The organism is Nostoc sp. 106C, from assembly GCF_002154725.1.
Classification (GTDB): domain Bacteria; phylum Cyanobacteriota; class Cyanobacteriia; order Cyanobacteriales; family Nostocaceae; genus Aulosira.
The window spans coordinates 1-57185 of sequence record NZ_MTAW01000047.1; the positions used below are offsets into that span (position 1 = coordinate 1).

General features: G+C 40.2%; 60 protein-coding genes and 3 pseudogenes (1 of these 63 running past the window's edge). 41 read left to right on the top strand and 22 right to left on the bottom strand.

Annotated elements, in window-relative coordinates:
* Positions 1 to 542: 542 nt before the first annotated feature.
* Positions 543 to 1592, bottom strand: coding sequence for a GHMP kinase (locus BV375_RS03370; RefSeq protein WP_086757267.1), 1050 nt, complete (start codon positions 1590 to 1592; stop codon positions 543 to 545).
* Between the two features lie 265 nt (positions 1593 to 1857).
* Here BV375_RS03370 and BV375_RS37995 point away from each other — a divergent pair.
* A pseudogene (locus tag BV375_RS37995) lies at positions 1858 to 1944 on the top strand (IS5/IS1182 family transposase); the annotation flags it as partial.
* 20 nt (positions 1945 to 1964) lie between these two features.
* On the opposite strand, the gene BV375_RS38610 reads toward BV375_RS37995, so the two are convergent.
* The 3 genes from BV375_RS38610 to BV375_RS38615 form a co-directional block, all read right to left on the bottom strand.
* A complete protein-coding gene (locus tag BV375_RS38610) occupies positions 1965 to 2099 on the bottom strand; it encodes a hypothetical protein (protein ID WP_279432895.1) in 135 nt (44 codons plus the stop codon).
* 98 nt (positions 2100 to 2197) lie between these two features.
* Positions 2198 to 2509, bottom strand: coding sequence for a hypothetical protein (locus BV375_RS03380; RefSeq protein ID WP_243713833.1), 312 nt, complete (start codon positions 2507 to 2509; stop codon positions 2198 to 2200).
* A gap of 532 nt (positions 2510 to 3041) precedes the next feature.
* Positions 3042 to 3164: a hypothetical protein gene (locus BV375_RS38615; protein WP_279432896.1), complete on the bottom strand. Its 123-nt coding sequence runs from the start codon at positions 3162 to 3164 to the stop codon at positions 3042 to 3044.
* 599 nt (positions 3165 to 3763) lie between these two features.
* On the opposite strand from BV375_RS38615, the gene BV375_RS37465 reads away from it, so the two are divergent.
* Entirely contained in the window at positions 3764 to 3958 is a 195-nt protein-coding gene (locus BV375_RS37465) for a hypothetical protein (protein ID WP_143841974.1), read from the top strand.
* On the opposite strand, the gene xisF is transcribed toward BV375_RS37465, so the two are convergent.
* Positions 3912 to 5279 carry a fdxN element excision recombinase XisF gene (xisF, locus tag BV375_RS03390; RefSeq protein ID WP_086757271.1) on the bottom strand — a complete coding sequence of 456 codons (1368 nt, stop codon included), beginning with the start codon at positions 5277 to 5279 and terminating at the stop codon, positions 3912 to 3914. The genes BV375_RS37465 and xisF overlap by 47 nt on opposite strands.
* Positions 5280 to 5318: 39 nt before the next feature.
* On the opposite strand from xisF, the pseudogene nifH reads away from it, so the two are divergent.
* Together nifH and nifD are read left to right on the top strand one after the other, a co-directional pair.
* A pseudogene (gene nifH, locus BV375_RS03395) lies at positions 5319 to 6068 on the top strand (nitrogenase reductase); the annotation flags it as partial.
* 151 nt (positions 6069 to 6219) lie between these two features.
* Complete coding sequence (nifD, locus tag BV375_RS03400; protein ID WP_086757275.1) at positions 6220 to 7602, top strand: nitrogenase molybdenum-iron protein alpha chain; 1383 nt, start codon at positions 6220 to 6222, stop codon at positions 7600 to 7602.
* Positions 7603 to 7872: 270 nt separating this feature from the next.
* Here the strand turns inward: nifD and BV375_RS03405 are convergent, their stop codons facing one another.
* A complete protein-coding gene (locus BV375_RS03405; RefSeq protein ID WP_086757277.1) occupies positions 7873 to 8520 on the bottom strand; it encodes an EcsC family protein in 648 nt (215 codons plus the stop codon).
* 119 nt (positions 8521 to 8639) lie between these two features.
* Here BV375_RS03405 and BV375_RS03410 point away from each other — a divergent pair.
* A pseudogene (locus BV375_RS03410) lies at positions 8640 to 8942 on the top strand (restriction endonuclease); the annotation flags it as partial.
* Positions 8939 to 10381, top strand: a complete 1443-nt coding sequence (locus BV375_RS03415) for an SAM-dependent methyltransferase (protein WP_086757279.1) — start codon at positions 8939 to 8941, stop codon at positions 10379 to 10381. The pseudogene BV375_RS03410 and the gene BV375_RS03415, both read left to right, overlap by 4 nt.
* Positions 10382 to 10425: 44 nt before the next feature.
* On the opposite strand, the gene BV375_RS03420 is transcribed toward BV375_RS03415, so the two are convergent.
* From BV375_RS03420 to BV375_RS03435, 4 genes are all read right to left on the bottom strand, one after another.
* Complete coding sequence (locus tag BV375_RS03420) at positions 10426 to 11241, bottom strand: SDR family oxidoreductase (RefSeq protein WP_086757281.1); 816 nt, start codon at positions 11239 to 11241, stop codon at positions 10426 to 10428.
* 135 nt (positions 11242 to 11376) lie between these two features.
* Entirely contained in the window at positions 11377 to 11961 is a 585-nt protein-coding gene (locus BV375_RS03425; RefSeq protein WP_086757283.1) for a YdeI/OmpD-associated family protein, read from the bottom strand.
* 189 nt (positions 11962 to 12150) lie between these two features.
* Positions 12151 to 12480, bottom strand: coding sequence for a hypothetical protein (locus tag BV375_RS03430; protein WP_086757288.1), 330 nt, complete (start codon positions 12478 to 12480; stop codon positions 12151 to 12153).
* A gap of 86 nt (positions 12481 to 12566) precedes the next feature.
* Positions 12567 to 13913 carry a cytochrome P450 gene (locus BV375_RS03435; RefSeq protein ID WP_086757293.1) on the bottom strand — a complete coding sequence of 449 codons (1347 nt, stop codon included), beginning with the start codon at positions 13911 to 13913 and terminating at the stop codon, positions 12567 to 12569.
* Between the two features lie 212 nt (positions 13914 to 14125).
* Between BV375_RS03435 and BV375_RS03440 the strand changes: the two genes are divergently transcribed.
* On the top strand, positions 14126 to 14782 hold the full coding sequence (locus BV375_RS03440; RefSeq protein ID WP_086757296.1) for a TraX family protein: 657 nt from the start codon (positions 14126 to 14128) through the stop codon (positions 14780 to 14782).
* Between the two features lie 326 nt (positions 14783 to 15108).
* Here the strand turns inward: BV375_RS03440 and BV375_RS03445 are convergent, their stop codons facing one another.
* Positions 15109 to 16173 carry a radical SAM protein gene (locus tag BV375_RS03445; RefSeq protein ID WP_086757297.1) on the bottom strand — a complete coding sequence of 355 codons (1065 nt, stop codon included), beginning with the start codon at positions 16171 to 16173 and terminating at the stop codon, positions 15109 to 15111.
* 224 nt (positions 16174 to 16397) lie between these two features.
* The gene (locus BV375_RS03450) at positions 16398 to 16976 is read right to left on the bottom strand and encodes a hypothetical protein (protein ID WP_086757298.1); all 579 of its coding nucleotides are present in this window, start codon (positions 16974 to 16976) and stop codon (positions 16398 to 16400) included.
* Positions 16977 to 17351: 375 nt separating this feature from the next.
* On the opposite strand from BV375_RS03450, the gene BV375_RS36495 reads away from it, so the two are divergent.
* The gene (locus BV375_RS36495) at positions 17352 to 18170 is read left to right on the top strand and encodes a pentapeptide repeat-containing protein (protein WP_166507360.1); all 819 of its coding nucleotides are present in this window, start codon (positions 17352 to 17354) and stop codon (positions 18168 to 18170) included.
* Between the two features lie 727 nt (positions 18171 to 18897).
* On the opposite strand, the gene BV375_RS03460 is transcribed toward BV375_RS36495, so the two are convergent.
* Positions 18898 to 19563, bottom strand: a complete 666-nt coding sequence (locus tag BV375_RS03460) for a hypothetical protein (protein ID WP_086757300.1) — start codon at positions 19561 to 19563, stop codon at positions 18898 to 18900.
* A gap of 268 nt (positions 19564 to 19831) precedes the next feature.
* On the bottom strand, positions 19832 to 20551 hold the full coding sequence (locus BV375_RS03465; RefSeq protein WP_086757302.1) for a dienelactone hydrolase family protein: 720 nt from the start codon (positions 20549 to 20551) through the stop codon (positions 19832 to 19834).
* 315 nt (positions 20552 to 20866) lie between these two features.
* Here BV375_RS03465 and BV375_RS03470 point away from each other — a divergent pair, with 315 nt between their 5' ends.
* Together BV375_RS03470 and BV375_RS03475 are read left to right on the top strand one after the other, a co-directional pair.
* Entirely contained in the window at positions 20867 to 22705 is a 1839-nt protein-coding gene (locus BV375_RS03470; RefSeq protein WP_086757304.1) for an MASE1 domain-containing protein, read from the top strand.
* Between the two features lie 109 nt (positions 22706 to 22814).
* Positions 22815 to 23456, top strand: a complete 642-nt coding sequence (locus tag BV375_RS03475; RefSeq protein WP_086757306.1) for a viroplasmin family protein — start codon at positions 22815 to 22817, stop codon at positions 23454 to 23456.
* Between the two features lie 129 nt (positions 23457 to 23585).
* Here the strand turns inward: BV375_RS03475 and BV375_RS38000 are convergent, their stop codons facing one another.
* The 3 genes from BV375_RS38000 to BV375_RS03485 all read right to left on the bottom strand — a co-directional run bounded on the left by BV375_RS38000 (position 23586) and on the right by BV375_RS03485 (position 27319).
* Positions 23586 to 24464: a hypothetical protein gene (locus tag BV375_RS38000; protein ID WP_243713834.1), complete on the bottom strand. Its 879-nt coding sequence runs from the start codon at positions 24462 to 24464 to the stop codon at positions 23586 to 23588.
* A gap of 4 nt (positions 24465 to 24468) precedes the next feature.
* Positions 24469 to 25779, bottom strand: a complete 1311-nt coding sequence (locus BV375_RS38005) for a DNA methyltransferase (protein ID WP_243713835.1) — start codon at positions 25777 to 25779, stop codon at positions 24469 to 24471.
* 121 nt (positions 25780 to 25900) lie between these two features.
* Positions 25901 to 27319 (bottom strand): site-specific integrase, encoded by a 1419-nt coding sequence (locus tag BV375_RS03485; RefSeq protein ID WP_208099041.1) that lies wholly within the window; start codon positions 27317 to 27319, stop codon positions 25901 to 25903.
* Positions 27320 to 27423: 104 nt separating this feature from the next.
* Between BV375_RS03485 and BV375_RS03490 the strand changes: the two genes are divergently transcribed.
* The 13 genes from BV375_RS03490 (at position 27424) to BV375_RS03550 (ending at position 36490) form a co-directional block, all read left to right on the top strand.
* Complete coding sequence (locus BV375_RS03490) at positions 27424 to 27582, top strand: nitrogenase molybdenum-iron protein subunit alpha (RefSeq protein ID WP_086757308.1); 159 nt, start codon at positions 27424 to 27426, stop codon at positions 27580 to 27582.
* Positions 27583 to 27806: 224 nt separating this feature from the next.
* The gene (nifK, locus tag BV375_RS03495) at positions 27807 to 29342 is read left to right on the top strand and encodes a nitrogenase molybdenum-iron protein subunit beta (protein ID WP_086757310.1); all 1536 of its coding nucleotides are present in this window, start codon (positions 27807 to 27809) and stop codon (positions 29340 to 29342) included.
* A gap of 95 nt (positions 29343 to 29437) precedes the next feature.
* Positions 29438 to 29788, top strand: a complete 351-nt coding sequence (locus BV375_RS03500) for a Mo-dependent nitrogenase C-terminal domain-containing protein (protein WP_086757312.1) — start codon at positions 29438 to 29440, stop codon at positions 29786 to 29788.
* Between the two features lie 136 nt (positions 29789 to 29924).
* A complete protein-coding gene (nifE, locus tag BV375_RS03505; protein WP_086757314.1) occupies positions 29925 to 31349 on the top strand; it encodes a nitrogenase iron-molybdenum cofactor biosynthesis protein NifE in 1425 nt (474 codons plus the stop codon).
* Complete coding sequence (nifN, locus tag BV375_RS03510; RefSeq protein ID WP_086757316.1) at positions 31349 to 32668, top strand: nitrogenase iron-molybdenum cofactor biosynthesis protein NifN; 1320 nt, start codon at positions 31349 to 31351, stop codon at positions 32666 to 32668. Before nifE ends, nifN begins: the two co-directional genes overlap by 1 nt.
* Before the next feature lie 212 nt (positions 32669 to 32880).
* A complete protein-coding gene (nifX, locus tag BV375_RS03515; protein ID WP_208095432.1) occupies positions 32881 to 33294 on the top strand; it encodes a nitrogen fixation protein NifX in 414 nt (137 codons plus the stop codon).
* Entirely contained in the window at positions 33291 to 33767 is a 477-nt protein-coding gene (locus BV375_RS03520) for a NifX-associated nitrogen fixation protein (RefSeq protein ID WP_086757320.1), read from the top strand. Before nifX ends, BV375_RS03520 begins: the two co-directional genes overlap by 4 nt.
* Before the next feature lie 87 nt (positions 33768 to 33854).
* A complete protein-coding gene (locus BV375_RS03525) occupies positions 33855 to 34073 on the top strand; it encodes a CCE_0567 family metalloprotein (protein ID WP_208095435.1) in 219 nt (72 codons plus the stop codon).
* Positions 34070 to 34387 (top strand): nitrogenase-stabilizing/protective protein NifW, encoded by a 318-nt coding sequence (gene nifW, locus BV375_RS03530; RefSeq protein WP_086757322.1) that lies wholly within the window; start codon positions 34070 to 34072, stop codon positions 34385 to 34387. Before BV375_RS03525 ends, nifW begins: the two co-directional genes overlap by 4 nt.
* A 10-nt stretch (positions 34388 to 34397) precedes the next feature.
* Positions 34398 to 35198, top strand: a complete 801-nt coding sequence (locus BV375_RS03535) for a HesA/MoeB/ThiF family protein (protein WP_086757324.1) — start codon at positions 34398 to 34400, stop codon at positions 35196 to 35198.
* Between the two features lie 71 nt (positions 35199 to 35269).
* The gene (locus BV375_RS03540; RefSeq protein WP_086757415.1) at positions 35270 to 35641 is read left to right on the top strand and encodes an iron-sulfur cluster assembly accessory protein; all 372 of its coding nucleotides are present in this window, start codon (positions 35270 to 35272) and stop codon (positions 35639 to 35641) included.
* Between the two features lie 189 nt (positions 35642 to 35830).
* Positions 35831 to 36130: a 2Fe-2S iron-sulfur cluster-binding protein gene (locus tag BV375_RS03545; RefSeq protein WP_086686966.1), complete on the top strand. Its 300-nt coding sequence runs from the start codon at positions 35831 to 35833 to the stop codon at positions 36128 to 36130.
* 105 nt (positions 36131 to 36235) lie between these two features.
* The gene (locus BV375_RS03550) at positions 36236 to 36490 is read left to right on the top strand and encodes a FeoA family protein (protein WP_086757326.1); all 255 of its coding nucleotides are present in this window, start codon (positions 36236 to 36238) and stop codon (positions 36488 to 36490) included.
* 88 nt (positions 36491 to 36578) lie between these two features.
* On the opposite strand, the gene BV375_RS03555 is transcribed toward BV375_RS03550, so the two are convergent.
* A complete protein-coding gene (locus tag BV375_RS03555; protein WP_086757328.1) occupies positions 36579 to 36788 on the bottom strand; it encodes a molybdopterin-binding protein in 210 nt (69 codons plus the stop codon).
* A 779-nt stretch (positions 36789 to 37567) separates the two neighbouring features.
* On the opposite strand from BV375_RS03555, the gene BV375_RS03560 reads away from it, so the two are divergent.
* From BV375_RS03560 to BV375_RS03575, 4 genes are all read left to right on the top strand, one after another.
* Positions 37568 to 38164: a CBS domain-containing protein gene (locus BV375_RS03560; protein ID WP_166507361.1), complete on the top strand. Its 597-nt coding sequence runs from the start codon at positions 37568 to 37570 to the stop codon at positions 38162 to 38164.
* A gap of 389 nt (positions 38165 to 38553) precedes the next feature.
* A complete protein-coding gene (locus tag BV375_RS03565) occupies positions 38554 to 39018 on the top strand; it encodes an ankyrin repeat domain-containing protein (protein WP_086757330.1) in 465 nt (154 codons plus the stop codon).
* The gene (locus tag BV375_RS03570) at positions 39005 to 40291 is read left to right on the top strand and encodes a nitroreductase family protein (protein WP_086757332.1); all 1287 of its coding nucleotides are present in this window, start codon (positions 39005 to 39007) and stop codon (positions 40289 to 40291) included. The genes BV375_RS03565 and BV375_RS03570 overlap by 14 nt, the downstream gene beginning before the upstream one ends.
* A gap of 18 nt (positions 40292 to 40309) precedes the next feature.
* Complete coding sequence (locus tag BV375_RS03575) at positions 40310 to 40684, top strand: hypothetical protein (RefSeq protein WP_086757338.1); 375 nt, start codon at positions 40310 to 40312, stop codon at positions 40682 to 40684.
* 33 nt (positions 40685 to 40717) lie between these two features.
* Here BV375_RS03575 and BV375_RS03580 read toward each other — a convergent pair whose 3' ends face one another.
* Together BV375_RS03580 and BV375_RS03585 are read right to left on the bottom strand one after the other, a co-directional pair.
* On the bottom strand, positions 40718 to 41191 hold the full coding sequence (locus tag BV375_RS03580; protein WP_086757340.1) for a hydrogenase maturation protease: 474 nt from the start codon (positions 41189 to 41191) through the stop codon (positions 40718 to 40720).
* Between the two features lie 196 nt (positions 41192 to 41387).
* Positions 41388 to 41810 (bottom strand): hypothetical protein, encoded by a 423-nt coding sequence (locus BV375_RS03585; RefSeq protein WP_086757342.1) that lies wholly within the window; start codon positions 41808 to 41810, stop codon positions 41388 to 41390.
* A gap of 382 nt (positions 41811 to 42192) precedes the next feature.
* Between BV375_RS03585 and BV375_RS03590 the strand changes: the two genes are divergently transcribed.
* The 3 genes from BV375_RS03590 (at position 42193) to BV375_RS03600 (ending at position 43340) form a co-directional block, all read left to right on the top strand.
* Positions 42193 to 42837: a DUF1294 domain-containing protein gene (locus BV375_RS03590; protein ID WP_086757345.1), complete on the top strand. Its 645-nt coding sequence runs from the start codon at positions 42193 to 42195 to the stop codon at positions 42835 to 42837.
* Between the two features lie 105 nt (positions 42838 to 42942).
* The gene (locus BV375_RS03595; protein WP_086757347.1) at positions 42943 to 43134 is read left to right on the top strand and encodes a hypothetical protein; all 192 of its coding nucleotides are present in this window, start codon (positions 42943 to 42945) and stop codon (positions 43132 to 43134) included.
* A complete protein-coding gene (locus BV375_RS03600; RefSeq protein WP_086757349.1) occupies positions 43131 to 43340 on the top strand; it encodes a hypothetical protein in 210 nt (69 codons plus the stop codon). The genes BV375_RS03595 and BV375_RS03600 overlap by 4 nt, the downstream gene beginning before the upstream one ends.
* Before the next feature lie 125 nt (positions 43341 to 43465).
* Here BV375_RS03600 and BV375_RS03605 read toward each other — a convergent pair whose 3' ends face one another.
* Both BV375_RS03605 and BV375_RS03610 read right to left on the bottom strand, forming a co-directional pair.
* Positions 43466 to 45061 (bottom strand): nickel-dependent hydrogenase large subunit, encoded by a 1596-nt coding sequence (locus tag BV375_RS03605; RefSeq protein WP_086757351.1) that lies wholly within the window; start codon positions 45059 to 45061, stop codon positions 43466 to 43468.
* Between the two features lie 83 nt (positions 45062 to 45144).
* A complete protein-coding gene (locus tag BV375_RS03610; protein WP_086757352.1) occupies positions 45145 to 46107 on the bottom strand; it encodes a hydrogenase small subunit in 963 nt (320 codons plus the stop codon).
* Positions 46108 to 47194: 1087 nt separating this feature from the next.
* Between BV375_RS03610 and BV375_RS03615 the strand changes: the two genes are divergently transcribed.
* The 11 genes from BV375_RS03615 to BV375_RS03665 form a co-directional block, all read left to right on the top strand.
* The gene (locus BV375_RS03615) at positions 47195 to 48172 is read left to right on the top strand and encodes a hypothetical protein (RefSeq protein WP_086757354.1); all 978 of its coding nucleotides are present in this window, start codon (positions 47195 to 47197) and stop codon (positions 48170 to 48172) included.
* Positions 48173 to 48262: 90 nt separating this feature from the next.
* On the top strand, positions 48263 to 48514 hold the full coding sequence (locus BV375_RS03620) for a hypothetical protein (RefSeq protein ID WP_086757356.1): 252 nt from the start codon (positions 48263 to 48265) through the stop codon (positions 48512 to 48514).
* Between the two features lie 8 nt (positions 48515 to 48522).
* Complete coding sequence (locus tag BV375_RS38010; protein WP_086757359.1) at positions 48523 to 48747, top strand: hypothetical protein; 225 nt, start codon at positions 48523 to 48525, stop codon at positions 48745 to 48747.
* Positions 48748 to 48877: 130 nt separating this feature from the next.
* Entirely contained in the window at positions 48878 to 49720 is an 843-nt protein-coding gene (locus BV375_RS03630) for a NifU family protein (protein ID WP_086757361.1), read from the top strand.
* 588 nt (positions 49721 to 50308) lie between these two features.
* Positions 50309 to 51292, top strand: a complete 984-nt coding sequence (locus tag BV375_RS03635; RefSeq protein WP_086757363.1) for a hypothetical protein — start codon at positions 50309 to 50311, stop codon at positions 51290 to 51292.
* Between the two features lie 231 nt (positions 51293 to 51523).
* Positions 51524 to 52741, top strand: a complete 1218-nt coding sequence (locus BV375_RS03640) for a hypothetical protein (RefSeq protein ID WP_143841976.1) — start codon at positions 51524 to 51526, stop codon at positions 52739 to 52741.
* Entirely contained in the window at positions 52731 to 55142 is a 2412-nt protein-coding gene (gene hypF / locus BV375_RS03645) for a carbamoyltransferase HypF (protein WP_086757365.1), read from the top strand. Before BV375_RS03640 ends, hypF begins: the two co-directional genes overlap by 11 nt.
* Positions 55143 to 55239: 97 nt before the next feature.
* A complete protein-coding gene (locus BV375_RS03650) occupies positions 55240 to 55500 on the top strand; it encodes a HypC/HybG/HupF family hydrogenase formation chaperone (protein ID WP_086757367.1) in 261 nt (86 codons plus the stop codon).
* A 132-nt stretch (positions 55501 to 55632) separates the two neighbouring features.
* Positions 55633 to 56817: a hydrogenase formation protein HypD gene (hypD, locus tag BV375_RS03655; RefSeq protein WP_086757369.1), complete on the top strand. Its 1185-nt coding sequence runs from the start codon at positions 55633 to 55635 to the stop codon at positions 56815 to 56817.
* Positions 56818 to 56835: 18 nt separating this feature from the next.
* Positions 56836 to 57066 (top strand): 4-oxalocrotonate tautomerase family protein, encoded by a 231-nt coding sequence (locus BV375_RS03660; RefSeq protein ID WP_279432897.1) that lies wholly within the window; start codon positions 56836 to 56838, stop codon positions 57064 to 57066.
* 62 nt (positions 57067 to 57128) lie between these two features.
* Positions 57129 to 57185, top strand: partial view of a hypothetical protein gene (locus BV375_RS03665; RefSeq protein ID WP_086757371.1) — the 5' end (the start) only. 339 nt of this gene lie beyond the right edge of the window; only the first 57 of its 396 coding nucleotides appear in the window; it begins with the start codon at positions 57129 to 57131; its stop codon lies beyond the right edge, outside the window.

Here is a 57185-nt window from a genome sequence, read left to right on the forward strand (position 1 = left end):
TTCAATCACACCCCCTATTTTTCTTTTTAGGTCGGCTATTTAGTCTAAACTCCAGTCAATAATCCTGGAACAGTTTTTATCAGCAAAGTTTTGATCAATATTCGGTTTTAGGTTGACTATCCTGATTTATAGAAATCCCGTCTTAACGAAAGTCTGCTTGTTCCTGCTTTGAGCTAATTGTCAAACTAATAGCAATTCAAAATAAAGGAAGCCAAATTTATTCAGGGTTTATAAGTTTGAATGCGTGACTTCTCTTTTGTTACCAGACTGTCTTAGCCAACAATCGGCTTTCACCATCCTAGAAAAACGATTAGGGAAGTACGTCCTCCTACTGAAGGATGACAACTATACACTTGATGTCATTAATAAAACATCTACTTTTCAAGCTTAAAATCTACTCCTTCAGTGGGTTTTAACTAAAAAAACCGAATCCAGCAGGTTAAAAGTGATTGAAGTACCAGGTTGTAAATCTTTCACATCACCCTTTAAAAGCACAAAAAGGTGAATATATTGTACTATTAATTTAGTACAGGATAAGTAATTTATGTTTTGGGAATAGTTAACTTTAATGCTTGCATTTGCGGAAAATCTTGCTGAATAATTTCGACAACTTTTCTTTGACAATCTTTATTTTTAACAATCAGTTGTGCAGTTCCATCACCTTGAGAGCCTACACCTTTTCCTCCGAAAATATAAGGTTTTAAAGGCTCATGATCGAGAAGGAGATGCAGTTTATTTGCAGTTAGTTCAGAAGGACAAGCTGGAATTACATGCCGATCAAATTCAGCTTGAGCTTTTGTCATTAAAGCTCCCAGGAGTTTGGCATCTCCAAGTTGTAGTGCTTCAACTGCTTGCTGGGTAATTATTGAACTAATAGAACCTAAATATTTTTGGACATTTTGCTGTTGAGTATTAATAGCGAAAGGATAACAATCATTCAATCTTCTAAGAATTTCTTGTGTGTTTTTGCTAACACCAAGATCGACAATCACAAAAAACAAATCTTTGCTAACTGTAAGTTCCCTTAGATCGATGTGCTCCCCATCAAATATCATCAATATTGGGCGATTTCCATAAGCACAAGCCTGATCCATACGGCCACACAGACTAGGAGTGGTTCTTTCTCCTAGGTAGGCCAGCTCCATTTCTTGACGAATTGTCATCTTTAAGTCATAAAGACGATTAAAAGCTCGAGCAATCAGAACGCAAAAGGCAGCACTAGAAGATAATCCCTTTTGGATAGGTAAGTCAGTTAGATAATTATTAACCTCAAGTCCGCCAACACCATAGTGAATCAGAAATTGATAAGCTGTACCAGCCGCATAACTAAAAAAACCACCCTCTTGAGCTACTGACTTAAGGGTATTAGATTCCATAGGTAATCTGAACGGTTCATAATGTCCGCCATCACATAGAGAAGCACGAATAATCAACTCAGTATAATTAACTTTAACTGAAGCGTAAATTCCTTGATTAGTACCCACAATTAAGGTGTAACCCTTTTCGATTTCTGGATTGATTTTGCGATATTCTCCTGCCCAATCGCTGTGTTCTCCGAACAAACAAAGACGACCTGGAACAAAAATTTTCATTTTAGGTTTCCTGTTGTTAATTGGGGTATATCTCTTGTTTGGCAAATTACAAAAATATTACAAGCGGAACTAATGATTCAAAGTTGTTATCAATTGTCATGAAGTTGCTGATTGAAAATTAACAAAATGAAAGTATTTCGACTGACTTACTTCAAATACTTAGCTAAAATATTTATATTTAGCCTGTTTATTACAATCTGGGTAGATGGTGGCTTTGACGGTGAGCCGTTTATGCAGTGGGTGATGAACTTTTGCGCCCTAGATTGTGCAGGTAGTTCTGCGAGCACAAGAAGCCAAAGGCTTTGTTTTGCTTAAAAAACGTTGGGTAGTCGAGCGCACTTTTGGTTGGCTGATATGGAAGACAACATCACATTAAATCATTGCTTGCTTGTTGAGCAGATCGCCTCGGATAGCTTTAGCACCTAATTTAGTTACTTGTGTTGCTGTTTGCTGCGATCGCGGCAAAGCCACAACTTGATCGCCGCGCTCGCGCAGTATCTGAATCATACAATGCATTAGGAGAAGGCATCGCTACCCCCAAAGCAAAGATAGCAGAACTATTTCCAGATTTTTTGTAGCTTAACCGCTGCGATGGCGCGGAGCAATTACAAGGTATCAGTGCGATAGATGGATTCAATCAACTCCTCAACTTCTTCTTCGTCCAAGCATTGTTTCACTTGGGTATTGAACCACTTTATCTCTTCTGGTTCTGTGTCCTGGACTTGGTAAACCAATAATGTTCCTGCAACACGGGCAAAAGTCAGGGGTGATGGGGAAAGGTGGCTGAGTAGATCGGATGCATTCTGGTATATTTGCATGACTGATGTTTCGTCCAAAGGCGATCCCAATTGAACGGAAAGCTGTTTTAGGCTCTCTTGAATAGATAAATGAAAGTCTGGCTCATGTTCATATGACATAGGGTTATTCATAAACGCTGACCAATTAATGCAATAACTTGACGGTCTAGCCTGACTATTTTGGCTCGAATGTTTACCATATTTTCACATTTATTGAGTATCTTCATCGGCTAAAAAGCATAACTGACGAGATTAATCTTAAATTTTACAGGTAACTAAGGAAAGATGATAAAATCGCCCCTAGTGATGCATTTGCTCTGAAAAACCACTGCTAAAAAAGCGAGCAATTTTCACTATTAATAGTAAAACTTGTGCCAATATCCGTTTTACTTTCTATTAGAAAAATGACTTTTAAGAGAAAATTTAAAATAAGACTATATTCTGAATAATTTGATGTGATTTTTCAGTTAAATGCTACAAAATAGCAAAAGTAGCAACGTGGATAAGAAATTTAGTAAATACGTACTATTCTAAGAATAGTTACTTACTGCTAAAATTCTCTAAAAACTCAAATTAGTTTAGTTAAGTTAATAGATATTGATAAATTAAGTATTGTTATAGCAATTTAAATATTTTAACCAGGTACTATGATTCATGATGTATCATTAATTAATTCAGTACCTTGTTTTTGACGTAATACAAAGTCAATTCCTTTGCTATGTAACCAATTGGCTAGTTTGATACTGTGGAATTCTCTATCTCCCAGAACTAGCATTTGCTATCCCTTAAATAACTGCAACAGTGGGCGAATTAATTTTTTCTGTTCTCCCAAATTGCTATATCCTCTTTTGGGTAACAATAGCCAATACACTGGTATGGCTCTTTTTTGTTCTATTAAACTAATTACAAATACATTTTGTGAACGCCACTGTGTTCTATCAATGGCAAATGCCTCTTAGAATACTAATGTACTACTAAATAGCGATCGCCCTGTACCAGTTGCGTCAGTTATGCTAATACACATGTACTAAAATTTAGCGTTCGCCTGTGCCAGTTGCGTAAGTCCTGGTTCCGTTGGAAGTGGGTTGTCGTATACGTTGTTACCCTACCTTGCAGCACTCTGACAACAACTGGGTAGTTACTGCCAAAGTTATAGAGATTGACTCTGAGAAAGGTTATTTTAACGGTTGCACAGTTGAGTACAAAGATAGGATTAAGGGATTGAAGTGTGTTCCCCGCAGGGGTTGCCGCAGGCATCGCATTCCTGGTGGTAGCCCACATTGGATTCTCAAGCGTATTTGACCTCAAATGCTTGCCATTAACAGAAATTTCTGCGCTGTCGATTAACTTAAAATTAGCGCTTCACTCGTACCCATGAAAGAAACAGCAGCACAGATACTACTCCGCACCGCCTTGAGATTCTCCAAAATTCGCGATCTAGAAATGCCAGAGATTAAACGTCTCATGGCTTTGAGCGAAGAAGATTTTGAGAAGGAATTCTCTAGGATGGAATCGGAAGGACTTATAGCAGCAACTTCACCCCTAGTACTTCCCCATTCAAAACAGTGACATTTTCTACCAGTTCTTGGTAAATTGCTCTCTTATCCTTGCTGGTCAAGCTTTCCCAATATTTTTTGTTGCCAAAGCATGTGGACAAAGTACTTACCAAAGCGACGTTGATTTGGATAGTAGCAACTTCCCTTTGTTTGATTGTTTGAATCTCCAACAGCGTTTGGTCAATAGCTGATTGAATAATGGGGTTTTGGGGCATCTGCCGCAGCATTTTCAATTGATCGTATCTGGTAGTTAGTTCTGGGCTATCTGCCGGAACTTCAATACTCTCAACGGTATAGTTTTTAACTTCTTCATATCGAGCAGTTAAAGCAGCATCTACGACTGAAATAATATCTGGCAGGTACGTACTAGTTTTGTTCTTACAGAAAGCATCTCCTAGATTTTCGTGTTTTTTGCACCTGACTCGATAAGTTGACCACTTTGTTTTTTTACAAAAACATTGATAACCACAGTCACCACAAATGATTTGTCCTAATAAGGGTAATGCCTCTTTAGTACTATTTTTGTTGTTGCCGTAACTGTACTTGTGTTGGTTATCTGACAATTTTTTCTGTATAAGTTTAAATTTTTCCTGAAAAAGTAGCGGCTCATGAGTGTCTTGATATACCTCCCACTTTTCGGGTTTGTTGAGATTACCTCGCATATTGTAAGCAGTATGCCCACGTAGTACTGGGCTAGTTAACCAATACCTCAATCCGGCTGCTGTCCATGAAATTCCGTAAGTATCTAGTATATAGACTGCGGTACTTCTTAATGTGGCGTTGCCAGATAAAAAATAGTCAATGACTTCAGATGCGATCGCCCAATGAGATTTACCAGATTCATGCAATGTCATATCTGGTGCATATTTCTCATTCACCCTCCGATACCCGAATGGCGGACGGGGACTGGCTTTCTTCTGTTCTCGGAAGTAATTTAATCCATGCCTAATCCGATCTGAAAGTAATCTCGATTCAAATTCAGCCAAGCCTGCCATTTGATTCACAGAGAACCATCCAAAAGGCGATGATGGGTCAACTGGGGCATCAAGAACTACTAACTTAACTCCATACTCTTCCAGTGCTACAAGGGTTCGATGGATCGTTATTACACTCCGTGCCAGACGATCTATGCGAGTAATTACAATTTCAGTGATTTTCCCTTGCTTGCACATCGCAAGCATCTTATTAAATTCTGTGCGCTTATCTGACCTTCCAGACTCGACATCTGAAAAAATCAAAACAGCCCCAGCTTTTTTAATCCGGGTTGTCTGTTGTTCTAGTGCGTCTGTATCTGCCTGTTCTCTTGTGGATACTCTGACGTAACCTACCCGCATAACTCCCCATTGATTTACTGACCACTTTGTTAATCATACACCACCCGTTTGATGCTCCACAGTAAAGCTCAAACCACAGTGCTACACTTAGCCGCTGAACGCGGTGCTGTAGAAGATTTAGAACTTGACGAAGTATTATTAACCGGCTTCCGTGGTGTTAAGTGCGTGGAGTCTGGTGGTCCTGAACCCGGTGTAGGTTGTGCTGGTCGTGGTATTATCACCGCCATCAACTTCTTAGAAGAAAACGGTGCTTACCAAGACCTAGACTTCGTATCCTACGACGTATTGGGTGACGTTGTGTGCGGTGGCTTTGCTATGCCTATCCGTGAAGGTAAGGCACAAGAAATCTACATCGTTACCTCTGGTGAAATGATGGCGATGTATGCTGCTAACAACATTGCTCGTGGTATTCTCAAATATGCTCACTCTGGTGGTGTGCGCTTGGGTGGTTTGATTTGTAACAGCCGTAAAGTTGACCGGGAAATCGAATTGATCGAAACCCTGGCAGAACGTTTGAACACCCAAATGATTCACTTCGTACCTCGCGACAACATCGTTCAACACGCAGAATTGCGTCGGATGACTGTTAACGAGTACGCACCTGACAGCGATCAGGGTAATGAATACCGCGCTCTAGCTAAGAAGATCATCAACAACGAGAAGCTCACCATCCCCACCCCCATCGAAATGGACGAGCTAGAAGCATTGTTGGTTGAATTTGGTATTCTCGACGACGATACCAAGCACGCAGAGATCATTGGTAAGCCAGCAGAAGTTTCTGCTAAGTAAGCCATGTTTTAGGAAAAGGGAACATCTGCATCACTTCCCTTTTACCTTTGATCTAACTTTTATCCCCCAAGGGGACTCAGCGTCCCCAACCCCATAGGGGAAATCCCCTTCCCTGACTATCCCGGTTCCTTAGGAGCAAGAGAGACTAAAGATGACTCCTCCAGAAAATCAAAACATCATTGAAGAAAGAAAAGAACTAATTAAAGAAGTTCTCAACGCCTATCCCGAAAAAGCAGCGAAAAAACGGGAAAAGCACTTAAACGTATACGAAGAAGGTAAGTCCGACTGCGGCGTTAAGTCTAACATTAAGTCCCTTCCTGGTGTAATGACCGCCCGTGGTTGTGCTTATGCAGGTTCCAAAGGTGTGGTTTGGGGTCCTATTAAGGACATGATCCACATCAGCCACGGGCCTGTTGGTTGCGGTTACTGGTCTTGGTCTGGTCGTCGTAACTACTACATTGGTACAACTGGTGTTGATACCTTTGGTACCATGCACTTCACCTCTGACTTCCAAGAACGTGATATCGTTTTCGGTGGTGACAAGAAACTATTTAAGCTGATTCAAGAACTCGAAGTTCTTTTCCCCCTCAGCCGTGGTGTTTCCATTCAATCTGAATGTCCCATCGGTTTGATTGGGGATGACATCGAAGCAGTTGCTAAGAAAGCAGCTAAAGAAATTAACAAGCCTGTTGTACCTGTACGTTGCGAAGGCTTCCGTGGTGTTTCTCAGTCTTTGGGTCACCACATTGCTAACGACATGATCCGTGACTGGGTATTCCCCAGAGCAGATCAAGCCAAGAAAGATGGCACACTCAAGTTTGAAGGTACTCCTTATGATGTAGCCATCATTGGTGACTACAACATCGGTGGTGATGCTTGGGCTAGCCGCATCCTCTTAGAAGAAATCGGCTTGCGCGTAGTCGCTCAGTGGTCTGGTGATGGCACCATCAACGAAATGTTGATGACACCCAATGTGAAGATGAACCTCATCCACTGCTATCGGTCGATGAACTACATCAGCCGTCACATGGAGGAAAAATACGGCATACCCTGGTTGGAATACAATTTCTTCGGTCCCACCAAGATTGCTGAATCATTACGGGAAATCGCTTCTAAATTTGACTCAAAGATCCAAGAAAACGCTGAGAAGGTTATTGCCAAGTATCAGCCTACAATGGATGCGATCGTTAAGAAGTATCGCCCCCGTTTGGAAGGTAAGACCGTCGCTATGATGGTTGGTGGTTTACGTCCTCGCCACGTTGTACCCGCTTTCCAAGATTTGGGTATGAAAATGATTGGTACAGGTTATGAGTTCGCTCATAATGACGACTACAAACGTACCACTCACTACATCGAAAACGGCACCATCGTTTACGACGACGTTACTGCTTACGAATTTGAAGAGTTTGTTAAAGCACTCAAGCCAGATTTGATTGCTTCTGGTGTGAAAGAGAAGTACGTTTTCCAAAAGATGGGTCTTCCTTTCCGTCAAATGCACTCTTGGGATTACTCCGAACCTAGCGATCGCTCTTAGAACTCTCGATTCTAGCAGGTTTTTTGGTGGCGGTAGAAAAAAGCTTCTATTTATAGCCTAAATGCAAGTTGCAGCGTTATCGACTAACAATCTTTTTTGATACTTTAGACAATACAAATCTTATTCTGTATGGTTTTGAGATTTTGCTTGCATGAGTTTTAAAGGAAAACTGTTAAATTAAAAACTATTTTGAATGACATTTTTTAGATTAAATGATGCGATCGCTTTCACTCAACAATATGATAAAGAAAGCAGTCGCACTAACTGTTGTTATTTACCTGACGCTCGAACAAATACTTTTTTTGCGGTTGATCCACAACTATTCACAAATATGCCATCGAACGTGCCTCCAACAACACCCCCTACTAGAGGCAGCATTTTCATAATATTTATTACACCTTTCTCACCAGCCTTAGTGATTAGCCGAAAACCAATTTTTTTATTAATTTCAATCAAAACTTTACCAGGTATCTGCTTGATTAAATTTTGACATACCTTTGTGCCAATCGTGATACCTGCGGTTTTCAGAATCTCCTCACCAGCTTCACCGATTAGGCATAAAAGTACCATTGTTCTCACTTGTTCAGAGTGGATATCATATCCTCTAAGGTGAGCTATTGCTGCTGCTGTGTTGGCTCCAAGGGCATAGGATGCTGCCAAACCTGCCGGAATAGTAATAGGCATTGCGGCAATACCGCCTAATCCAGTGATAAAACCCGTGCCAGCAGCATACGTAGTTCGCCACGCAATAACTGAATTAATAGCATCTTCAACATTAGCGGCTTTGCTCAAGTGGTCTGCTGCAACTTTCTCCGCAGGTGGTAGAACCCCCAACCCGTTAATTCCAGCATCAGCTATCCATTTAAGAGTTGCTTTTATGGGATTGTTGTTATCATCGTCTACGTTAGCTAGAGCCATAGAATTTAAGTTTTGTAAATACTAACCTTTTCTATCTCAAGCTTCTGTGATAAAACTACCGCAATATCTCTAGTTCTTTGTAAATTTACAAATAAGTTCTTCTTGCAAGAATACTAAAGATTTTGCATACGATTTACGTGAGTGCTGAAAGGACAGCAGATTTTCAGATGACTAGGGAACTTCGTAACATTTTGGCGAATGAAGGTAATAAAGATGATTTAATTGCCTTTATGAGCGATCGCAATCTACCCGTAGATGAAATTGAGGCAGGTAACATCGCCGATGAAATATTGATAAATCCACCTGTACAAGGATTTTTGACTATTTCTAATGCTTTGCAATGGCGGCTCCAGTATGGAAGAGTAATAGAACGCGCTGGTCAAGAAGACGGTATAATTTCTGTTTACAGAATTAACCCATGACTCGTATTGCACATAAATCACAAATAGAATATGGAGACTTCCAAACACCAATAGAACTAGCTCAGAAGGTATGTCAAAAGCTGGTAGAACTTGGTGTAAATCCGAATGTTATAGTTGAGCCAACCTGTGGAGTGGGTAATTTTATTGAAGCTGCTTCCTCTTCATTTCCATCAGCCAGCAAAATTATCGGTGTTGAAATAAATTCTAATTATCTAGAAGCGCTAAAAAGAAAAAGTCAATTTTTGAATGATGAAAGAATTGAAATTAAACATAGTGATTTTTTTCAATTTGATTGGTCATCACTAACAAGCCAATTCCAAAAAGAAACATTAGTGCTTGGTAATTTTCCTTGGGTGACCAATTCACAGCAGGGCATTATTAGCGGGGAGAATCTACCTGAAAAGAAAAACTTTCAAAATCACAGTGGATTAAATGCAATTACAGGTAAGAGTAACTTTGATATATCAGAGTGGATGCTAATCCAAGTTGTTCAATGGTTGCAGAAGCGAAATGCTTACCTTGCTATGCTTTGCAAGACTTCTGTTACCAGAAAAATATTGGGCTACCTTCATGATAAAAAATTAAATGTTGCTTACTGTGGCACTTACAAAATAGATGCTAAAAAATATTTTGATGCAACTGTTGACGCTTGTTTATTTTTCTGTAAATTTGATTTAAATTCACAAAACTACTTTTGTGATGTATTCAGTAGCTTTGAAAGCTCAGATTATTATCGAATAGGTTATCGGAATAATATCCTTGTCAGAAATATAATAACTTTTGAAAAGCTCAAAGACTTTTATGATGTAAAATCTGAAACAAAATGGCGTTCTGGCATTAAACATGATTGCGCAAGTGTGATGGAATTTCGCAAAATTAATAATACTCTTGTCAATGGATTGGGAGAAACTGTTGATATTGAAGAAACTTATATTTTCCCTTTACTTAAGGGTTCTTATGTTGCTCAGAACCAAATACAGGCTATTGACAGATATATTTTAGTTACTCAGAAATTTGTTGGTGAATCTACTGAGTATATAAAAGATTCGGCTCCTAAAACATGGAACTATCTGGAAAGCCATGCAAAATATCTAGATAAAAGAAAAAGTAAGATTTATCAAAAAAATCCTCGATTTTCTATTTTTGGTGTCGGTTCATATACTTTTTCACCTTGGAAAATTGCAATTTGTGGGCTTTACAAAAAATTAGATTTTAGATTGATAGGTCAAATAGAAGCAAAGCCTGCGGTTTTCGATGATACTGTTTACTTCCTCAGCTTTGATGATGAGCAAGTTGCAGATAAAACTTTTCAACTGTTAACTTCTTCCTTAGCGAAAGACTTCTATTCTTCTTTAATATTTTGGGATGAAAAGCGTCCAATCAAGTCTAGTATTTTAAATTGCTTAAACTTGACTGACTTAAGCAAAGCAAGATTTTAATTTGATAGTTAAAATTGCGATCGCCTGGCTCTCAAAGTCTGACATTATATTTTATAGCTACGTTTAATGATAGAAAAATACCAGCTATCGGGTAGTAGTTTACGCAGCATCAGCAACAGTGGCGCAGGTTGACCAACAGAATAACGCATCTTGCTGCTGCGATCGCTCGCAGCTTGAAAAATCACCTTAGCAACTACTTCCGGCGGCTCCCCATTTCTACCAGCTTCCTGGGAAACCTTTTCTACTGTATCGACTAACGATTTATACATGGGCAAATCATCACTCATGATAAACTGGCGACCGTTACCGTAAAACTCAGTTTTAATCGCGCCTGGTTCGATGATTTTAACCTTAATATTGAAGGGTTCTAATTCATAGTGCAAGGCTTCACTAAATCCTTCTACTGCCCATTTTGAACCGTGATAAATGCTATATAACGGGAAAGTAATTCGCCCTCCCATACTGGCGATTTGAATAATTGTACCGCCACCTTGGTCACGCATATGGGGAATGATGGCTCGGGTGACTCGCATTAATCCAAACACATTAGTATTGAATTGCTGCTCAATAATTTCATCGTTCATCGCCTCAAATACGCCATCTACACCAAAACCTGCATTGTTAACTAAGACATCAATTTTACCGAATTCTTGGATAGCACATGCGATCGCACTCTGAATACTGTGATTGTCTGTAACGTCTAAGGAATATAACTTGACATTAGATAAGTTGCACAATTCTTTGTCTTTGCTGGGGTTACGCATGGTTGCAGCAACGTTCCACCCTTGTTGAGCAAAGTATATTGCAGTCAGTTTACCAATACCGCTAGATGTTCCGGTGATGAGGACTGTTTTAGGCATCGCTTCGGAGAGGGTAAATAATTGACTATACTCTACGGTTAAGCATAATTGGGTATGTAGTATCAAAAAATACTAAATATTTTAAAAATTCTAAGGAAGTTACTTAGCTGATTGTATTCAACGCGATCGCTATTGTTAGCGGATCAATGGATTTTTGTTCTGTGCTGCTGATGTTATAGTTTGCTCAATTCTCTTCAATCTTGTCTCTGGACGTTTAGCGCTATCAATCCAAAAGAGGATATTTTTCTTGGATGAGTTACTCAACGCCTCAAAATACCTGTTAGCAGTTTCATTTGCTGTTAATGCTAGTTGTAAATCTGCTGGGATTGTTAATGCTTCAATCGCATCTAAACTCGTCCATGAACCGTCTTGTTTTGCAGCTTCAATCTTTTTTAAACCAGCTTCAGTCATTAAATCTTGGGCAATGAGTTCTTCAATATATTGCTTGTTTAATTTTGACCAGACACTTTTTGGTTTTCGGGGTTTAAATATTTGCATATATCGTTCTTCGTCCAAAGATTTAACTTTACTGTCAATCCAACCAAAGCATAAGGCTTCTTTTACGGCTTCGCTATATTTGACGCTTGGTTTTCCACTTTTGACTTTGTAGTAGATTAGCCATACACCGACATAACTATGATGATTTTTATCCAACCATTCCCGCCATTCTTGACGGTCTTTGGCATAAATGGTTTTTAGTTGATTATCAAATTGTGGCATAGCAGAAACTTAGCAGAGAAGACTTTCTCATCAATCATAATTTGCCTCAAACTTCTAATATCAAGTCTGGTTAAATACTTGTCATTGCGAACGGAGTTAAGCAATCGCAGAGACCTTGTGATTGCTTTGTTCCACTGCGTTGCACTCGCAATGACATATCATAAGTAATTTGCCGGACATGATATAACTTCACACTTTTGCTATACACTCTCCTACTACTTGAACAATAAATGGCGCGCCTAAAGTTTTTGGTTGCCAGCCAGATTCCATTGCTTGCAATATCCATCTAGCTACATCTTTTGGTTTCACAGGTTTGACTTCAGTTATCCAATTTTCGGAGTGTGGTTTATCAGTGCGGATCGCTAACACTGAACCAGGTTCTTGAGCATGTTCTACTGCAACATGAATATACCCACAACAATAATCTGCTTGAGAGTTGGTGGCTTGTCTTCGGATCAGCCAAATAAAAGGCTCTCCATCAACTACAATTTTTCTTGTACCTCGTTTTGGTATTGACACTTGCTTAATTAAACTGCGTACTTTACCGTCGAAGACATCGCTTCACCGATAACCCCAAGTTAACTTAACTTTGAACTAAAAAAGTTTCAACGTTTTCTAGTCATCACCATTCGTACACCACCCGTTGGAGAAAGGGTAAACCCACGACGTTGCACTTTCACAGGTTTATTCTCCGCTAAGGAAAGTTGATATTTGGATAAAACAGTTGCCAGGACTAATTTCATTTCTAACTGAGCTAAGGCAAATCCTAAACACCGCCGACTTCCGCCACCAAAAGGTAGGTATTCCGAAGCGGAATAGTGCTGCCCCAGAAAACGTTCTGGTTTAAACTGTTCAGCATTGGGATACAAATCTTCTCGGTAATGCACAAGGTAGATACTGGGCATTAAGGTGGTTTCAGTATCAAATTCATATCCGCCAATCTTCATGGGTGATTTGGTGATGCGTGGGAATAGACCTGGAATGACTGGATACATCCGCAGTGTTTCTTGAGTGACTGCTGTTAAGTAGGGAAGTTGAGCAAATTCCATTGGGTTGGGACTATCGCCCAAGCTGTCTAATTCGTGCTGCAATTTTTCTAAAATATCTGGATGTTGATGAATTTGATAAAAAGCCCAAGCAAGTGTAGTTGCAGTGGTTTCATGTCCAGCAAATAAAATTGTTAGCAGTTCATCTCTTAATTCTTCATCACTCATTGCTTGCCCATTTTCATCCCGCGCTGCCATCATCAAACTTAAAACATCGCCGCCACGCTGCTCATCTTGTTTTGTTCTTTTCTCGGTAATTTCTGCTTGCAGTAAATCGTAAATTTGGCGTTGTCTTTGTTTCATTCGCCCCCAAGGAGTCCAATTGCCCCAATCTTGTTGTAAGAATTGGAAAAATAGCATACTGGAGCGTAGAGGAGAATCGGTCATATCTAGCCAAGCAGTGAGTAAGGGTTTAAGTTGTTGATAACGTTCCCCTTCGCTTAAACCAAAAACAATTTGTAAAATCACTTCTAGGCTAACTTTCTGCATAGCAGACCGAACGATAAATGGTTGACCGATTTGCCATTGGCTGGCGATTTGCTCGGTAATTAAACAGATTTGTTTGGCGTAAGTTTGTAATCTTTCTCCATGAAACGGAGGCATTAATAATTTTCGTTCTCGTCGATGGCGATCGCCATCCATTAACATCAAAGAATGTTGCCCAAGGAGAGGTTTAGCAAGTTCGTTCCCGCGACCGATATCAAATTGAGAATCTTGGTTAAAAATTTCTTGAATGGCTTGGGGATTGCCAATGATTACATAAGATCCGATTCCACTCAGATGCATGGAAAAAATGTCTCCATACTTTTGGCTATATCTGTGCTGAAATCCGATTGGATCGGCAATCCAATTGATGAGTTGCCACCAAGAAGGGCTGGTGATGCTATTCGGTAATTGACTCAACATAACATTTCCCCTCTGCGTTATGCCTATAATTCAACTCTAGATGAGGGATATAGGTTGATGATAGCTAAATGTTGTAGCAAATAACCTCTCGACTGAGAGCGATCGCTAATTATGATGTTGTGGTATTGACGAAACGTTAATAGATAGAAGTAAATTGCTAACTTAATTGTAGATAGATTAAAACAAAGTAAGCGATCTGTTGAAGATACTTCGTGATTAAACTTTCAGCTTTCAACATTAAAATCTTGGCAGCAGTGTTCATGCTCATGGATCATGTGTGCTATGTACTAATGCCAGATTTACTAATTTTGCACTATTTTGGGCGATTGAGTTTTCCCCTGTTTGCATGGCTTCTAACTGAAGGCGAAAAACACACTCGCAATGCCTACCGCTATGGAATCAGGCTGTTGATTACAGCCATCATATCCCAGCCAATCTTTAGTATTGTTTTCCTTGACCTCTCACTCAACATTCTCTTCACGCTTTTGATTGGACTTGTGATGCTGCGCCTAGCAAAGCGTTGTCCGCAATTATGGCAGCAATTAATTATTGCTGGAGTTTGTGCAGCCGTCGCTGAGGTTTTAAGCTGCGACTATGGAGCATACGGGATTGGAGTGATTTTCTTGATGTCCTTAACCAACAAACTGAAGCCCAAAATATGGTCACTCTACTGGTGCATTTTTCACCTTGTTTTACTAACCCTATCTGTGCGATCTATAGTTCAAAGTTTGGCAATTTTTGCAGGTTTGATTGTCTTTCAGTTTAATGGTCAACAAGGTCCACGGGCTAGATGGTTCTATTTGTTCTACCCAGTTCACTTGCTGATAATAGGTATAATTCGTTACTCTTTACCTTTCAATTGGGACTGATTCAGCAATAACCTCAGAGGTAGAAAGTGGGATGCTCTCAATAGTGTTTTCATTTATTATTTTTAAGTACTATAGGAATCTGATTTAATTCCTGAATCACTTGTAGGAGAGGGAACAAGGAACAGGGAACGGGGAACAGAAAACAAGGAATAAAGTTGTAGTGAGTTTTGTTCAAAAATCAAGTACGAGTCCTATAGTCAGAACTTAATTATCATGCGGATTAATAATACCAATTTTCTAAAAATCAGTAACAATTACAAACTTAGAAATCTGAATAGATGAACTTTCGTAAGTAAGAGTTAAAAATTATAAATTAGTATAATATGCTAACCAAATGATGTGCGCACCAATCCTTGTAAAGTAGCTAAATCAAATTGGGAAGCTGCTCGCATTAAACCTGTGATGTTGCAAACGCAAGTTTCACATAGAGTTTCATCTCTTAAGACGCACTTACCAACTACTTCTCCATTGAAGTCTAAACTTTCAACTCTTCTGGCTACAGTACAGTTTGAGGCATTGTAAATGATGTTTTTCTCTTCAAATAAAAATTGGTTAACTTTTGGTTGGTTCAAGGGAAATAAATCCCAACCATACTGATCTGTTAGATCATTAATCATTTGATTGATTAACTTACGATCTTGAATGCTGAGTGTGGCTGGATTTGCTTTATCTTTGGTTGCTGCGCCAGAGACAACAATCCCACGTAATTTTTTGACATCTCTAACGAGCCAGTCAACTGTTTCTTTAAATAGAGCAATCGCAGCTTTTGTTAAAGTTATGTGGACAAAAGCACCTCTTTCTGAGAGGTTAATGTTGCGTACAATTGCTGCACTCATACCTGTTAACTCACCATAGCGATGCTCAGAGAAAAAACCTAGAGGATCTCTAGAACGATTATGGTATTCAGGCGGACCATCGACACTTACAGCTATAGATGCAGAATGAGGTAGGGTTGGAAGCTTTGCTGCTCCGTTCGTAACTACCCACACAATAGGGAATAATTCAGCTGCTCTTTGTACTGCTTTTGGAGCCAAGGCTGTTTCTCCACCAACAAGCGTAACCTGTACGATTCCTCTATTGTGCAATTTCTCTAAGGTTTTAAAAATCTTCTCTTCTTTAAGCCGATGCTCTTGAGGAGATAGTTCCAGATAACCTTGTATCCGTTTTTTCTGATCCCACTCTGGTTTGTAAACGTAGCAATAGTGACATCCAGCATTACACCGATCTGTCACCTCAACAGAAGCACCAAATGTTTTTTCGGGTAAGTTAAAATACTTTGAGCCAATGGTTATCTTTAAAACTCCAGCCATAGCACGCAGAATAGTGCCATAGCGAACTAGTTTCTCCAAAAAAGTGTATGGTGGTTGATAAGGTGAGAAATAGCTTTTCATGCCAGATTTGCTGCTCTTTTGAGCAATAACTTTAATCCAAAAATACTCTACAAGCAAGAATAATCACATAAAATTAGCTCCGCATGGAGTTTTATGAACTGCGGAGTTGTTTACCTAACTGAGGATTTCAAATTTAATCAGCGATCGCAGCGTTAGATATTTGAAATAATGACAATGCTTTGCGCTTGGCGACAACGCATCCTACAATATTAATTTCTTGGGGTTTAGTCTGGGAAAGCCACACCAGTCATCGGATCGCGGATATACAGACCTAGTGTGAGACTACGCATAACTTCATCCCAAATCGGTATTAGCTGCTCTGCTTGATCTGCCCAATAATCGAATGTAATCAAGCATTGAACATTCGACCCCAAACCAATGCAAGTCCGCGAATAAGCTTCCCGTGGCTCTGCTTGAGTATCGATAAACTTAATCTCTGTCCACACTATTCTAGCTGTTTGACGCTTGACGATAAATATTTCTCCCTTCTCAATGACGTTGCGATCGTCTTCTTCTATGACTTTCTTCAAAGTGGGTTTTAGCGGAAACTGGCTCCAGTCATTGGGTGGTAGTCGATTGAAAGATACTTCCAAGCAGCAATCATCGTTGGGAGGTTTTTTATCAAGGAACTTGAACGATTTTTCTTGTGGCTCAAAAACCCAATCTTGGGGAACGTTGAAGCGAACAGCCCCCCGATCTGCTACAAAAATTTTGTAGCCTGATGGCGATTCCCAGCGATGGTCAGGTTTTAGTTCAAGCGTTTCTTTAATCCACTGGAGATTGCTTTTTTTCCGCTTTGCCATAGTGTTTTTGCAAATCTGCTGAAGACAGTGATCGCCTAAGTTTGGTCATAAGCGATCGCTCACTTCGTTAATCCTATCAAATTCCTTGTATTGGTTGGGTGTTGGGATGCGATCGCATTTATCTATCTTCAGTCTGCCAAATTTAAATGACCGCTAGTAACTTTCTGCATTACGTTCGCTTTAACAGATTTTCATACGATAAAGATAATGTTGTGCTTTTAAGTAATCAAAATAACTTCATAGGAGACCGTAGTCACTGGCAGGTAGAAGTGGTTAACATTGTGGGTGAAAAAATCCGGGGTTTTTTAACATCGATCTAAGCTGCAAGAACCGCGATCGCACTGTAGCCATTTATTCTTATAAAGCCATCACAAAATGACCAACCTGAACTATACCAACCAGATATTGCACAATTGCTCTTTCAAAGGACAGGACTTGTCTGGGGCAGATTTTAGTGGTTCAGATTTGCGGGGGTGCAATTTTACAGGAGCAACCTTAATTGGGACAAAGTTTCAGCAGGTTAAAACCGGACAGAGCAGCCGCCAAGTAAATATGCTAATTGCTGGCACTATAGCCAGTCCAGTTGTTTTATTCGGCTCCAGTATCATCTTCGTGCATATATTAAGTGTATTTTTGAGCGATCGCGCCATGAATTTCTTATTCGGTGCGCTCCCAGTATTAGCTTTCTTGGCTGAGATTTTCCTCAGAGATAGTATCACCTTCCACTTTACCCAAGCCACGAATTTCTTTAGTATTGGAGCGATTGCTACACTATTTACCGTAATGCTAACGCTCACAGTCGGACTGGCTTTTGTTAGTTTCTCTGGCTTTGGTGATGGCTCTGGTGCTCAAGGATTTTTCTTTTTACTGATGACGATCGTTTCTGCGATCGTGACCTACCGAATTTTTAAATGGCTGATCCAATCTATTCAGAGCTATCCCGGAACATCTTTTAAAAAAGCTAACTTAACCAATGCTAACTTTAGTTATTCTGAAGTAGAAAATACAGATTTTTCTCTTGCTGTGTTGACAGGAGTCTGTATTTTTAAATGGGTGATTAAACCCCATACCCAATTTACAAATGTTTATTGTAAATACCTTTATCTGGAACCAGCACAGCAAAATCGCCAACCTGCTGAGGGTAATTTTCAACTGGATGAATTGGAACAGGTACTAACTCAATTCATAACATGAATAGATGAATATTATTGTGCAAACATCAACCACATTAAAGTTTGAAAACCATAATCGGCAATGGCTCTGGGGAGTATTATTTAAACCACATCTATTTTGAGAACCATTGTTTTAAAAGTAGTGGGAGCATATTGCTCCCGAATGGTAGTAGCAGGCTTTCCGTCCCGCACTACTCCAGGTTTCAAAATGGACGAGGTTTAGTATCCCTTTTGTTGCTATTGGATTTGGGATAGCTGTCGTGACAAGCAACCTCACCATCTTAGATTGCTAGCGAACTAAATCGAGCAAAATAACCTGTCAACGAGCAATTTTCGGCTTAATAGGAACAAAAATCACCCGTCACCTACGATCACAGTGCCAAACTATTGTGAACGCAATTAATCAGTTTCTCGAGTTAAGAGGAGTCTAACGCTCTTCCGTCACTTTGGACAGAGAAAATAAATGTAGTAGCGCGTCAACCGTAAAACGTTGGGTTCAAAAAATCTAGAAAATCCCAAACAATAAAAATAGTCTCTGATGATTCAACCCAACATTTTAGACTTGCCGCGCTAGTAGTGCTAGTAGGTTGGGTTGAACTGAGTGAAACCCAACAATTAAAAAACTTTGGAATGTTGGGTTTCGTTCCTCAACCCAACCTACATCTACATCATATTTTTTGTGAAATGGTATAAGAGGAGTCTAACTATTTAGGCTGATTTATTATAGCGATCGCCAAGCGCAAGTAATTTTATTTATTGAATTCTCCAAATTTAATATTCTTAAGATACTCATACCTGTTTTGTAACCCCCGAAAGTTACTTTCAATCAATGGAAAAAGCTTTTCAGGAAATGGCTCATTCATATCAATAGGATTAAATCTTTGTAGCTCTTTTACAGAACGAATTGTTTTGTATACTGCAACATGTTTGATATATCTTAATAACTCATTTATCAAATCCTTGCTATTAGCTGCATTTTCTGCTAGATGAATTTTAGATTCTACAATCTCAACTATTTCTTGATGATTTTTAAGAATAAATTCTTTTTCTATAGCCACACTTACGGCTTCAGGTAAAACATTTTGTTCAGAACTCAAAGATTTTATTCGCTTCCACATTACATTATCTTTTTCCAGCCTCAAGTATATAGGCCAGTAAAACTCAGATATTTGTCTTTCGATAAACTCAAGCTCTGCATTATACCGAGCTATAGCAATCTGATTCTCTAATTCAGAGATTTGTTGCTGCTGTTGATGCTCTAGTTCAGCAATTAGTTGCCTTTGGTGATATTTTTCATTAGTTTCATTCTTAAATATCTCAAATCTCTCGTTAAGCCAGTAGCCTGCTACCAAAACAATGCCACCAACCAAGATTTTATCAATAACTAATTCAACAATCTTTTCAGAAAGAGCCATGTAACAATTATCTCTCCCGTCCAATCTCAAACTACAAATGATCTCACAATTTTAACCAGCAGAACGAAGAATAGTGCCTACGTAATATTACTTAATTAATAGTATTTATTATTTATGGAATCCAAATCTCATGAACACGCATAAACTCTTAAAAGGTAGATTTAAAGTAATTGCGTAGCGTAACCACCGTATGCGAGGAATGCGATCGCTTTCATGTTGATGATTTTGTAGTCAGGACTTCAGTTTTGACTACAAAATTTTTTATCCATCAACTCTCCTGGAGGTGTTTATGGAAAAACTGTGTCAGCTCACGCCAAGCATCTTCAGCAGCTAAAGGATTGTAGGAAGAACGCTCATTACAGAAAAAACCATGATCCGCATCAGGATAAACTTTCAAGGTATATTCTTTGCCAAGTTCTTGGAAGCGAGACTCGATTTGTCTAACGCGATCGCCTGGAATGAATGGATCTTTACCGCCAAAGAACAAGTAAACTGGCACTGTAATGTTTTTCACCGCTACAATCCACTCATCCAGAACCATGCCATAGAAGGGAGCCGCCGCCGCAATCTCTGCCGATAAATTGCAGGCTGTGAAAAAAGTCAAACCACCTCCTAAGCAGAACCCAGTGACGCCTACTTTATCTGGATACACATCTTTACGTGATTTTACATAAGCTAACGCTGCCCTAATATCTTCCTCAATGGGCTTGCCGAAGTCGAGGCGATACATCATAGCGTGCGCTTGTTCAACTTCATCGTATCCAAACTTGTTGTTTGGCAACTCACGATAGTACAAATCTGGTGCCAGAACCACGTAACCTTCCTGGGCAATTCGGCCTGCTACATCTCGAATGTGCGATGTTAAACCAAATGCTTCCATCAACAAGATGACGGCTGGCTGGCGTTCACTCTCAGTAGATGTACACAACCAAGCGGGCATTTGTCCATCGGGAGTACGAATCATCACCTCTGTCTGTTCGATTTGCACGTCATTACCTCCGCCACTGCGATTTTAATCTGCTGTTAGAACAGTTAGGGAATGTATCTATTCTGACTGTTTTTCCAAACAGATGAGCGATCGCCCTAACTCTTTACAGGTAGATTTCAAAGTAGCGCAACGCACCTGATGCAAGAGATGCCTTCGCTCTCCGTAATAATCAGAATCCGTGATTAGTTATAATTTGTAAAAAAAATTACTAAAAATACGGTTCTGACAATAGCAAAAAATTGTAGCTCGTTAATAAAGCGCCAAGAGCGGGAATGTTAAAAAGACCAATACTTAAAGCTAGCTTTGAGATTATAGATGTTCCCAACACAACTCTTTCCAAAAATCCGTCTTCGGTGTGTAGGCGAAGCCCACCGCAGGCATCGCAATCTATTCATAGGGTTTTGTATCCTACTCCCCGTTCATTTTGCCTTAGCCAAGTTAGCAACAGCGGTTACATTTTCCGATGGCTCAACTGCAATTTGGCCTTCATCTGGCGTGTTTTTGGCAATAATACTGTTATTTGGACGGCGTTTTTGGATTGTCTTATTGCTTTGCGACTTTATTGTTAGCCGGGCGTTATTTTTCAATACACCTGCTTCTTTTGTAGTTGCGTCCCTTAACACGATTGATCCAGTAATTATTACTACCTTAGTTGCTCGTTACATTCCACTACGCTACCCATTTAATCGCGCCCAAGATGCTATAAAATTTATTGCTTTTCTGCTTCCCTTTACACCCTTCACAGCTTTAATTGGAGCTACAACGCAGTGTATTGTCGGCATTTCAAACTGGGACAACATTCGGATGGTTTGGCTGGGGTGGTTTATTAGCACTGATGTGAGTATGTTAATTATTGCTCCTGCATTAGTAACATTGTTTCATCACCTTCGCACTCGTCAGCGATCGCAACGCAAGTCACAGACCGAATTTGTTCTAGCCTTAGCACTGTTAATAGGAATTGGATGTGCAGCCTTTGGGAGCAACAACCCAGTAGAGTATATGATGGTGCTGCCATTGCTGTGGGCTGCTTTTCGGTTGGAACAATGGCAAACCACACTTTTAATTATCGTCATGGCAATCATTGCAATTGTGGGTACATCTAAAGGATTTGGGTCTTTTGCCAAAGACTCAGTTGGTACTTCCCTGATGCTCCTGCAATCTTTTATGAGCGCATTGACCATTGTCACATTAATTTTGTCGGCAGCGATGCAAGAAAATCGGACTTCCGCCACCCAATTAGAGCAAGCCAACAATGAGCTAGAACATCGCGTCGAGCATCGAACTGCTGAACTTATGCAGACTCTACAAGAGCTTCAGACTACCCAGGCGCAGCTTGTTCAGAAAGAAAAAATGTCAAGTTTGGGGCAATTGGTAGCAGGTGTAGCCCACGAAATTAATAATCCAGTCAATTTTATTCACGGTAACCTTGCCCATGTGCAGGAGTATACTAAAAATTTATTAGCGTTTGTGGAGTTACATCAGCAGTATAATTCCGATCCTCCCCCAGAAATTCTCTCCGCCGCCGAGGATCTGGATTTAGAGTTTTTGCAAGAAGACTTACCGAAGATGTTGTCTTCCATGAAATTGGGTACTGATCGCATTCGGCAGATTGTGTTATCCCTACGCAACTTCTCGCGCATGGACGAAGCTGAATTTAAAGACGTTGATATTCACGCAGGTATCGACAGCACCCTGATGATTTTGCAACACCGCCTCAAATCCACATTACAACGACCAGAAATAGAAGTAATTAAAGACTACGGTACTCTACCCTTAGTAGAATGTTATGCTGGACAACTTAACCAGGTATTTATGAATATTCTGGTAAATGCAATTGATGCCTTAGAAGAACGCAAAATTCACGATGATCCGCATCAAATTACGATTCGCACAAATGTGGTTGATGCAACTTGGTTAGAAATTGCGATCGCAGACAACGGAATCGGTATTCCCCAAAATATTCAGCAACGCATATTTGATCCCTTCTTTACCACCAAACCAATTGGCAAAGGAACCGGGATGGGGATGTCCATCAGTTATCAAATTATTACAGAAAACCATAATGGTAAACTAGATTGTCGCTCAAATCCTAACGAAGGAACAGAGTTTATCATCCAGATTCCCCTTCAGCAAAGAGTTCATAGCCAGGTTTAATTTTGTGTTGTTGCATTGTGGAACGCTGGTTGTGTGAGGGAAGCGATCGCCTTTAGCGGCGTAAACTAAAAATGGGAATCCTATTCTTGGAAGAATACAGTGAAATAATATGGCATCCAAGAAGTATTACGCAGTCTTGCATGGTAGGGAAACAGGTATATTTACCAGTTGGGCAGAATGCGAAAAGCAAATAAAAGGTTTTAGTGGAGCAGTATATAAGTCTTTTAAAACCAGACGTGAGGCAGAAGAAGCATTAGGAATGATTGAGCAACTATCAATTCTGCCAATTAACGAGGATGGAATGAAATGGCAGGAAATAACAGAGAAAATTATCCCTGCCACTGAGTTAATTCTGGATAGTGTTTGTGTTGATGCTTCATGTATTGGCAATCCTGGCGATGTTGAATATAGAGGTATGTATACAGCAACACGAGAGGTGATTTTTCACAAGCGTCCCATGCAAAACGGTACAAATAATTTGGGAGAATTTTTAGCGATCGTTCATGCCCTAGCTCATCTGAAAAAGCAAGGAAGCGATTTACCTATTTATTCTGATTCAGAGACAGCCATTATTTGGGTAAGTAATAAGAAAGTGCGGACAACATTGATACAAGATACAAGCAATCAGGAGATATTTAATTTAGTGGAAAGAGCATTGAATTGGCTAAAAAATAACGAGTACGTAAATCCTATTTTGAAATGGAATACTCTTGACTGGGGCGAAATTCCTGCCGATTTTGGTCGCAAGTAAATTAAATTGTAGCAGTTGAAAGTAAGGCGATCGCTCTCACTGTCAACGGTATAGCATAACTGCGGTAGATCACCTTTGCATCATCGCTGTATTTGTTCCATCTGCTGCAAAGCGGTTGTTAGGCTGATTTTAACTTTCTAGCTTTCTCAAGAAGTCTGCAAGCAAAGTCTTGTTCTGGAAAGTTGCTCGAATTGTGTCGTTGTTACTATAATCAATGATGACTTCAAACCTATCAAAATTACCACTTGCATTATCGATGTCAAGTGTATTTAGCTCTGTAAGTGCATCATCAATGCTCTGAAACTCATATTTTGCACCAAAAAGCGGAATCAGAATTATTTTGGCAATATAACGATCAAGGCAATTTCTGAGCGTATCCATAAATTGATCGACTTCTTGTTTGGAAACACGCATCAAAGCCTGTCGAAGTTTCTCCTTGTCTAAACTAGTTAGGCTAGCTAGCCTCTTTGAGGCTTTGGTATAACTTTCGTCCGGTGTTTCTTCATTAAATGCAACATCAAAATCAATTTCTTTAAATGTTGCTACCACATCTTTATAAGGAATATAGATAATTGCAAATCCATTGTTTCTTAGTTGATCTAAAGCTGGTTTCGTGAAATCTCCAGCCAACACTGCGCCATAAAATGGTGCTGACAAATGATGCAGTTCAATAATAGGTAGTATGGCACCTTGAATTTCTTGAGCTTTATTTTTTGAGTGTTTTGTATATCTCCGCCATGCGGACTCGATAAATGCAACAGGTCTACCAAGCTGATCATCTGTACCATCAATCTCAATTACAAAATCTAAATCATGCTTATTTCCATATTTGTCTTCCCAAGTAACTTTTTTACCACTTCTTGCTGAACGCGATCGCTGCCAATCGAGGTAGTAATTTTTGGTTTGTGCAAACTGTTGCAGTCGAGGTTTAAGGATATCGTCAAGCACAATATCCTCAAGAAGTTTGCCTAAATCTTGCCCAAACTTGTGTGATGGAGATTGTGCCATAAATTTACCTTCTATCTATCCAAAGTCTTCCTTCATGCAGCGGAACATTGTGTTTTCTGTTTTTCCACTTAATGTTACGCTGTCTAATCTCCTCAAAAGACCAGAAATCAAACCCTGCTGCAATAGCCAGTTTACCAAGCAACTGCTCAACCGGAACATATACTCCATAAGGAGCCGAATCTCCTACTACAAAGCAAACTTTGCAATCAGAGGTTGCAACTCGGCACAGGGCATGGAATACAAATCCCATATCAACAAAATAAGCGGCAATCATAGTATGATATGCTTTATTTCCGCTCTTCGTTCCGCGAATATTTTCTAGTTCTTGACATATAGGTAGTAACTCATCTCGAATTGGATTAAGAATTGATTCAGCTATCAAATCATCTAAGCTAAGCCGCTCCTTTGAAACATGTTGTGAACTTGAACGAATCAGGAATTTACGAACTATTTCGTGTAAACCACCCCAAGAATCAACCTCACCCCAAAAAGTCATTTCCAGACGTGTAGCATCTGCATAATCATAGTTATTTGCATAAGGGGGAGAAGTGATTATTAAGTCTATTAAATTATCCGGAATAGTTTTTAAAGTTCTAGCATCATCTTGAATGAGATTAGCTCGGCTTAATTGAGTAATAGATTGCATTTGATACATATCTTTTTGCATCAAATCAACCTGCCTTTCCAGTGCCTCAAATGGGTCATAAACTTTAGCTTTACGCTTATTAGGGAGAATATACTGCCACTGTGCTGTACCTACATGACTTGATGCTCGTAGGGTAGCAGAAATCGCTAGAAAAATGAGAGATTGTAATTTTTCAGGTAAAGATGGAGCTATTTCAAGATAAGCTTGTCTAATTTTGAAGAGGTTTATTAATGTCTCATCTGTGTAGCATTTTCTTAATAATACTGGAATCTTTTCTGGTAGCTTTGGCTGAAGATTTGCAGCAAAATACTTAATTGTGCTAACTGCTGCCAAAAACTCATCAATATCTACTACCCATGCAAGCTTTCCCTTCGCCAGTCTATAAACAAAAGGATGCGCTTCAATTCCATAAGAATTTACACCAAGCTTATCAGCAGCAATACAGACAGTACCAGAGCCGACAAATGGATCGAGAATATTTTCAGGTGCCAATTGTGTAATTACACTTTCAACCCAATCTGCGGAAAATCCCGCAGAATAGCGAAACCATCTATGGATAGGCAATTTCATGTTGTCGGTGAAAGTACCTGTCCTCTCATTAATCGCTCTTAGTTGAGCATTATCGTGCGATTCAGGTACTAAATTGAGAAGCTGAGAATGCTTAGTCATTGAGCTTCATGAGTCCAATACTCTCGATAGAGAACTATGACATCTTACCCTAATAGCTTATTTACCAACCTTCATCCCGATCGAGAATGTTCATCAAACTGGCGATTGCACCACATCAATTTTAACTCCGCTTATAAACTAACTCCATTTTCAACTTCTCAATCTCCAGCTTCAATTTTTCATTCTCCATCCACAACTTTGCATTTTCTTCCCTAATCAATTCAACCTCATCTCGTTTACTCAAAGCTTGATTAATCGCCAACTTCCGCATATCCAGCGAGAACCAACGCTGATAAGTTTGGGTATGAACTTGCACGCTATGCCCCAAATTATCTGCCGCCGCTTTTATTGGTATTCCCAAAATATGCGCCCGAATTGCCCAAGCATGACGTAAATCATAGGGCTTAAAATCTAATCCAATTTTACGAAACCACCAACTAACTCGTTGTGTTAATGCCGTTATTTCTGCATGATTATTCTTATCTTTTTTACTAATAGCTGTTGCCAGCATTTCTAAATACTTCGGATTTATTAAATCAAATTCTTCAATCCATTGTTTATGTAATGGTAATGCTTGCCTTTCTCCAGTCTTACAATCTTTATCAACTTTCCATGTCAAATCTACATTTTCCTGGCTTAACCACCAATCAATATCAGGATTAATAAATAATTCTCGTGGACGTAAACCAAAAACTGCTAACATTCCATAAGTCCAGCGCCAAAGCTGCCAGCTATCTTTAACTTCTTGATTTACTTGATTACCTCTGATATTCAGATAATCTGCAAATTTAGCAATTCCTGTGGCTATTTCGGCATCGGTTGGGATGTTCCGGGAATTGCGATCGGGCATTTTAGAATATTTAGATAAATCTATTTCGATTTTGAAGGTTTGGCAAAATGCAGATATAGCTCTGGCTGCATTATATTTAGCCCATTCTTTATGGATGATTTCAATTGAATTTATCAAATTATCGGCAGTTGCTAAATCTTGAGAATTTGTGAATCGCTGGGTTCGAGAAAAGTAATAAAAAAAAGTATGTTCGCTTTTTGTAGTTCTTTTATGTGTTTTAAAATATTCTTCTTCAAATTGTTTGAGTAATTCTCCTATTGTTTTAAATTCTTTTTTAATTGCTTCGTTTCCTAAATATTTATCATTCCATTCAAAGGTTTTACGAGCAATTAACTTACCTAATTCGTAGGCTTCTTCCTCCGCTGTCTTGAGTCCATCTAAGTTGGCGGGAATATTTAAACTGAGATTGTATTGCTTTCTTCCAGTGCTATTTTTGTCGGAATCTCCTGGTTTAATTGGTAACGTTGCCCGTAATTGCAGACTTCCATTCGATTCCCTAATTGTCACCTTTGTCTTTGCAGACTTCAAACGCAGATTAACTTTCTCTAGCTCTTGCAGTACTTTTGTTCTCATGTGTTCTCTTTGCTGCTGTGCTTGCATACTTGAGCCAAGGAAACTGCCATCGGTAGACGAAACAGGCTCCAAGTCTGCAAAAGCTTGTTGATATTTGTCTTGACCCTGGTTATGCATCGCGGTATTTTTAGCCTATATTTAGCCTAAAAATAAATGTGTTCTGGGCGAACAATGTTTGAAACTGACATTGATTGCTACGAACATTAGGCTACTAAAAGGTATTGAACCATAAAAAGGATTACTCCGGTCCTTATCACGGTTATGACGGGTTTGCCATCTTCGCCCGCGACATGGATTTGGCACTCAACAGCCCAACCTGGGGTCTAATTGGCGCTCCTTGGAGCAAGAAAGCTGAAGCTAAAGCTAAAGCTGCCGTTTAGGGAAATGGAACAGAGAGATTAGTAGGGGCCTGGGGCTAAAACCCCAGGGGGGATTTGGGAATCCAAGATTCAAAATTAAAAATTCAAAGTTGGGAATTTTGTGTTTTGCATTTTGAGTTTTGAATTATATTTCCACTTCCCACCCGCAACTCTCGTTACCTGAACCACAAAAAATGCTCATTGTTTGACCAGTCACGAATTCAGTCAGCTTGGAGATCCAACAAATGCCTCAGAATCCAGATAAAATTCAAGATCACGTAGAACTGTTTCACCAACCGGAATACCAACAATTATTCCAGAACAAGAAAGAGTTTGAAAACGGTCACGACCCCGAAGAAGTAAAACGGGTTGCAGAATGGACCAAAAGTTGGGATTATCGTGAAAAGAACTTCGCTCGTGAAGCTTTGACCGTTAACCCTGCTAAAGGTTGCCAACCTTTAGGCGCTATGTTCGCTGCTGTTGGCTTTGAAGGTACTTTACCCTTCGTTCAAGGTTCTCAAGGTTGCGTTGCTTACTTCCGTACCCACTTAACCCGTCACTACAAAGAACCATTCTCTGGCGTTTCTTCTTCCATGACTGAAGACGCAGCGGTGTTCGGTGGTTTGCAAAACATGATTGATGGCTTGGCAAACTCTTACCAACTTTACAAGCCCAAGATGATTGCAGTCTGCACCACCTGTATGGCTGAGGTAATTGGAGATGACTTGCAGGCTTTTATTGGTACTGCTAAAAAATCCGGTTCAGTTCCTCAAGATTTCCCAGTACCTTTTGCTCACACTCCTAGCTTTGTTGGTTCCCACATCACTGGCTACGACAACATGATGAAGGGTATTCTGTCTACCTTAACCGCAGGTAAGCAGAAATCAGCTAGCAATGGCAAAATCAACTTCATCTCTGGTTTTGACACTTACGTTGGCAATCTCCGGGAAGTAAAACGCATCGCTTCTCTGTTCGGCATTGACTACACAATTCTGTCAGATAACAGCGACTATCTAGATGCACCTAACACAGGTGAATTTGATATGTACCCAGGCGGTACCAAGCTAGAAGATGCAGCTGATGCAATTAATGCTAAAGCTACAGTTGTTTTGCAAGCTCACTCTACTCCCAAAACCCGCGAGTACATCGCCAAAGAGTGGAAGCAAGATGTTGTAGTTGCTCGTCCTTGGGGAATCAAGGCTACTGATGAGTTCCTGCTCAAACTCAGCGAACTGACTGGTAAACCAATTCCTGAAGAACTTGAAATCGAACGTGGTCGCGCAGTTGATGCGATGACTGACTCCCATTCATGGGTTCATGGTAAGCGCTTTGCTATCTACGGCGACCCAGATTTAGTTTACAGCGTAGTTGGCTTTATGCTGGAAATGGGTGCTGAACCTGTACATATTGTGGTTCACAACTCCAATGAAGTGTTTGAAAAAGAACTTCAAGCATTGCTAGATTCTAGCCCCTTCGGTAAGGAAGCTAAAATCTGGGGTGGTAAAGATTTGTGGCACTTGCGTTCTCTGTTGTTCACCGAACCAGTAGATTTGTTAATCGGTAACTCTTACGGTAAGTACCTGTGGCGCGATTGTAAGGTTCCCCTCGTAAGAATTGGCTATCCCATCATGGACCGCCACCACCTGCACCGCTACAGCACCATCGGTTACCAAGGTGTAATCAACCTCCTCACCTGGGTTGTTAATACAATCTTCGAGGAAATCGATCACAACACCAACATTCCTTCTAAGACAGACATTTCCTACGACTTGATTCGTTAAGAATCAGATTCACTCGCGACGTGTCTAAAAAGTAAAAAGTAAAAAGATATATCTTTTTTACTTTTTACTTTTTCCTCGTACTTGAAGTATTGATTATGGAAACTATCACTCACAATCACTCCCATTCTCACCCTCACTCTCATCCCCAACCTAACTATCATCCACCTAACTATAAACGCTCTGGTTCTTTTGATATCCTGAATCCTTTGCGTCGTTTGGTAGATAGTATTGCGGTAAAAAATGCCCGCTTTGCTCATTTAATTTGTCAAGTAATACCTTGCTGTTGCCCCTTTGAGCGTAATCTTAAATTATTTGGGCGGACTTACCATATTCCAGCGCTGTGCAAACTCAATCCACTGTATGACGAGTTTGTTATGTTGCGTTTTCGTGCTCTCTCTTACCTTGCGGATGAATGTGGAGAGGATGTCACGAAATATATTTGTTAAAAATTAATCGCTACTCATTACTCATTACCACTAGTCAAGAGTCAAGATTCAAAAGTCATTGTTCATTAGTTATTCAAAGAACAAATGACAAAGGACAAAGAAGAATTAATAACTGCCATTCAGCAAGAGAAGAGAGATGAAAATCACCCAAGGCAAAATTAACGAGCTGCTTAGTGAGCCAGGATGCGAACATAATCAGCACAAACAGAGCGAAAAGAAAAACAAGTCTTGTACTCAACAAGCGCAACCAGGCGCGGCTCAAGGGGGTTGTGCTTTTGATGGCGCAATGATTGCTCTAGTGCCAATTACTGATGCGGCTCACTTAGTCCACGGCCCGATCGCCTGTGCTGGAAATTCCTGGGGTAGTCGTGGTAGTCTCTCTTCTGGCCCCCTGCTCTACAAAACGGGGTTTACCACTGACTTGAGTGAAAATGATGTGATTTTTGGTGGCGAAAAGAAGCTCTACAAAGCCATCCTAGAAATACACAAACGCTACAATCCAGCAGCCGTATTTGTCTACGCTACCTGCGTGACTGCCTTGATTGGTGATGATATCGATGCTGTTTGCAAAACTGCTACTCAAAAAATTGGCACTCCAGTGATTCCGGTAATTGCTCCTGGATTTATTGGTAGTAAAAATCTAGGTAACCGCTTTGGCGGTGAAGCGTTGCTGGAATATGTAGTTGGTACAGCAGAACCAGAATACACAACACCCTACGATATAAACTTAATCGGTGAGTATAACATCGCCGGCGAAATGTGGGGAGTGACACCACTGTTGGAAAAATTGGGCATCCGCGTGTTATCAAAAATTACAGGTGATGCTCGCTATCAAGAAATTACTTACGCTCACCGTGCCAAGCTGAATGTGATGATCTGCTCACGCGCATTGCTCAACATGGCGAGAAAGATGGAGGAGCGTTACGGCATTCCTTATATTGAAGAGTCTTTCTACGGCATTGATGACATGAACCGCTGTCTGCGGAACATTGCCGCTAAATTAGGAGATGCTGATTTACAAGAGCGCACAGAAAAGCTCATTGCCGAAGAAACTGCTGCCCTAGATTTAGCTCTAGCTCCCTATCGTGCCCGCCTCAAGGGTAAGCGCGTTGTCTTGTATACTGGCGGTGTGAAGAGTTGGTCAATTATCTCCGCAGCTAAAGACTTAGGCATAGAAGTTGTCGCCACTAGCACGAGAAAAAGTACAGAAGAAGACAAAGCCAAGATTAAGAAGTTAATTGGTAACGATGGCATCATGCTAGAAAAAGGCAATGCCAAAGAACTGCTGCAACTGGTTAAAGACACCAACGCCGATATGTTAATTGCTGGGGGTCGTAACCAATATACAGCCCTCAAAGCCCGCATTCCTTTCCTCGACATTAACCAAGAACGCCACCATCCCTATGCTGGTTATGTAGGAATGGTAGAAATGGCACGAGAACTGTATGAAGCTCTCTACAGCCCAATTTGGGAACAAATCCGCAAGCCTGCACCTTGGGATGAGGAAACAGGGATATTCACTGCCTCTGATGAAATCGGCTTAGTAGAAGAGGTTAGCTAATGGCGATCGTTACTGCTCCTAACAAACCACTGACGGTTAATCCCCTCAAACAAAGCCAAGCTTTGGGTGCATCTTTAGCCTTCTTGGGATTAAAGGGAATGATTCCCTTGTTTCACGGTTCTCAAGGTTGTACTGCCTTTGCCAAAGTCGTATTAGTAAGGCATTTCCGAGAGGCGATTCCCTTAGCAACTACAGCCATGACTGAAGTCACTACCATCTTAGGTGGTGAAGAAAATGTGGAACAAGCAATTCTTACTCTGGTAGAGAAATCCCAGCCAGAAATTATCGGTCTATGTAGTACTGGGTTAACAGAAACTAGAGGCGATGACATAGAACGTTTTCTTAAGGATATCCGCGATCGCCACCCAGAATTGGATCGTCTACCGATTGTATTTGCACCCACACCTGATTTTAAAGGTGCTTTACAAGATGGTTTTGCTGTGGCGGTGGAAAGCATAGTTAAAGAAGTTCCCCGGCTTTGTGCAACCAGAATTGAACAAGTAACCATCTTGGCGGGTTCGTCTTTTACGCCAGGGGATGTACAGGAAATCAAGGAGATGGTGACTAGCTTTGGGCTAGTTCCGATCGTTGTCCCCGATCTAAGTGCTTCCTTAGATGGACACCTGGAAGATTCATATAGTGCTGTAACAGCTAGCGGTACAACTGTCGCTCAACTGCGGGAAGTTGGCGGTTCTGCCTTCACGATCGCACTTGGTGAAAGTATGCGCGGTGCAGCGCGGATTCTGCAAGAACGGTTTGGCATTCCCTATGAACTCTTTGGTCAACTGACAGGATTAGAGCCTGTAGATGAGTTTCTACACGCGTTGGCAATTCTTAGCGGTAACAGCGTACCAGAAAAATATCGCCGCCAACGTCGCCAGTTGCAAGATGCAATGTTAGATACTCACTTTTACTTTGGTGCTAAACGCGTATCCTTAGCCTTAGAACCAGATTTGTTGTGGTCAGCAGTGCATTTCCTGCAATCAATGGGAGCGCAAATTCATGCTGCGGTGACAACAACGCGATCGCCTCTTTTAGAACAACTCCCAATCAAAAGCGTAACCATCGGTGATTTAGAAGACTTTGAAGAACTAGCAGCCGGCTCTGACTTGCTGATTGGCAATTCTAACGTCGGTGCGATCGCCAAACGCCTTTCCATTCCTCTCTATCGTTTGGGTCTGCCCATTTACGATCGCTTAGGTAATGGTCAGTTTACCAAAGTTGGCTACAGAGGCACAATGGAGCTTTTATTTGGTATTGGCAACCTCTTTTTAGAAGCAGAAGAAGAAAGAGTTAAACACTTTCACGGAGATTGGTAATCGGTATTGTCATTTGTCATTGGTCATTAGTCATTGGTTGTTATGAGTTTTTAGCTATTAGTAATTACTAATACTAATTTTCTCTAAACTTGCACTTAATCATCACCCTCTCTTCCTGGGCGGTTCATACGTAAAACATTTAGTGCATTTAACACAAATGACAAAAGACAAATAACAAATGACCAAAAACAAATGACAAAGGACAAATAAACATGAAAATTGCCTTCACGACAAGTGACCGAGTTCATATTAATGCTCACTTCGGATGGGCCAGACAAATTGATGTGTATGAAGTCTCAGATCAGGGATATTCATTTGTTGAGACTTTAAACTTTGAGGGCGATCTCAAAGAAGATGGTAACGAAGATAAAATCACGCCTAAACTTGAAGCGATAGGTGATTGCACAATTGTTTATGTTGTCGCAATTGGTGGTAGTGCTGCTGCTCGTTTAATTAAAAAAGGCGTTACCCCAATTAAAGCGCGATCAGAAGAAGAAAAAATCGCTGAAATGTTAACTAAATTAGTCCAAACACTCAAAGGTAATCCTCCACCTTGGTTGCGTAAAGCTTTAAAGCAAAAAGACACAGTATTTGTAGATGAAGTAGAAAATGAAGCAACGGTATGAGCTTAGATAATAGTGTTAATGGAACTACCAGTTCTACAGTTTTAAACTCATCTTTCCTCAAAGCCATAGTGCAACAAATCCGAGGACAGGATACTTATGGTGTTTATCGGAATTGGTCGGATGAATTGATTCTCAAACCCTATGTTGTCACCAAACAAAAGAAACGCGAGATTTCTGTTGAAGGTGAAGTAGATCCGATCACTCAGGCTCGGATTATGGGATTTTACAGGGCTGTGGCTGCTTGTATTGAACAGGAAACAGGTTTAATCTCCCAAGTCGTAGTTGATTTAAGCCATGAAGGATTTGGCTGGGTACTTGTCTTCTCTGGTCGTCTTTTGTTAGTTGCGAGAACTTTACGTGATGCTCATCGCTTTGGCTTTGATTCTTTAGAAAAAGTTGCAGAAGAGGGAGTCAAGCTCATAGAAAAAGGCGTTGATTTAGCAAAACGCTTTCCCGAAGTTGGCAAGCTCTAATAGTTCTGAGTTATGAGTCCTGAGTCGTGAGTCAAGAGCTTAGAACTCAGCACTCGTTACTCAGTACTTTTTAATAAGGAGAGGCGGATGGTGCAAGCAAAAAATCAAAGTATTGAAGAGCTAAAAGGTAAGATCAGACGCCTTAATAGTAAGGCAGGTCAAATGAAAATGGATTTGCATGACTTAGCAGAGGGATTACCAACAGACTTTGAGAAACTCACGGATGTTGCAGCTGAAACTTATGAAATCTATCGACAATTAGATGAACTTAAGAAACAGCTAAAAAAATTGGAGAAGGGTTCATGAGCAGAACTATTGATGAGTTTAAGCTACTCGTAGATGCAGAGGAATTTTTTCTGTTTTTTAACCTGCCCTACGACCAAAAATTTGTGAATGTAAATCGTCTACATATTTTGAAGAAATTCTCCCAATACATGAGAGAAGTTGATGAGAATTATCCTGATTTAAATGCAGAAGAAAAACTCAATCAATATGCCATAGCTTTGCAAAAAGCTTATGAAGTATTTATCGAATCTACACCCCAAGAACAAAAGCTGTTTAAGGTGTTTAACGATAAGCAAAAAAATGTAGTCAAGCTGACAGAAATCACTTCTGATTAGGAGGTAAAAAGTGGTAAACCTGACGCCTACCGAATTAGAACGCTATAGTCGCCAATTGATGCTCCCTAACTTTGGCGAACTAGCTCAGAAGCGCCTAAAGTCAGCGACGGTTCTGGTTACAGGTGTGGGGGGATTAGGCGGTACGGCGGCGCTTTACCTAGCAGTAGCGGGCGTTGGGCGACTAATCTTAGTTCGGGGTGGTGACCTGCGGCTAGATGATATGAATCGTCAGGTACTTATGACAGACGATTGGGTAGGTCAGCCAAGGGTATTCAAAGCTAAAGAAACTCTGGAAGCGATTAATCCTGATGTCCAGGTGGAAGCAGTTCATGATTACATCACCGCGGAAAATGTAGACGCCTTGGTACAGTCCGCTGATATGGCTCTTGACTGCGCCCACAATTTTACCGAGCGCAATTTGTTGAATGCAGCTTGTGTGCGTTGGCGTAAGCCGATGGTAGAAGCAGCAATGGACGGAATGGAGGCTTACCTGACTACGATTATTCCTGGTGTGACTCCTTGTCTGTCCTGTCTGTTTCCAGAGAAGCCTGATTGGGATAGGCGTGGCTTTTCAGTTCTAGGTGCTGTTTCTGGGACACTAGCTTGTCTGACAGCTTTAGAAGCGATCAAGCTGATCACTGGGTTTAGTCAACCGTTACTGTCGCAACTGTTGACAATAGACCTCAACCGGATGGAATTTGCTAAACGCCGTTCTCACCGCGATCGCTCTTGTCCTGTATGTGGTAACAGTGCTCCCTGGAGATATGCGCAATCAGACTCTATGGAACCCACCAGTAATTGCACAAAATAATCAGCTTATTTGCGCTAGTAGCAACCTCTCTTGTAATCAGAAAACCTCATCGCTACAAATCAGGAGAATTGATGACTGTAACTTTGACAGAAAAAGCCGAATTTCGTCTGCGGGCGTTCTTAGTCGCTTCTGCCCCCGACCCTAACGGTGCAACTAAAGGCGTTCGCATCTCTGTAAAAGACGGTGGTTGCAGTGGCTATGAATATGGAATTGATATTACTAGCAAGCCGCAACCAGACGATTTGGTAATTGAGCAAGGCAAGGTGCTACTTTACGTTGATGCTAAAAGCGTACCGTTATTGAAAGGAGTTGTCATCGATTTTGTTGATGGGGTAATGGAAAGTGGCTTTAAGTTTACTAACCCCAATGCAACTGATAATTGCGGTTGTGGCAAGTCTTTCAAAGCTGGTGACTGCACGCCTGAAGGCGTACCTTGCAGCTAATACTGTTTCAGACTTGATGAAAACATTAATACCGCTTTGTGGAGAATGCATCCATAATTTCCGACTTGCGGTAATAGTGTGGAGTCTGCCACAGCAGCGCTCCAGGTAGCTTGACAACGAGTAGCACAGGGCGACTGACGAATTCTGGGAATTAAACCTAATTGTATAAAGTTTGAGGAGAATCTGAAAATGGCTACCTATCAAGTTAGATTAATCAACAAAAAGGAAGACCTCGACACCACAATTGAAGTGGATGAAGAGACTACCATCTTAGAAGCAGCAGGTGAACAAGGTATTGATTTGCCATTTTCTTGTCACTCAGGATCTTGCTCTAGTTGTGTTGGTAAGGTTGTTGAAGGCGAAGTAGATCAATCCGATCAAATCTTCTTAGATGACGAGCAAATGTCTAAGGGATTTGCTTTGCTGTGTGTTACCTACCCCCGTTCTAATTGCACTATTAAGACCCATCAAGAACCTTATCTTGTCTAAAGTGCAGTTATAACTTGAACTAGGATGAAGGATGAAAAGTATCTTCATCCTAGCCTGGGGTAAGCGGTTTTAAGAGCATCTATACAATCATATTTCATACTTCTCATGTTTACCCCTTTTATTGTTAAAGGTTGCTCATTAGAATTGCTCAGGACAGGAGAAGAAGGAATTGTCACTTTCTGCAAAAATTCCCACGAACAAATCCGAAAACAATTGAGAGCAACTGGTATAAATGTAGGAAATAAGATAGATGTAGTACAAAAATTTCCCTTCTTGCAAATAAAAGTTAACAATATAAATATGACTATAAATCTAGAACTAGCTCGTACAATTTATGTACGAATTACAAATAGTAAATAATTAAATATACAAAAGTTGCTGCTCAGATCCCCGACTTCTTAAAGAAGTCGGGGATCTAAATCCATCTGAGATAATTGGTTGCTATTTCCTAATCAACAGCAACTAACACATCCGATGCTTTTATAACAGCATAAGCTTGCTTTCCCTCTGCCAATCCCAGCTTCTCTGCTGAGGATTTTGTGATTATTGCCACTATTTCTACTCCAGGTGCTAATTCTAAAGTAACTTCTGTATTTACAGAGCCAGTAACAACTTTTTTCACAGTAGTCTTGAGAGTATTACGAGCGCTAATTTCCATTTGAAGTTTCCTTGCTACTTATTTATACTTGTAAAAACTAGCAAATTATTATCCTAAATGTAAAAATCTTTGAATTTTCTTAATAAAAAGAGTCCATCAGAATACATCAAATGAAGTAGAAATAGAGTGTGTTATGCCCTAGGCTAACGCACCTTAAATTGTTGACAGTGCGTTATCGTACAGCGCAACGCACCCTACATTTGTAATTTCTTAACATAGCTTGAAATATTAGCGCCAACTTATTTATTTGTAAAATACTATTGTTATTGAAGTCAGTTTATTAGCTTATTTTCTAAATTTAAATTGTAAAAAATGCTGCTTATTTAAAGTTGTTTAAGACTTTTAGCCATGAAATATCTGGGGATCTTTATAAATCATTCATAATTGAAACTTATGAGAGTGATATTATATAGGTAAGCTAAATTGTTGCCAGTTAACCTAGAGTTCAGCAAAAAGCGATTACAGACTTAGCTCAGACATTCCTAACTTAATCCTGGTTAAGTTTAAAATTGGGGCAAAAACTTAGATATTTTCAACAGCATAAATAAGAAAGAATGCGTAAATCTTCTGCTAACAGATAACCAGAGTAATTAAGTTATGAAATAAATTTATTTTTCAACGGAATGTCCAATTTCCGTAACCACTTTTTCATGCGACAAATTCATTTTATGATAATTAAATTTGAGTAAGTCGCATTTAATGAAGTGCAGTTTGGGAAGAATTGCAGCAGTTTAGAACTGATTTTCTTACTTGCAAATTAAATTTAAGGAGCCAGGATTATGAGAGCTAAACAAATCATGACTCAAGATGTAGCTACTATTCGCGGTTCCGCTACTGTAGCAGAAGCAGTCAAACTCTTGCGACTCAAAGAATTACGGGCGTTGATTGTAGAACCTCGTCACAGTGGTGATGCTTACGGCATCGTTACCGAAACCGATATTGTATCCAAGGTTGTTGCTGATGGCAAAGATCCTCAACGAATGCATGTCTACGAAATCATGAGCAAACCCTGCGTTGTAGTCAATCCTGACCTTGATGTAGAATATGTGGCGAGGTTATTTGCTAATACTGGTGTATGGCGTGCGCCTGTTATCCAAGGTGAATTACTAGGGATTATTTCTGTTACAGATATTATCACTAAGGGTGACTTTGTCGAAAAACCAAAATTAAAATTTGTGCAGAAAGAACTTCACAAGGCTATCTCCAATGCTCGCTCAATTACCGCTAACTATGGTGCAGATTCAAAAAGAGCCGGCGAAGCTTGGGAGTTAGTAGACGAACTTGAGGCTGAAGCTGGTTATTATGGCGCACCCAAACCAGAGAAAACAGCAAGACAGCTATTCTCTGAGGGTCGAGAATATGTGTCTGTAGGTTAACCGATTTGTCTAGTGAGATGTACTGTTTAGAGCATCAATTTTCCAATTTTGTAACTCAGTACCTAGCTAATGCTCTATCTCCTGCTAGCTTTGTATTATCCTAAGATAACAAGAAAAACTTAGGTTATCTAGATAGATACCAGGTTGGGCAATGTGGCTACTTTATCGTTACTAGATTGATGCTTTTTGGCTATCAGCAATAGTTGGTAAGTGGGAAGTATTTACTATTAATTGTTGTTGCTTAACAGTTAACAGTTATCATACCTTCCTCATAGTTTAATGGGTCTCATAGCTTTCCTTTAACATGGTGGGTAATGCCCACCATTACCTTTTCTAAGAATTGCTATGACAGGTAATCGGCCCTATGCCAATCTCTAAGTAAGATGTTTATGAATTCAAGAAATCAGCAAAATCTGAGCAAAACAACAAGTCAATGGCTGAGTGAGAAGGGATACAACTCTGATGACTTGAATCAGCCTGGTGAAAATGGTGATACGGCTTTGATGAAAGCTACCAGAGAAGGAGTCTACTCGGTAGTCAAGGAACTAATTAGTTTAGGTGTGGATATTAATGCCAAAAACAATGATAGTAATAATGCTTTATGGTTTGCTTGTTTTGGCAACTACTTCGATTTGATCAATTTGTTGCTTACTGCCAACATCAACATTAATAACCAAAACGATAATGGGGCTACTGTTTTGATGTATGCAGCATCAGCAGGAAAAACTGAAGTAGTTAAATTGTTGTTACAACACAATCCTAACATAAATTTAAAAAACTTAGACGATTTTAAAGCAATAGATTTTGCTAGCAATATAGAAGTCTTAAGGATACTCAAAAATGCCTCAAAGTAAGCTGTTACAGCCAGACTATCATCAAGCAACAAAGCATTCTTACTTATCGGTGCAGATCGATCCGAATTATGTAGATGCATCAACTCAGCCATCTGCATTTAAACTTTATCCAAAATTTTATAGAAGAGTGAAATTAAATCTCAATAATCCTGTTCACTCATTTATCAGCTTAACCAGTACTGTAACTCTGGAAAAAATGTATAAAGAGAGTTCACAAAAACTGCGTGTAAATCCATCTGCGGGCGCGTTATACCCTACAGAAGTTTATGTACAGATTCGCGGCATCCAAGGAATAGTAAATGGTATATATCATTTAGAAGTTGAGAATAATTGTCTAACACTAATATATGAATTAATTGATGATGGTTTAGAGAGTTATATTATACCGGGCAAAAGTATAAATGGCTTCATTTTTTTAATTAGTTGTGTTTATTATAGGTCTAGCTGGAAATATAAAGACAGGAGCCTAAGATATTGCTGGCTAGATAGCGGTCACCATTTAGGTGCAATTGCTGCATCAGCCTACATTCACGATCAAGAGATCCAATTTATTTTTGATTTTGATAAACTCGCTCTCAATGCGGATTTAGGATTTGAGAATAAAGAGTTTATTAGTGCTTGTGCGATTTCAGGAGAAGTGCAAGAAAAGAAAATCAGACATTTAAGGTTGAAAGTTCCTTTTGTCTGTGGCACAGCTTATTTTGAAGCTAATGAATTTATAGAAGATGGCTATCAAAAAACCTCACTTCTTAAAAGTCGCCAACATAAACTGGTGCATCCCCAGTTTAACTTTGACAAGGATAAATTTTTTCAGACTGTTTGGATGAGACGCTCAAGTAGACGATTTCATAAACAGTCAATTTCTCAAGAAAATTATTGGCGGATATTGCAAAGTGTAGAACAACCGATACCGACAGTAAATTTTGAAGAGATACAAATTTATTCTATTGTTCATGAAGTCAGAGGAATGCCTCCTGGATTATATAAGGGAAAGCATCTAATTAAGGCGGGCAATTTTAGTGAAAAAACAGGTTACTTGTGCATTAATCAAGCAATCGCCAGAGATAGCGCGGTAACTTTATTTTTTGTGTCCGACTATATAAATTATCAAACAGCTATGCAAATAGCTGGCTTTTTAGGGCAAAGAGTTTATCTTGTTAGCAATTTTTGGGGCATCCATTGTAGCGGTGTTGGTGCTTTCTATGATGATGAGACTCAGGAATTCTTAGAAACTAATAAAGATGTCCTCTATGCAATGGCAATTGGCATATAAGTTAGGAAATCAACAAAGATGGCTAAAGAAATTTACTCCCCAGAAGATGATTCACATCCAATGCAACTGACATCAGCAGATATTATCCTGCGTCAGCAACTAGAGTATTCTATTAGCAGGTACTTTTATGAAGCGTGCGATCGCGCTATCCAAAATCTTTTATCTAGTTGTCGCTGGTATGTTACCACTCATGCCAATGCTATGGTATTGGTAATCGAATGTCCCGATCAAGTTACCAACTGGCGCGTCTTACAGAAAATTGTGCCAATGGGGACATTACTCAACCAAATTGTCAGCAGTGCTAAAATCCGCGTCTGTCCTCCCGAAAGTCAAGGTATACCCTTTGAAATGAGGGTAGATGAACTCGCTGTTTATCGTGACTTAGCCGGATAGGAAAATGAGGAAGACAACTTCAACCAAGCATACTTATTCATTAATATTCTGTCTGATAGTTGCAGCTACCTCTTCAAAAACCAGATCAGCAGAATGTTTAACAGCAGGACTTAACTCCAATCCCAAATTAAGATTTGCTGCTTCAATGAGGTAAACTGTCACCTCTTGGGGAAAGTCATTTTGAAAGATTTTCCGCCCAGTAGCTAAAGCATTATCCCAGCGAAAATCATGCAAGTTATAACTAGGTTCCGGTAAAGCTTCCAATTCTTTACCCGGAACCTTAAATACTGCACCCGGTTCTGAACCAGTTGAACTTGCATCAATAATAATTAATTGTTTGCTACCTCTAGCTTGAAACATTACTTCCATCCCTGCGGTTCCACAGTCGTAAACTTGCACCTTGGGATTAGGATTTTGGGCTAGATATTGTTGTAAGCGTTGGGCAACAATTACACCTACAGCGTCATCACTGCGATTGAGATTACCGCAACCAATAATAGTTAGCATTGGTTAATCAGAATTTTAGAATAAGTTAGCATCTCTACGGATGCAAAAATCATCTTGTACAGCTTGATTGTCAATCGGCCAACTTAAGCCTTGGCGAATAAAATTCACGAATAGACAAATAAAGCCCACCTTCGTGGGCTAATACAAAATCAAGCTTTTCTCAACCCGCCTAGCTGCGGTTTCTAGCCGCCCAGTTCTAAAAATCTACACCATGTTGTTTAGCAATTTGATATAGTTTTTCACACTGTTTTTGTGCTGCTTCCAACAATAGAGCATCTGCTTGTTCGGGAGTACTACCATCTTTAGGAATTAAGTACTTGACATAAAGTGAGACAAAATCAGCTAAAGCCGCTAATCCAGATAAAGCGTGTTTGTCTGCTTCCTTTCCTGCGATCGCAGCTACTAAACCTGCTTTAATTGGGTCTGGTTTAACTTTCAAAAACTGGTCGATCAGCTTCGGAATGTAGTCTTGTGGTGGTAAGTTATTCAACTTACTTGTATCTGGAGTAAAGTCAAATCCTGCTGCTTTTGCCTGCTCTAAAACACACCATTCTGTAAACTCTTGTAGTGCGGTTTCGGGAAGGCGAGGGAGATATCTGTGTAGGGCAATATCAGACACAAGCTTACCTTGTAAATTTCAGTTTTTTGAAGTGCATTAATGCCAGCCTAACTCACTGTTGCTATAAGATTTAGTGTGTTAAGCTACGACTGTTGAATAAATAGTTAGATTGCTAGACTTCAGTGAAGTGCGATCGCCAAGTTGGAGGTATAGAAAGTAATCATTTTGGCTGGAGCGATCGCACTTGTGAATCAAGCTATTCTATTGACTCGAAATTCTGCTGATTTTGGACAAATTGTAGATTTACGCACAGAGGATTGGACTTGAAGAGAGCATCATTGCTTCTAGCAAGCACTTGATTTTGCAGAAGAACGATCATGTAATTGTCTGTTCGTTTATAAATGGGCACACTATAGAACAGGTATAGACATAAGACTTGTTCATGAAACCTGTTTTAAGCGGTCAAATAATCAGATGGAAAGACAATCGGGGGTTTGGTTTCATACAACCTAGCGATTGTAGTCAAGAAGTCTTTATTCACGTCAGTGCATTCAAAGATGTTAACCGTCGTCCCCAAGTTGGAGATTTTATTCAATATCAACTTACAGTTGATAAAAACGGTAAGGTAAGCGCGTGTAATGCGTTGTTCACAGGGGTTACATCAAAAATAATACCTCAATCTTCATCTTCTACCGCACCAAAAACGAAATCTACATCCAAGCCTGTGATGAAATTTTCATCATTAGCATTAAAGACTTTGCTTCTATGTCTACTGCCTGGCTTGGGTTCGATCCATCTTGCATTGACAACTAGCAACCCAATTCCTCTCATCCTTTATCCTGTCATGAGTTTAATTACCTTTGCACTATACGCCGATGATAAATCTCGTGCAAAACAAGGACGATGGAGAGTGCCAGAGAATACTTTGCATCTATGTGAATTATTGGGTGGTTGGTTAGGTGCGTTTGTTGCTCAACAGACACTACGTCATAAAAGTAGCAAAGCTTCCTATCAAATTGTCTTTTGGGTGATAGCAGTTCTGCATATTGGATTTTGGTTAAATTGGCTGTCGCGAATTAAAATGTGAGGCGATTTTTGGGTACTTCCTTAAAGGAACAATAAATAAACGCACGTGATATTGGTGGCGATTGAGCCGTATTATGAGTTGGCAAGTTAAGCTATACGTAATAAGATGAATCCCACAAATGAGCAAACTCAAAGACTTTATAGACTGTGTTATCGGCTGACCAATATTATCTACCCCGGATGGCAGTATAGAAATATTGAGCTTGTTCGCATAGATGGAAGAACTCGCAAGTTATACGTACTGGCTGGAGAAAATTTAGATTTTGAGATTAAGCCTACTGGTGGATACGAGCCATGACAACAGCTAATTATGACGCAATGGGCCTTGATGAGTTACGACGCTATGTACTGACTCATAGAGAAGATATTATTGCGTTTCAGGTGTATGTTGACCGTTCCCAAGCGGCTGGACGGATGATTAGTATAGATATGAGCGATATTCAATGGGAAGAGAATCTCAGTGATAGAATTCAACGCTTATCAGTGGAAGGCGAGTCGGACTAGCTGTAGTACGGATGGGAGCCTATCTAAAATTTAGGGAGTTGCTGAATCTAAGTATGAATTAGGCGATCGCATAACTCTCAAGGCATCATAGCTAATGATGATTAACCATTAGCTATTAGCATCGTCTAGGCAGTCCGAAAACGCGCCAACTCTTCACCAGTCTTCGCATCGTGGGCGTGAACTGTACACACCAAGCAAGAATCAAACGATCGCGCGACGTGACCAACTTCTACTGGATCGCTAGAATCATAAATAGGTGTCCCGATTAAAGCTTCTTCAATAGGGCCGCGCATTCCTTCACCGTCACGGGGGCCGATATTCCAAGTACCTGGGGCGATAACTTGGTAGTTCTTAATCTTACCTCCCTCTACTTCTACCCAGTGACACAAAGAACCTCTTGCTGCTTCTGTTGCACCCCAACCCTTGCCATCTTTTTCTTGGGGTTTGATATACCAAGGGTCATTTAACTTAAATTCGCGCAAACAGTGTTCGGCTTGACGATAAAGCTTGACAATTTCGTGAACTCGTGCAAGCTGACGCACATGAATACTAGCACCACCCATCTGCTTGAACACATCTAAAATAAATCCGTCGTAGTGCTGCCAAGTTTCTCCATGTTTACCGCCTGCGACTAACTGACGTGCCAAAGGCCCAGCTTCTAAACGTCCGAAGTCTTTGTGTAGGACTGCACTTGCCCAAGAATAGGCATTATCAAAGTCTTTGGTATTCTTTTGTATGGGATTAGTTGTGCGATCGCCCGGATGAATATCTGCTATACCCTCATCGTACCAAGAGTGAGTGGTGTTCTCGCGGGTAAAGGATTGATCCATCAAGGTGTGAGTGTCATTAAAGCTGTCATACACTCCACTTTTCATGATCATGGCAGCATTTCGCCCTTCAATAGTCGGCTTTTGGTATTTGTCCTCATGGGCTAAATATCCCCAAGTCACATATTTACCAACACCAGCGCCATATCTATCAAGACCAATATCTAAACCCATGCGCCAATATAAACCCAAGTCGGAATCCCGATGCTTACGGTCTTCGTCTAACCAATCCCTGAAGTCATCGTAAGTCTGGATTTGTTCGTATCGTTCAAGGGAACAACCCAACCATACTGGTTCTAACCAATTGGTGCGGAAGTATTCCAACAACGACCAAGCGCGTGTAATATCGGTGAGGGTGGGGGCGCACATCACACCGCCAGGAACCATGTAACTAGAATGAGGCCATTGACCGCCTAAAAGGGCGTAAATTTCCACTGGTTTGGCAGAAATTGTCACCCCTAATTCGTAAGATGTACCAGTGAAGGCAGCAAAGCGTTTGGTAGCTTCTTCATAAAAGCGACTATTACGGTACTTTCTATTGGTTAAGTCAATCGCAAATAAACCATAAAAGTAACGAGGTATACTTTGGATTGTCTCGACAATTTGACCTAAATTTCTTGCCAAAATTGCATTGCGTGGAACCTCTGTTCCCCAAAGTGTATCTAGTGCCCAAGATGCACAAGTTAGATGAGAACCACCGCAGATACCGCAAATGCGAGGTGTGACGATTAATCCGGCTTGGGGGTCTTTACCACGGAGGATAACTTCAAACCCTCGGAAGAGTTCAGCGTGTGTCCAGGCGTTGACTACATAGCCATCTTCGATATCCACCCGGACATCTAAATCACCCTCGACTCTCCCGACGGGCGAAATGTCTAATGATTGAATTGTCATTTGTTATTTGTCCTTTGTCCTTTGTTATTTGTCCTTTGTCCTTTGGCATTTACCACTAATGACCAATGACCAATGACCAATGACTAAACTGTGAAAAAGTCCTCATCTGCCCAAGCTGGTGCCATGTCTTTGGCTACCATTGTGAGTACGGCATAGTCTTTTGGCTTCACGCCAGGTGGTAATTCTTTGGGAACCCCCATGACTGTTTGCGTTTTAAATACAGTTCCAGGTTTGAGGTCGTAGAAGGGAAATTCTGGTTCGGTGCAACCTAAACAAGGCATACCGGCGCGAGTTTTGGAGGAAACGCGGTTCCATAAGATGCGGTTACAAGAGGAATGAGTCATGGGCCCACGACAGCCTAAATCATAAAATAGACAGCCTTTGCGTTGACCAAATTCGGCGGTTGATGCTTTGTAGGCAAAGTGGACGTTACGGGTACAACCTGTTTGGGTGTAGGTGTTGAAGAAGGTTTGCGGACGATTTAGTTCATCAAGGGCAATATCTTCAATGCGTCCGGTGGCGATCGCCACTAAAATTTGACTAATCCAGTCAGGATGGGCTGGACATCCGGGAATATTAATTACAGGTAATCCTGATTTCGTGCGGAAATCTTTACCTAAAAAACCGCCTTCTTGACGTTTGAGAAATTGCAACCCTTGTGACTCGCTAGGGTTAGGTGACATGGCGGGAATTCCTCCCCATGTGGCACAGTCTCCCACAGCCACAATAAAGCTAGCTACTTGGGAGAGTTCTGTTAACCAATCTTTCATGGGGCGATCGGCAAAGCGATTCCACTCACCTGTACCGTTGGGGGCGTTGACAACACTACCTTCAAACACCAAGATATCTAGGGGAATTTTGCCCGAAATGCAATCTCGTAGTAGTTGTTGTAAGCGATCGCCTAGTTCCAACCCTAAGGATGGATGCCAAAGTATTTTAATGCCAAAGTCGGCAATTAAATCGCAGACTGTTGGTTCTTCAGCATTCAGGAATGACATTGTATTGCCTGAACAAGCACCACCTTGTAGCCATAGTACGTTAGTCATCGGCTATATATTTTTCTACTGCTTAGTGTGCATGATTCAGGTGATAAGTCCTGTAGCGTATCACCTGTTTATCACTGTTTATTTCTAAAATTAATATATTTTTTGGCTATTTTTTATGAATAAATAAAAATTTATGATTTTTCTGAATTTTAGCGAATCCAAAATTTTAGCAAAACGTTGTAGCTATAACAGACTTTTTCCAAAAAATATGGATAATAGATAGACCAATATCATCTCTTCTCTATTCAATTACATTTTGAATTTTCGATGAACTGTAAGCAGAGCAATAACTTTAGAGACATATTAAAAATAATTATTAGTGAGTAAGCCTTATTGATGGCTGCAAAAATTTCATCGCTATTTGATGACATGAATGCAAAAATTGCATTAAATATATTTAAACATTTCAAAATAATTTACTGTATTTGTTAGTAGGTGATACCAAATCAGTTAACAAAATTTTAAGGTATTTAAAACTGTCATTAATATTGGCAATTTCCCTCTAGAAATTTGTAAATAGTTTGTTTTATAGTTTAAAAGCTTGATTCATTCAATCCAAGGAGTGTTCAGTAAACTTCTGGCAAAAATACCTGTTTATTGAAATTCTGGATGCCTTGTTTCGTTCCCTAACCCTAGGTATAACAATCCCTTTATATCGCATCTGAAAAGAGAGAGGGGACGTTGAGATATTCTGCCCGTTGTGCGGATAGAAGTGGAGAGGAGGCGAAAGAGACTGGATGATGTTGGGGAAAATCAAGGGGTTCCGCCTAAGAGATTCACTGAAACAGTGCTGAGGTAAAAGTACTGAGTGCTGAGTAAGGAAATAGGAAGAACTTTTAGCTTCTGTACATAGGTTTGTTGACTCAATATTTTGAATATGGAGAGAAAGAAACTTCTTCCTTACTCAATCATCGTCAGGGTAGAGTAATGCTAAACCCCTACAGTTTTTGGGTTTTACTCAGCACTACTGAATATCTGCGTAAATCGGCTAAGTATGTATAGCCCTTGATGAGACAGGATAAATCTGTCTTAATCTTTCCTGGGCGTTGAAAAATTGAATTCCCCATACGGCCAGATTACGGTAGTTATGACCCCTAGCATTACAGATTTAGTAGTGACGGCGGCCATTGCAGCCATTGCATCAGAGTCAGCAACTACAGAAGAAAAAATCCAGATGCTGATCGAGATGGCGCTAGGCTTTCAAAAAAAGCCCCAAACTGCCAAAGATTTGCGGAATGCAGTTTCTCTGTATTACCGGGCATATCAAATGTGCGGTGAGGATTATCCCCTACTGAAAGCCAAGTCTCAAGTGGGGATGGCTGGGACATTACAGAGGATTCCGGATGTAGGACCGCAACTACTGCTGCAAGCGAAAGCTGGTTATGAAGAGGCATTGCCAATTTTACAACAGTTAGCTTCGCCAACAGAACTGGCAGAAGCACAAATGAACTTGGGGTTGGTGTTGCAATCACTAGTGCCCTTTAATTTAGCGCGGATAGTGGACAGCATCAAAGTTTATCATCAGGCTTTGCGGGTGTTTACCTGGCAAGATTATCCCCAAGAATACGCCATTTTATACAACAATATTGCGATCGCCTATCTTTCCATGCCCCTAGCCTCAGAACGGGAATACTTGCGTCAGGGACTAGCAATACAGACATTTGAAGTGGCGCTAAAGCATATTACGCTGATTGATCACCCTAGAGAATATGCGATGTTGCAAAACAATTTGGGTAATGCTTGGCAATATTTAGTAAATGCTAATTCTTTAGAGAATAACTTACGAGCGATCGCAGCTTATGACGAAGCTTTAAAAGTGCGTAACCCCAAAGATATGCCTCTCGAATACGCTAACACAATTTCTAACAAAGCCAACGCTCTATGCAACTTACCAGACGATCCTCAAAAACCAGAAGTTGGTAATTTGCAAAATCTCTTACAAGCAAGTGCCTATTATCAAGAAGCTTGGGAACTCTTTACCCAACACCAACAGCTAGAACAAGCACAATTACTAGCCCAAGCGATACAACAAATTGTTGCAGACATTACAAATAAAGAAAATTAAACAGTTAGCCCTTAACAGTTAGTACTTATTAGCTTGTGTAGTGTGTACTAATTAGCAATTAAAATTTTTCTATTAAAAGGAAGCCAACCAATGAGAGACATATTGACTAATTTTTTTACCAGCTTCGCATCTGGAGAACTTAACATTAGCACAGAAATTGTGTGGGTATTAATAGCAACTATCTTATCTATGATTGGCGGCGCTATTGGTGGAATGCTATTAGCTGGAAAAGATATAGGCTATAAGTTTTCGGCAATGTTGGGTGGATTATTTGGCCCTGCGGGTGTGATTCCAGCCATGCTTTTAGGGCTAGCTGTACTGAATTTTATAACAAATTTCTAGGAGACATTATGTTTGAGATTGGGTGGTTTTCCGCTAAATTATTTTTCAAAGGAAAGTTACTGCGCGACCCATTACATTTTGTCCGTCAAATGGCAATTGGTATTAGCATAGATTGCCTAATATTAATTTCACTTGCACAAACAGAAATGCCTTTTTGGTTACCAGTAGTAATATCTAGCTTAGCTACTGGTGCAATTATGCCATTTTTACTTAAAGATTTCAGAATGAAGTGAAGTTTCATTGTCATTTGTCAATTGTCCTTAGTCATTTATTATTTGAATAAGCAATAACTAATTACTCTTGGCTTTGGACTCTTGACTCTTGACCATCAACTGTTGACTATTGACTCTTGACATATGACTAATGACTAACCTTGAAGAATTGGTGCAAGAAATCAATCGCTTTGAAGCAATTGTATCTGAGTGGGATGAAAGTCAAAGATGTGTAGTTGTAGGGCTACAAAGAGCGATTGAAGCTTTACATAAAGTAGCCTTGAAGCGTTTGATTCAAAATCTCAAGGAAGAATCTATGTCAGCTTTGCGTCTTGCGGTGGCTGACGAAGTTGTATACGCAGTACTGTTGTACCACGAATTAGTTAAACCCCCAAAACCCCCTTTAGAGCAACGCATTCAAACAGCCCTTAATGAAGTACGTCCAGGCTTGCAAAGCCATAACGGGGATGTGGAACTAGTAGCAATTAAACTACCAGATACAGTAGAAGTCAGGTTAATCGGAACTTGCAGTAATTGTCCTGCTTCTACTTTAACTTTATCTCAAGGAGTCGAACAGTTCATTAAATCCCATTGTCCAGAGATTACTACAGTTATTGCAGTCAATAGTGGATCAGTGGTTGATAGTTCTAAGTCTAATTTAACTAGTCCATTTTCTCCGCAAAGAGGCTCTACTTGGATTAGAGTTGCAACTGTTGATAAAATTCCCAAAGCTGGGGTTTTGGCAGTAAAAGTTGCAGGAACTTCTTTAATTTTATATCGGCAAGGTATTAACATTAGGTGTTACCATAATGCTTGTATCCATCTAGGAGCAACTTTGGATGAGGGTCAAGTTGAAAATGGGATTATTACTTGCCCTGCCCACGGATTTCAGTACAGGTTAGAAAGCGGCGAATGTGTAACGGTTCCTGGTGTTTCGCTTCAGTCATATCCGCTACAAATTAAAGAAGATAAAGTGTTTGTTCAACTGCGATGAGCAAGCCCTCTTCTAAAATTGTGACTGTCGCCGATTAGAGGTAATTCTAACGATTAAGGTTTGGTGATCTTGTAGAGTGGGCAATCCTACTCTACGAAGTTTTCAGTTTTGATTTCCTCACGAGATAAATACAGCAATCAGGAAGTAAATTTCTCAATTGGTAAATTTTATTAATTAAGAATATCTGTAAATCTTGAAATTATTAGATTTGCAAGCAGTAGGACAAATACCCCAGATTTTAGGTAAATTGTTTGGTTTAACATGTATCAATATTCATAAGCTATCAAAAATAGCAAGATGTTATTAATATCAATGTAATAAGATCGTGTAGCTTAAATAGCAGCACAAGAAAAGATATAAATCAACAATTAAAGTGTGTGTATTTTGGTTAAAATTAGCTTGATACATGTAGAGTTTGAGCCGTAAAGTACTCTAAAGTAGAAGCAAATTTAGTCAAATCAATAGCAGCCAACCTAAGTTGCTCTAGTAGATAGAGATGGAAAAATATTCTGCTTTAGGCTACCCTAGGCCGCTTGAATTAAGAACATTTACAACTATGCGTACACCAATTCTTCCATACTTGTTCAGATGACCCCTAGCATTACAGATTCAACAGTAAAGGCCGCGATCGCAGCTATTGCATCGGAGTCAGCAACGACACAAGAGAAAATCGAAATGTTGATTGAGTTGGCACAGGGGTTACAGAAAAAACCCAAAACTGCCCAAGATTTATGGAGTGCAGTTGCACTGTATAAACGGGCTAATGAAATGTGCAGTGATGATTATCCCCTGATGAAAGCTCGCGCTAAGGTGGGTATGGCTGGGGCTTTAAAGGCAATTCCCGAGGAGGGGACAGAGTTACTGCTAGAAGCAAAAGCAGCTTATACTGAAGCACTGCCGATTCTGCAACAGTTGGCCTCAAAAGAGGAAATAGCAGAAGCACAGATGAATTTGGGGCTAGTTTTGCAGTCTCTAGTACCCTTCAATTTGGCCCAAATAGCAGACAGCATCAAGGTTTATCAAGAGGCATTGCGGGTGTTTACAGCGCAGAAATATCCAGAAGAGTATGCCATTTTACACAACAATATTGCGATCGCTTACCTCTCAATATCTGTGGGGATGGAACAAAAACAGTTGTGTGAAGGTTTAGCTGTACAGACATTTGAATCAGCACTAAAGCACATTACCTTGATTGAAAACCCAAGGGAATATGCGATGTTGCAAAACAATTTAGGTAATGCTTTGCAATATTTACAAAGTACCCATCCTGTAGAGAATAATTTAAAGGCGATCGCAGCTTACGAAGAGGCATTAATAGTCCGTAATGCTAAAGATACACCCTTAGAATATGCCAATACAATTTCTAACAAAGCTAACGCCCTATTTAACCTCCCTGATGATCCAGAAAAACCAGAATTAGGAAATCCCCAAAATCTCTTACAAGCAAGTTACTACTATCAAGAAGCATGGGGAATATTCACCCAGCATCAACATCTAGAGCAAGCACAAGTTGTCGCCCAAGCTTTGCAAGAATTAGAGGCGGAAATCAAAACACGAAATGAGAAACTCTAGAATAATTTTATAGTTTTCGTGCATAGACGAGGATACTTTATTCAAGTCGTAAAATCTGCCTAGGCAAGTAACAGGTGTAAACAATAACGTAAGAGTGTGGTTTTAGTGAAGTTGCAATCGCTGATACAGCAAGACTGAATCATTGGTGAAAAAATACTAATGATAAATCTAAAAAGGCTAAAGACATTCTGTTAAGAATAATCAGCATTCTTCAGCTTATATCAGCGGTTAATGCATAAATCTATCAAGTTTAATTCCACACCTCAATTACCGCCAGAACTAACAGGAGTTTTGCTGAATTCTCCCTTCTCACCTCAAGGTGCAGAAGTAATTTTAGGTGAGATTCTAAAACCAGGACAATTAGCCATACCTATAGCGCCTAGTGCCACAAGTATGTTTGGCCCTCGTGGTGCTAGTTTATTATCAGAAACAGGTCCATTATGGGTATCAGATACAGGACATCATCGATTGTTGGGATGGCGAAATTTACCCACCAAAGATAGTCAAAGTGCTGATTGGGTAATTGGACAACCAGATTTTTACCATGAAGGACAAAATGCTAAAGGTACGCCTGGAAGGGCAACCCTAAGTGTACCAACGGGAATTTGTGCCTGTGGGGAAGGATTAGCTGTAGCAGACGCTTGGAACCACCGCGTATTGATTTGGAAAAAATTACCAGAAGATAGTAATGTTCCCGCACATTTGGTATTAGGACAAGCTAATTTTACTGATAATGAACCAAATCGAGGCAGTCAATTAGCCGCAGCAAATACAATGCACTGGCCTTATGGAGTTTTCTATCACCAAGGAAGGCTATTTGTAACTGATACTGGCAATCGTCGGGTACTAATTTGGCAGCAATTACCAACTGAAAATGGTCAACCTGCTGATTTAGTGCTGGGACAACCTGATATGATATCGCGTAATGAAAATGGCGGCGGTTCTCCTACAGATGCGAGTATGCGATGGTGTCACGATATTAGCTTTTGGAGAGACAATCTAGTTGTTGCTGATGCCGGAAATAACCGTGTGATGATTTGGCAGGGAATGCCAACAGAAAATAATGCCCCTTGTACAGTGGTATTGGGACAAAAAAGCTTTGATGCTGTGGAGATGAATCAAGGAGTTTATTTTCCCAATGCTGCCAGTTTGAGTATGCCTTATGGAGTTGATGTTGCAGGCGATTGGTTAGTAGTTGCGGATACAGCTAATTCTCGCTTGCTTGGATGGAAAAAGCCAGAATCAATTCTATCACTGCAAGGTAAGGAGGCAGATGCGATCGCAGGGCAAACAAATTTTAAAAATAAAGGTGAAAATCGTGATTTTGGGCTGCCAACAAGAGAAAGTTTAAATTGGTGTTACGGTATAAAAATTTGTGGCAAGACTGCGGTAATAGCTGATTCTGGAAACAACCGAATTTTGCTGTGGCAATTTAATTATGGCGACTGAAGAAATCAGAGTTCGCGGTACAGTTCAGGGTGTGGGATTTCGCCCGACTGTTTATCGTCTTGCCAAAGCCTGCGGTTTGCGGGGAGATGTTTGTAATGATGGACAAGGTGTCTTAATTCGGGCGTCTGGTAGCGAAGCAGCTTTAGCAGAATTCGTCATCCGATTACAGCAAGAATGTCCACCTCTAGCCAGAATTCAGGAAATCATCAGAACGCCTTGTGCAGGTGAATTTAACTTTGAGGATTTTGCGATCGCCAGTAGTGTCAGTAGTAAAGTGAAAACAGAAATCTCCCCTGATGCTGCTACTTGTCCTCAATGTCAGAAAGAAATTTTTGACCCCTTTAGCCGCTTTTACCGTTATCCCTTCACCAACTGTACCCATTGCGGCCCCAGATTGAGTATTATTCGCGCCATTCCCTATGACAGATGCAATACCAGTATGTCTGCATTTGCCATGTGTCCCGAATGCGAGAAAGAATACCACGATGTCGAAAACCGCCGCTTTCATGCCCAACCTGTAGCTTGCCATATCTGCGGTCCCAAAGCTTGGTTAGAACGTGCTGATGGTAAATCGGTTACAGCGTCCATGTTCTCCATGATGGATGATGTTGATGCTGTCTGTACGCTGTTGCAAAAAGGCGAGATTGTGGCAATTAAAGGGTTAGGTGGTATTCACTTAGCTTGCGATGCAACTGTGGAAGCCGCTGTTCAAAAATTGCGTCAGCGTAAAAGGCGCTATCATAAACCTTTGGCTTTAATGGCAAGAGATATAGAAATAATTGCCGAATATTGCATCATCAACACCAAAGAAAGAGAATTATTAACAAGCCCCGCCGCGCCTATTGTTTTGTTGCAGAAAAAAGCACTAGAAACCAGAGAAGAAATTGTTACTTCTAACTCTTCCCTATTCACTCAGCACTCAAGACTCAGCACTCAGCACTCTATCGCCCCTTCTGTAGCACCTGGGCAAAATAGCCTCGGTTTTATGCTACCTTATACGCCCTTACATCACTTAATTCTCAAGCGAATGAATCGCCCGATTGTGTTAACTAGTGGCAATTTATCTGATGAACCGCAATGTATTGATAATGGAGAAGCACGGGATAGGTTAGGCAAAATAGCCGATTATTTTCTTTTTCACAATCGAGATATTGTTAATCGCGTAGATGATTCAGTAGTGCGGGTTGTTGGCGATAAAGTCCAAACAATTCGCCGCGCCAGAGGATATGTACCGGCACCAATTAACTTACCACTTGGATTTGATAAAATTCCGCCGATTTTAGCAATGGGTAGCGAGTTAAAAAATACCTTTTGCTTAATACGAGAAGGAGAAGCAATTCTCTCGCAACATTTGGGAGATTTAGAAAATGCAGTAGCTTTTAATGCTTACCAAGATGCCTTAAATTTATACTTAAACTTATTTGAGCATCAACCAAAAGCCATAGCCGTTGATAAACATCCAGAATATCTCTCATCAAAACTGGGTAAAGAATTAGCAGCCGCTAACCAAATCAAAATTTATCATATCCAGCATCATCACGCTCACATTGCCGCTTGCATGGCAGAAAATGGTATTACTCTCAATTCCCCGCCAGTTTTAGGTATTGCTTTAGATGGCTTGGGTTATGGCGAAGATGGTACATTTTGGGGTGGAGAATTTCTTTTAGCAGATTACTATAAATTCCAGCGACTGGCAACATTTAAACCAGTGGCAATGATTGGTGGAGAACAAGCAATTTATCAGCCTTGGCGTAACACTTATGCTCAACTAATAGCAGCCGATAGCTGGCAAAATTTAACACAAAAATATGGAGAATTAGAAATATTAAAATTTTTAGAGCAAAAGCCGCTAAAGTTGCTCAATCAGCTTATGGAAAAGAAGATTAATTCTCCTCTAGCTTCCTCAACAGGACGATTATTCGATGCCGTAGCAGCAGCAATTGGGATTTTTCAGGAAAAATGTAGCTATGAAGGACAAGCTGCGATCGCAATGGAAACTTTAGCCGATATCGATAGCTTAAATAATGATAAAGAAAAGCAAAATTATCCTTTTAATTTTACCTTTTTCGATAGTATTTATTATATAGACCCTAGCCCTATATGGCCAGCCTTGCTCACAGACTTACAACAGCAGATATCTCCAGTGATAATAGCTGCAAAATTTCATATAAGTTTAGCCAAAGCAATTGTCGAGATGGTCAAAAATCTCTCTCAAGAACATCTTATTAATCATGTCGTCCTAACAGGAGGCGTATTTCAAAATTGTATTTTATTAGAACAAGTTATTAAAGGCTTACAAACAATAAAAATAAACGTCTTAACTCACAGCTTAGTTCCCTCAAATGATGGCGGCATATCCTTAGGACAAGCTATTATTACAGCCGCTAAATTAATAGATTGATTCTCCTTAATAACCTAACACACTCACACTCTTCTTAAATCCTCTCTGCGTTCTCCGCGCCTCTGTGGTTCGTTTATCTTCAAAAAGGAAAATAACAATGTGTTTGGGCATTCCTGGTCAAATAGTCGAAATAACAGACGTTAATCATAAATTAGCCATTGTCAACGTTGGAGGTGTCAAACGACAGGTAAACATTGCTTGCATAGTTGACGAACAACATCCCCCAGAAGCTTGTATTGGAGATTGGGTATTAGTTCATGTAGGCTTCGCTATGAATCGTATTAACGAACAAGAAGCAGCAGAAACATTACAACTATTAGAAGAAATAGCAACAGCGCAAGCAGGAGTTAGTACTTAAGTAATCTCTTAATTCTATGAAATACCTATTTTATTCTTGCTTGCTTTCTTCTTTCGTGTGCTTTGCGTACTTTGCGGTTCGTTAAAAAAATTCTCTTCTAAAAAGCTAACCCAACACTTCCTCACACACAATATGAAATATGTTGACGAATTCCGCGAACCAGAAAAGGCTGAAGGCTTACGCCGTGAAATTACCAAAATCAGCCAACAGCTAGCAAGACCAATCAAAATCATGGAAGTATGCGGCGGACATACCCATTCCATATTTAAGTATGGTATCGAAGAAATTTTACCCGATCGCATTGAATTAATTCATGGCCCTGGTTGTCCAGTATGCGTTATGCCAAAGGGAAGGTTAGATGATGCGATCGCAATCTGCCAAAATGATAACGTCATCTTTGCCACCTTTGGCGATGCCATGCGAGTTCCTGGCTCTAAAACTAGTTTGCTGCAAGCCAGAGCCACAGGCGCAGATATCCGCATGGTATACTCGCCCCTAGATAGCTTACAAATAGCCAAAGATAACCCCGACAAAGAAGTTGTATTTTTCGCCTTAGGCTTTGAAACCACAGCCCCCAGTACCGCCTTCACCATCCTGCAAGCCGCAGCCGAAAAAATTCCCAACTTTAGTATGTTTTGTAATCACGTCCTCGTGATTCCCGCCCTACAAGCACTACTAGATAACCCCGACTTGCAACTAGATGGATTTGTCGGTCCTGGCCATGTCAGCATGGTAATTGGCACTGACCCTTATCAGTTTATTTCGCAACAATATCATAAGCCAATTGTTGTCTCAGGATTTGAACCCTTAGACATTCTCCAATCGATTTGGATGTTGTTGCAACAGCTATTAGAAAATCGCTGCGAAGTCGAAAATCAGTATAATCGAATTGTCCAACCTGCGGGAAATCAAGTTGCATTAGCAGCTATCAACCAAGTTTTTACAGCGCGAGAAAAATTTGAGTGGCGTGGCTTAGGTGATATCCCTTATTCAGGCTTACAAATTCGTTCAGAATATGCGCAATTTGATGCCGAAGTAAAATTTACTATTCCTAGCCTAAAAGTTGCCGACCATAAAGCTTGTCAATGTGGAGAAATCCTCAAAGGAGTCTTAAAGCCTTGGCAGTGTAAAGTATTTGGTACAGCTTGCACGCCAGAAACCCCTATTGGCACTTGTATGGTATCTTCCGAAGGTGCTTGTGCTGCCTACTATAAATATGGCAGACTATCTACTCTTGCCAAAAAAACAATCCAAGAAAAACCCAAGCTAGATTTATCTCAAGAACCTCTGCCATCCTGTAGTACATCTTTGGTATAGCTAATCTCAACCACATATTTGAGGAAAAATTTTATGCCATTTGTCACAGTTAAAATTGCTAGAGGACACTCCATCGAAAAAAAGCGGCGGCTGGTGGAAGCAATTACTAATGCCCTAGTTTCAGCTTTAGATACCAAGCCAGAATGGATAACCATTCATATTGATGAATTTGAACGAGAAAATTGGGCTGTAAATGGTCTATTACATTGTGATAGACATCGTGGCAGACACGATGAGGCAGGCAGATAACATAGGGGCACAACAATGTTGTGCCCTTACCGATAACAGCTAAAAAAATGAGGGGAATTTAAATGACCACTAACAATCATCAACGTCAACTGTGGCTACTTGGTTTAATAGTTATTAAT

Excerpts from the sequence above, each read along its gene's own strand:
- BV375_RS03370 (WP_086757267.1), bottom strand. The coding sequence starts at position 1,592 with ATGAAAATTTTTGTTCCAGGTCGTCTTTGTTTGTTCGGAGAACACAGC.
- BV375_RS38610 (WP_279432895.1), bottom strand. The coding sequence starts at position 2,099 with ATGATTCAGATACTGCGCGAGCGCGGCGATCAAGTTGTGGCTTTGCCG.
- BV375_RS03380 (WP_243713833.1), bottom strand. The coding sequence starts at position 2,509 with ATGTCATATGAACATGAGCCAGACTTTCATTTATCTATTCAAGAGAGC.
- BV375_RS38615 (WP_279432896.1), bottom strand. The coding sequence starts at position 3,164 with ATGCTAGTTCTGGGAGATAGAGAATTCCACAGTATCAAACTAGCCAAT.
- BV375_RS37465 (WP_143841974.1), top strand. The coding sequence starts at position 3,764 with ATGAAAGAAACAGCAGCACAGATACTACTCCGCACCGCCTTGAGATTC.
- xisF (WP_086757271.1), bottom strand. The coding sequence starts at position 5,279 with ATGCGGGTAGGTTACGTCAGAGTATCCACAAGAGAACAGGCAGATACA.
- nifD (WP_086757275.1), top strand. The coding sequence starts at position 6,220 with ATGACTCCTCCAGAAAATCAAAACATCATTGAAGAAAGAAAAGAACTA.
- BV375_RS03405 (WP_086757277.1), bottom strand. The coding sequence starts at position 8,520 with ATGGCTCTAGCTAACGTAGACGATGATAACAACAATCCCATAAAAGCA.
- BV375_RS03415 (WP_086757279.1), top strand. The coding sequence starts at position 8,939 with ATGACTCGTATTGCACATAAATCACAAATAGAATATGGAGACTTCCAA.
- BV375_RS03420 (WP_086757281.1), bottom strand. The coding sequence starts at position 11,241 with ATGCCTAAAACAGTCCTCATCACCGGAACATCTAGCGGTATTGGTAAA.
- BV375_RS03425 (WP_086757283.1), bottom strand. The coding sequence starts at position 11,961 with ATGCCACAATTTGATAATCAACTAAAAACCATTTATGCCAAAGACCGT.
- BV375_RS03435 (WP_086757293.1), bottom strand. The coding sequence starts at position 13,913 with ATGTTGAGTCAATTACCGAATAGCATCACCAGCCCTTCTTGGTGGCAA.
- BV375_RS03445 (WP_086757297.1), bottom strand. The coding sequence starts at position 16,173 with ATGAAAAGCTATTTCTCACCTTATCAACCACCATACACTTTTTTGGAG.
- BV375_RS03450 (WP_086757298.1), bottom strand. The coding sequence starts at position 16,976 with ATGGCAAAGCGGAAAAAAAGCAATCTCCAGTGGATTAAAGAAACGCTT.
- BV375_RS36495 (WP_166507360.1), top strand. The coding sequence starts at position 17,352 with ATGACCAACCTGAACTATACCAACCAGATATTGCACAATTGCTCTTTC.
- BV375_RS03460 (WP_086757300.1), bottom strand. The coding sequence starts at position 19,563 with ATGGCTCTTTCTGAAAAGATTGTTGAATTAGTTATTGATAAAATCTTG.
- BV375_RS03470 (WP_086757304.1), top strand. The coding sequence starts at position 20,867 with ATGTTCCCAACACAACTCTTTCCAAAAATCCGTCTTCGGTGTGTAGGC.
- BV375_RS03475 (WP_086757306.1), top strand. The coding sequence starts at position 22,815 with ATGGCATCCAAGAAGTATTACGCAGTCTTGCATGGTAGGGAAACAGGT.
- BV375_RS38000 (WP_243713834.1), bottom strand. The coding sequence starts at position 24,464 with ATGGCACAATCTCCATCACACAAGTTTGGGCAAGATTTAGGCAAACTT.
- BV375_RS38005 (WP_243713835.1), bottom strand. The coding sequence starts at position 25,779 with ATGACTAAGCATTCTCAGCTTCTCAATTTAGTACCTGAATCGCACGAT.
- BV375_RS03485 (WP_208099041.1), bottom strand. The coding sequence starts at position 27,319 with ATGCATAACCAGGGTCAAGACAAATATCAACAAGCTTTTGCAGACTTG.
- nifK (WP_086757310.1), top strand. The coding sequence starts at position 27,807 with ATGCCTCAGAATCCAGATAAAATTCAAGATCACGTAGAACTGTTTCAC.
- BV375_RS03500 (WP_086757312.1), top strand. The coding sequence starts at position 29,438 with ATGGAAACTATCACTCACAATCACTCCCATTCTCACCCTCACTCTCAT.
- nifE (WP_086757314.1), top strand. The coding sequence starts at position 29,925 with ATGAAAATCACCCAAGGCAAAATTAACGAGCTGCTTAGTGAGCCAGGA.
- nifN (WP_086757316.1), top strand. The coding sequence starts at position 31,349 with ATGGCGATCGTTACTGCTCCTAACAAACCACTGACGGTTAATCCCCTC.
- nifX (WP_208095432.1), top strand. The coding sequence starts at position 32,881 with ATGAAAATTGCCTTCACGACAAGTGACCGAGTTCATATTAATGCTCAC.
- BV375_RS03520 (WP_086757320.1), top strand. The coding sequence starts at position 33,291 with ATGAGCTTAGATAATAGTGTTAATGGAACTACCAGTTCTACAGTTTTA.
- BV375_RS03525 (WP_208095435.1), top strand. The coding sequence starts at position 33,855 with ATGGTGCAAGCAAAAAATCAAAGTATTGAAGAGCTAAAAGGTAAGATC.
- nifW (WP_086757322.1), top strand. The coding sequence starts at position 34,070 with ATGAGCAGAACTATTGATGAGTTTAAGCTACTCGTAGATGCAGAGGAA.
- BV375_RS03540 (WP_086757415.1), top strand. The coding sequence starts at position 35,270 with ATGACTGTAACTTTGACAGAAAAAGCCGAATTTCGTCTGCGGGCGTTC.
- BV375_RS03545 (WP_086686966.1), top strand. The coding sequence starts at position 35,831 with ATGGCTACCTATCAAGTTAGATTAATCAACAAAAAGGAAGACCTCGAC.
- BV375_RS03550 (WP_086757326.1), top strand. The coding sequence starts at position 36,236 with ATGTTTACCCCTTTTATTGTTAAAGGTTGCTCATTAGAATTGCTCAGG.
- BV375_RS03555 (WP_086757328.1), bottom strand. The coding sequence starts at position 36,788 with ATGGAAATTAGCGCTCGTAATACTCTCAAGACTACTGTGAAAAAAGTT.
- BV375_RS03560 (WP_166507361.1), top strand. The coding sequence starts at position 37,568 with ATGAGAGCTAAACAAATCATGACTCAAGATGTAGCTACTATTCGCGGT.
- BV375_RS03565 (WP_086757330.1), top strand. The coding sequence starts at position 38,554 with ATGAATTCAAGAAATCAGCAAAATCTGAGCAAAACAACAAGTCAATGG.
- BV375_RS03570 (WP_086757332.1), top strand. The coding sequence starts at position 39,005 with ATGCCTCAAAGTAAGCTGTTACAGCCAGACTATCATCAAGCAACAAAG.
- BV375_RS03575 (WP_086757338.1), top strand. The coding sequence starts at position 40,310 with ATGGCTAAAGAAATTTACTCCCCAGAAGATGATTCACATCCAATGCAA.
- BV375_RS03580 (WP_086757340.1), bottom strand. The coding sequence starts at position 41,191 with ATGCTAACTATTATTGGTTGCGGTAATCTCAATCGCAGTGATGACGCT.
- BV375_RS03590 (WP_086757345.1), top strand. The coding sequence starts at position 42,193 with ATGAAACCTGTTTTAAGCGGTCAAATAATCAGATGGAAAGACAATCGG.
- BV375_RS03595 (WP_086757347.1), top strand. The coding sequence starts at position 42,943 with ATGAATCCCACAAATGAGCAAACTCAAAGACTTTATAGACTGTGTTAT.
- BV375_RS03600 (WP_086757349.1), top strand. The coding sequence starts at position 43,131 with ATGACAACAGCTAATTATGACGCAATGGGCCTTGATGAGTTACGACGC.
- BV375_RS03605 (WP_086757351.1), bottom strand. The coding sequence starts at position 45,061 with ATGACAATTCAATCATTAGACATTTCGCCCGTCGGGAGAGTCGAGGGT.
- BV375_RS03610 (WP_086757352.1), bottom strand. The coding sequence starts at position 46,107 with ATGACTAACGTACTATGGCTACAAGGTGGTGCTTGTTCAGGCAATACA.
- BV375_RS03615 (WP_086757354.1), top strand. The coding sequence starts at position 47,195 with ATGACCCCTAGCATTACAGATTTAGTAGTGACGGCGGCCATTGCAGCC.
- BV375_RS03620 (WP_086757356.1), top strand. The coding sequence starts at position 48,263 with ATGAGAGACATATTGACTAATTTTTTTACCAGCTTCGCATCTGGAGAA.
- BV375_RS38010 (WP_086757359.1), top strand. The coding sequence starts at position 48,523 with ATGTTTGAGATTGGGTGGTTTTCCGCTAAATTATTTTTCAAAGGAAAG.
- BV375_RS03630 (WP_086757361.1), top strand. The coding sequence starts at position 48,878 with ATGACTAACCTTGAAGAATTGGTGCAAGAAATCAATCGCTTTGAAGCA.
- BV375_RS03635 (WP_086757363.1), top strand. The coding sequence starts at position 50,309 with ATGACCCCTAGCATTACAGATTCAACAGTAAAGGCCGCGATCGCAGCT.
- BV375_RS03640 (WP_143841976.1), top strand. The coding sequence starts at position 51,524 with ATGCATAAATCTATCAAGTTTAATTCCACACCTCAATTACCGCCAGAA.
- hypF (WP_086757365.1), top strand. The coding sequence starts at position 52,731 with ATGGCGACTGAAGAAATCAGAGTTCGCGGTACAGTTCAGGGTGTGGGA.
- BV375_RS03650 (WP_086757367.1), top strand. The coding sequence starts at position 55,240 with ATGTGTTTGGGCATTCCTGGTCAAATAGTCGAAATAACAGACGTTAAT.
- hypD (WP_086757369.1), top strand. The coding sequence starts at position 55,633 with ATGAAATATGTTGACGAATTCCGCGAACCAGAAAAGGCTGAAGGCTTA.